A 44,688-nucleotide genomic window follows, 5' to 3' on the forward strand; every position below is an offset into this window, starting at 1 on the left:
TAGGTTGTGTGAACCCAACAGGAGTAGGTTGTGTGAACCCAACAGGAGTAGGTTGTGTGAACCCAACAGGAGTAGGTTGGGTGCAACCCAACAGGGGTAGGTTGTGTGCAACCCAACAGAGAGTAGTGCAACCCAACAGAGGGTAGGTTGGGTGCAACCCAACATGGGGTAGGTTGGGTGCAACCCAACAGAGGGTAGGTTGGGTGCAACCCAACAGAGAGTAGTGCAACCCAACATGGGGTAGGTTGGGTGCAACCCAACAGAGAGTAGGTTGGGTGCAACACGACATCGGGTAAAGTTGGGTTTCGCTGCGCTTCACCCAACCTACAACTACAATTATGGTATAATCGCGCAGAACCCCAATGATCTAAGTTTGAGGAGTTACCAATACTAATGTGTGGAATTGTTGGTTATATCGGCACTCAAATCGCTACAGACGTTCTCATGTCTGGGCTGGAAAAACTGGAGTATCGGGGTTATGACTCGGCTGGACTCGCTACGGTCTGGGAAGGTCAAATTAATTATCTTCGGGCTAAGGGTAAACTCTATAATCTACGCGATAAGTTAAGCCAGGTGGAAATGCCAGCCCAAATTGGTATTGGTCACACCCGCTGGGCTACCCATGGGAAACCAGAAGAATATAACGCTCACCCACAATTGGACCCCTATGGACGGGTGGCGGTGGTTCAAAATGGCATTATTGAAAATTATCGGGAACTGCGGGAAGAGTTGAAGGGAAAGGGATATGAGTTTAAATCTGATACCGATACGGAGGTAATTCCTCATCTGATTTCTGAGTTTTTATCACATCTATCTAAGCCGGAACCGGGTTCCCCTTCGGTTTTTTTTGAGGCGGTGCGTCTCGCGGTTAAGCGTTTGGATGGGGCTTTTGCGATCGCTGTTTTATGTGCAGACTATCCCAATGAGTTAATTGTTGCCCGCCAACAAGCACCCCTTTCTATTGGCTTAGGACAAGGGGAATTTTTCTGCGCTTCTGATACTCCCGCTTTAGTTCCCTATACCCAAGCTGTTGTCAGTTTAGATAACGGCGAAATGGCTCGGTTGACTCCTTTGGGGGTTGAGGTTTACAGTTTTGACGGGGAACGTCTTAATAAAAAGCCCCGTATTCTCAACTGGAGTCCGACTCTGGTAGAAAAGCAAGTCTTTAAGCATTTTATGCTCAAAGAAATTCACGAACAACCAGGGGTCGTGCGAGACTGTCTCAATGCCTATATTCATGATGATTGGCAGGTTCCAGAAACTAGCAAAACTTCCAAATCTGCGACTGTTAATAAGAGTTTATCTCCGATTAATTTGAACCTCCCTAATGCTTTATGTGAGGGTGTGGAACAGGTGCAAATATTGGCTTGTGGTACCAGTTGGCACGCCAGTTTGGTGGGGAAATATCTATTAGAACAGTTGGCGGATTTACCAACAACAGTTCAATATGCTTCCGAGGCTCGTTATTCCCCGATTCCACTGCGACCTAATACGATGACTATTGGGGTTACTCAGTCGGGAGAAACTGCTGATACTTTGGCGGCGTTGGCTATGGAACAGCAACGCAGAATTAATGCTGGGGCGGCGTTTGCTCCCCGTTTATTAGGGATTACTAATCGCCCGGAAAGTTCTTTGGGGCAAATGGTTCCACATTTGATTGATACTAGGGCGGGTATTGAAATTGGGGTGGCGGCTACTAAGACTTTTTTGGCTCAATTGATAGCCTTTTATTTGTTGGCTTTGGATTTGGCTTGGCGACGGCAGACTATATCGGTATCTCGCCTTGAGGAAATTATTAAGGGTTTGCGACAAATTCCTTCTCAAATTGAGTTGATTCTGAGCAGTCATGAACAGGATATTGGGGAACTTTCCCATGATTTTAGTGATACTCAGGATTTTATTTTCTTGGGTCGGGGAATTAATTTTCCCATCGCTTTGGAGGGTGCTTTAAAACTCAAGGAAATTAGCTACATTCACGCGGAAGGATATCCGGCGGGAGAGATGAAACACGGTCCGATCGCCCTGTTGGATGATAAGGTTCCGGTAGTGGCGATCGCAATGCCTGGTATGGTTTATGAAAAGGTGATTTCTAATGCTCAGGAAGCTAAAGCCAGGGATGCTAGATTAATTGGAGTGACACCCAAAACCAGCGGCGAGTCAGCCGAGATTTTTGATGATTTATTATCAGTCCCGGAAGTGGATGAGTTATTATCACCCATTCTCACAGTTATTCCCCTGCAATTGTTAGCTTACCACATAGCGGCACGACGGGGCTTAGATGTAGACCAACCTCGCAACCTCGCTAAGTCGGTGACAGTGGAATAATAGATAACGATTTATGGTAAAATTAACCGATAGCAGCCTGTGAGTTAGATTCAAATAAAATGGCTTGTTGAATTTGCCAGGGTTGGCAGTTATAATCATCAGCAATATCCTCGATAGAGTCCCCGGCATCAAAAAGTTGAGTGACAATTTTGGTGGGAATGCCTGTTCCGGTGATGGTAGGTTTACCAAAGGAAATATTAGGATCTATGATTAAGACTTTATCCCGGAAGTTGTGGCTATGATCGTTGATGATAGGGAAGAGTCTGGAGGCGATGTCTTGTTCATCCCATTCTATGCGAGTTAACAGATTATTTAAGACCTGTTTCATGGCTAATTGTCCTGAACGGGAGGCATTAATTAGCCGTTCAAATTGTTCGATAAAAATGTCAACCCCATCGGTGCTAAATTGTTTTTGAACAAGGGGATGTTCTGTTTTAAATTGTTCGCTTATGTAGTCGAGGGCGAGTCTAACTTGACGAAGGGGGACGTTATGAACGGTGCGAATGACTCTGAGGACGTGAGCTTCAACTAGGTTGGTAAAGGAGAGTTGGGGAATATTCGGTTGAGGGCGTTGGATGAGGGGTAAGAAGTCTTGATCTCCTTTTTGGGTGGGGTAGCTGCGTCCATTTACCCATGTTTTGAGGGTAGGTAGGGGGATATGAAGATAGCGGGCAGTATCGGCTATCGTGTAAATAGGAACATGATAGAGATTTTGTTGAGTTAGCAGGGATGATGTTTTAACCATCGGTTGTGGGTATATTGCGGATTAGCAAAAATAGTAGGCTTGGTTAGAATCACGATATTTTGAGATTATAGCGAATAGGTGAGGTAGGGGAGTGTAACCGGTTGGGGTTAACTTTTCTGTTGCAGATAAGCCCTAAATTGGGCGGGTGGTAGAGGTTTACTAAATAGATATCCCTGACCGTAATCACATCCTTGATTACAGAGAAAGTCGAGTTGGGCGGTGGTTTCAATGCCTTCTGCTACCACGACTAAGCCTAACCCATGAGCCATAGTAATCATGGTTTTGACTAGAGCGATCGCATCTTGATCATCGGGAAGATCCGAAATAAATGATTTATCAATTTTCAAGACACTAAAAGGAAATCGCTTTAGATAACTAAGGGAGGAATAACCTGTGCCAAAATCATCGATCGCCAAACGGATTTTGAGGTGATTCAGTTGTTTAATTAAACTTTGCACTCCCGGAACTTCTTCCACCAGGGAACGTTCGGTTATTTCTAACTCTAAGCAATCACTACTCAGACCATTATTAGCGATCGCCTCTATAATCACATTAACCAGGTTAGGGGTTCGTAACTGACGGGGAGAAATATTCACCGCCACCCATAACCCATTGTTTCCCTGTTGATGCCAACTAGCCACCTCTTGACAGGCTTGTGATAACATCCACTCTCCCAAATCTATAATTAACCGACTTTCTTCAGCAATAGCAATAAACTGGTCAGGTCTAATATTTCCTAGTTCGGGATTATACCAACGCATCAAAGCCTCAGCCCCAACAATTTGAGAGGTATTCAGATGAATAAAAGGCTGATACACCACAGATAGTTCATTTCTGCTTATGGCATGACGAAGGTGATTTTCAATGATAATCCGACTTTGAGCCTCATCATTCATATTTTGAGTAAAAAATGCCAAAACATTACGGCCTTCCTGCTTGGCTGAATACATAGCCGTATCTGCATTTCTCACCAATGTACTGGCATTATTGCCATCTTTCGGATAACTAGCAATGCCAATACTGGCTGATATAAATGCTTCTTCACCGCCCAGATTAAAGGGTTCACCCAATACATCTAAGACCTGAGTAGCCATATACTCAGCCTGTACTATGTCATCTAAGTTGGGGATAATCACTAAAAACTCATCACCACCAAGTCGCCCTACTGTATCAGTTTGGCGGAGACATCCTATCAATCTCATACCGGCTTCTTTTAGCAAAAAATCTCCTAATTCATGACCTAGGGTATCGTTAATATTTTTAAAGTGGTCTAGGTCAATAAACATCACCGCGACGTTACTATGATTAGCTTGAGCCTGGATAATTGCTTGTCGTAATCTCTCAAAAATTAAGGTTCGGTTCGGCAGATCCGTGAGAGCATCATAGTTCGCTTGATGGGCTAAAATTTCCTCATTATGTTTCTGTTGAGTAATATCTTCTTTAACTGCGATAAAGTGGGTAATATAACCTTCCTCATCTCGCATCGGACATATAGAAGCGTGTTCCCAGAAGAGTTCTCCGTTTTTTTTCTTATTGTGAAACTCCCCAGACCACTGTTTCCCTGATGTAATCTGTCTCCATAACACATCATATTCTGGTTCTGTGGTGTAGCCAGATTTCAGGAGGCGAGGATTTTGACCGATTACCTCTGCTGCTTTATATCCGGTGATTTCTTCAAATTTCGGGTTCACATACTGAATATCTCCCTCGGAGTCGGTAATCACAATAGAGACCGGACTTTGATCGCAAGCGCGGGAAAACATTTTCAGCTGATCTTCGGTTTTTTTGAAGTCGGTAATATCTGTTAAGGATGCTAGATAGGCTGTTTCCTGTTCCCAAGAAATTTCTACTACTCGCATACGGACGATTTTTAGCTGTCCATCCTGTCTCAAAATTTCTAATTCGGTTGATTCTTTGGTGACTAGGGGAATACCTATCAGTTCCCCTTCCAGTTGGCTGGCTGGGCGACCGAATAAAGCCTCGGCGGCGGGGTTAATGAATAGGGCGCGTCCTTCACGGTTGACTACTACTAAACCGTTGGTACTGGTGCTGATAATGGTTCTCAGACGTGCTTCGCTTTCCCTTAACGCGGCTTCGGCTGTGATGGAAGAGTTAATGATTTCCTGATTCTCGATCGCTTTTATGGTGCTGATTATATGGGTGACTTGACCATGGCGATCGCTTACTGGGGTCGATTCTTGGCTGACCCAGTGCATGGAACTATCTGGTTGTATAATTCGATAGTTCAGGCTGTAATTTTGTTTCATAAATAACGATGTCGTATAGTTTTGCACCCAACCATATAGATCCTCGACATGGATCTGATTCAACAATTGCTCAAAATTTATGGATGTCGGCTGGGGAGTTAATCCTAAAATATGATATAATTGCTCTGATACAATCATTTCTCCCGTGTTCATATTTAAACACCAACTCCCCGTTTTGGTCAGGGCTTGCACTTGGGCTAGGTGCTGCTGCTGTAGCTGCTGGCGTTGGGCTTTCAGCTTGGAATCGGTGATATCTTCACAGATGGCGATCGCTCTGAAATCCGACCCATCTTGACTATCAATTGGGTAGAGTCTCAGGCAAAACCATTCGGTTATATTATCTTTTGTAATCGGAATTTCTGCGACTATTTCTGAGATATTAGTGTCCGCGATTTGGGGCGATCGCTCTCTTAGCCAGGTGTAAATTTCTCGGGGTATTTGAGAATTTACTACTAAGGTTTCCTGGGCTTTCCTATTCGCGAAAATAATTTGATATTCTTGATTAAGTATGAATATGGGGAGATTAATGGCATTTAAAATTCTCTCCATTTGGCTGGCTTTAATATGATTAATACTATCGTCGATATGCTCATGAAGATATTGGTCAATAATCGTCTGATATTGACGCTGTTTTTCTTGGGCAAAAAATTGCCTCTCAATAGCGGTAAATAAATCCCCGACTACTTGGGAGAATAGGTGTTCCTGTTCACTGCTAAATTCTCCTAACTTAATCAGATTTAAATAGCATTGTCTATATTGTTGGAGAGTTTCCACCATTTCCGCAGCGGAGATATCGGTCTGGGTTTCCGCCGAAATAGCGATCGCACTTATTCCCCCCAGGGTCTGTAAATGTTCCTCCATGTCAGAAACTAGATATCCTGGGGTGAGATCTGCAGTCATCTCAATTAATAGCAGGGAAATGCGGGAAGTTAAACCCTGCACTGACCGTAAGTGAGTTATAATGGAAGGTTGGGTAGTCTGACCGAAACACTGTAGTAACTGCATTACCATCCATTCTTGATGGTTAACAATCAGTTGGTGTAGGGGTTCTACTAAACTCACCCCCAATGGTAGTGAAGCGATCGCATAACGTCTAGGCTGCGGAATTGATATTTTCATAACTTCATAATTATAGCTAATTTTATGTCATCTTCAATCCTGCATAAAATCGACAATTTATCATTATGATATACCTCCCGATATCTACTTATTAACCCCTAGCAGTAATACTGATTTCCCTAAGTTTGGCTTGAATAATCGGTGATCCCTATCTACTCACAGAAAATACCTATCTGGTCGGATGGCCAGATATTGCCCCAAAATCAGTAGACCTGACATAGTATTCAGATCCATCTTATCCTATTTTGATAACAGTTATAATTTCCTGGAAATCGACTATCTAAAGGCTAATTGATGCTTTGGCTACCGCAAAAATTTAATAAAAATTTAACGATGCTTAATATTTATTCATATATCCGGTAAAGGCGATCGCTCCCCCGTCGGTAGAGTCCGTAGAGTTGGTAGGGTCGGTGATAGCCTGGTCCTAGTCATGGTAAACCCGCGCCGCCAGTATTATCAATGATTGATTGTTTGGTGGGTTTAGGGCGGGTCCAGAAAAACCGTCGTGGCCAGATGTAATTGACAGTGGAACCCGTCGCTAGATCCATTATCTATTGTCGAAGAGGTAGGGGGGCAGATTTTCGCAAAACTGCTATAGTGAAGTGTAAAATCACTCAATCTGTGCGATGTCTATAGCTAGTCAGGAATTATCCCAGACATCAAAACCTCTGAACTTAGAGGAAATAGCCACCGTCGCCGCCAACAGTAACCTATGTACTTGGGACGACCTGGATCAATCTGTCCGTGCTAACCTGGAAGCAGCGATCGCCCCAGGTTCAGCTATCCAATGCGTTCTGTATCCCCCCACTCAGGAGGAACTAGCTGCAATAACCACCTATGCGGCACGGCACCAGTTAGGAATTTTACCCTTTGGGAAAGGTAGCAAAATTACCTGGGGAAACCCGGTGAAAAACCCCTCTATTGCTATTAGTACCCAGAAAATCAACCGCTTAGTTGAACACGCGGTGGGAGACCTGACTGTAACGGTAGAAGCTGGTATGCAATATCGGGAACTTCAGCAAATTTTGGCTAAACAAGGACAGTTCCTAGGCTTTGACCCCTGCTATCAGGATGATGCTACTATTGGCGGAATTATTGCTACTGGAGATAGTGGTTCTCTGCGTCATCGATATCGAGGTATCCGCGATATGCTGCTGGGAATTTCTTTTGTCCGGTCTGATGGTAAAATTGCTAAAGCTGGGGGTCGGGTAGTTAAAAATGTCGCGGGTTATGACTTGATGAAGTTGCTAACGGGTTCCTACGGAACTTTGGGCATTATTACTCAAGTTACCCTGCGTTTATATCCCTGTTTAGAAGCATCCCATACGGTCCTGTTAACAGGAGATTCAGATGCGATCGCTACCTGTTTTGCAACTATCTTAGCCTCGGCTTTGACTCCGGTGGCTATGGATTTGATTTCCCCGGAATTAGTGGCTCGCCTCTCTGGGGAAAAATCCATGGGTTTGGCTGTCAGATTTCAAAGTATCCGGGAAAGTGTGGAACTACAAGGCGATCGCCTGGTAGAAGTCGGTAATCAACTCAATTTAAACTCAACTATAATTCGGGAAAATGACGGGGATTTTTGGCAGCAATTAAAACAGCAAATTTGGCAAGGTTCCCAAGGCGATCGCATTATTTGTAAAGTCGGTATCACTCCCACGGACGCAGCCACCACTTTGGCGAAATGTCAAACTCCCGCCGTCATTCATGGTAGCAGTGGTTTGGGATTAATGCGATTTGATGAGACTCAACCAGAGCCGTTGCAAAATCTGCGGCAGTTGTGTAATAATCAAGGTAGTTTCCTGTCGGTTTTAGAAGCACCATTAACCATTAAACAACAAATAGAAGTTTGGGGATACCGGGGAAACGCCTTAGACCTCATGGCTAAGATTAAGCAGCAATTTGACCCCCAAAATCTTCTGAATCATCAGCGATTTCTTGCTGGTCTTTAACTTCTGGATTGTTTAGGCTAATTCACTCCGTAGTTTAATCATTCATACCATTTATAAGATGCAAACTTTTGATAAGTCTTCCGAGGCTAATTTAAATCAAATTCCCGCGAAAGAAAGCAACTTTTTAGACCAAAACCCCCACCTAGAACCCTCGGCAAATTTTCCCGGATTTGACAAGAATAATCCGCCGCCGCCAGACTTAATTAATACCTGTGTTCATTGTGGGTTTTGTTTAGCCACCTGTCCTAGTTATCGGGTAATAGGTAAAGAAATGGACTCCCCCAGGGGTAGAATTTACCTGATGGATGCTATTAATAAGGGAGAAGCACCCCTTGCTAAAGCCACCAGCGAACATTTTGATAGTTGCTTAGGTTGTTTAGCCTGCGTGACCACCTGTCCTTCTGGGGTTCAATATGACCGTCTCATCGCCGCCACCCGTCCCCAGGTGGAAAGAAATGTTCCCCGAAATTTAGGCGATCGCTTAATTCGCACATTGATTTTCAGCTTATTTCCCTATCCCGACCGTCTGCGTCCTCTGTTAGTTCCCCTGTATTTATATCAAAAATTGGGGATTAAAAACCTAGTGCGGTCTACCGGATTATTGCCCAAAATCTCCCCCAGACTGGCGGCGATGGAATCAATTTTGCCGGAAATTAACTCTAGTGCTTTTCAGGACAATTTACCGACAGTAATTCCCGCACAAGGGGAAAAACGCTATCGAGTCGGGATGATTTTAGGTTGTGTACAAAGGCTATTTTTCTCTCCGGTAAATGAAGCCACCGCTAGGGTATTAACGGCTAATGGTTGCGAGGTGATTATCCCTAAATCTCAAGGCTGTTGTGCCGCACTTCCTGAACACCAAGGACAAACGGAACAATCCCATGTTTTGATTAAACAAATGATTGATAGTTTTGCCGACACTGGGGTTGATGCTATTATTATTAATGCCGCCGGTTGTGGTCATACTTTAAAAGAATATGGTCACATTATGAGGGATGATCCCGAATATCGAGACAAGGCGAAAGAATTTGCAGGTAAAGTCCGCGATGTACAGGAGTTTTTAGCGGAAGTGGGGTTAACGGCGCACTTATCTCCTTTGGTGGAAGGGGAGGATTTAACTATTGTATATCAGGATGCTTGTCACCTGTTACACGGACAAAAAATTAGCAGTCAACCGAGGGAGTTATTAACCAAAATTCCTGGGGTGAAATTGCGAGAACCTGTCGATGCGGCTTTGTGTTGTGGTAGCGCCGGGGTTTATAATATGTTACAGCCAGAAGTGGCGGATGAGTTGGGACAGCAAAAGGTACAAAATCTGCTCAATACTGGGGCGACTGTAATTGCTTCGGCTAACCCAGGGTGTTCTTTGCAAATTAAGAAGCATCTGGAATTACAAGGAAAGCGGGTTACTCTCAAGCATCCTATGGAGTTATTAGATGATTCTATTCGGGGGGTGAAAATTTAATTCTCCCTGAGATTAGCAAAAGCTAATTAACACAGGTGCGTCAGTCCCTCCCTACAATTAATAATTAATAATTAATAATGAATAATTAATGACCGGGTGGGGCGGGTTTATTCAGAGCCGGGTGGGGAATTGAATTGACAGCGGAACCCGCCCCTACAATTAATAATTAATAATTAATAATTAATAATTAATGACCGGGTGGGGCGGGTTTATTTAGAGCCGGGTGGGGAATTGAATTGACAGCAGAACCCGCCCCTACAATTAATAATTAATAATTAATAATTAATAATTAATAATTAATAATTAATAATTAATGACCGGGTGGGGCGGGTTTATTTAGAGCCGGGTGGGGAATTGAATTGACAGCAGAACCCGCCCCTACAATTGTTAATTATCAGGTGGGACGCAGAAGACGATCGCTTATGGATTTTTCATCATTTCCACAAAGTCTTTCACCAAGTCCAGGTGATGCTGAAGCTGTTTGACTAGGGGTGGGATAGCTTCCAGGTTTTGTTGGGCGGCGAGGTTTTCTAACTCCTGAGAGATGGCGGGAATGTGGAAGATACCAGCATTGGCGCTAGACCCTTTCAAGGCGTGTGCTTGCTGTTTGATTTCGGCAAAATTCGAGGTATTAATCGCTTTATTGAGAGTCTCAATTCGTTGTTGTGCTTGATGGATAAAGGTGGTTAACAGACGATACTTATACTCGGTTTTTCCCTTAAATAACTTATTGAGGCGATCGCTATCAACCGGACAATCAACCGGACTATCTAAAGGTGGCTGATGATTGGCTGTGGTGGGTGTTGGATTTTGGGTTTCCAGACAAACCGGAACCCAACGATTAATCACGTTGACTAAAGCCTGTAAATCAATAGGTTTAGTGATGTAGTCATCCATTCCCACTTGTAGACAGCGATCGCGATCGGAAGGCATTACACTAGCAGTTAAAGCGATAATGATAGGAGGTCGTTGGGAGTTTTGGCTACCGCGAATTCTGGCTGTAGTTTCATAACCATCTAAAATAGGCATCTGACAATCCATTAAGATTAAATCATAATGCTGTGTTTCTAAATGTTGTAAAACCGCTTCTCCGTCCGACACAGCATCAGCGACATAACCCAATTGTTGCAGTTGAGTTAAAACCACTTCCTGATTAACTAAGTCATCCTCAGCTAGGAGAATTTTTAGAGGTATAGAAGCCCTGAGTTTATCGTTAGTTTGGGAGAGATGACAACATGGTGGTTTGGGAGTTTCGGGAAAGGACGATCCCATCAATACATCATCCCAAGACTTATCAAGGTGATGGTCTAAATTAGGGATATCAAGTTCCAGGGCTTTGGCAAAACTTCGCAGTAATCGCAGGGGGGCGATCGGCTTGACTAAATATACAAAATCCCCTAAATTTAACACCTGTTCGGCGCGATTTCGCTGACTAATACTACTCATTAAAATTAGCTGAGTTGGCGAATCACTAGAGGTTTTATAAAGCTGTCCTAGTAATTTAGCACCATGGCGGTCTAGTAACTCTAAATCCATGAGAATCAGATTATACGGGGAACCTTTAGCCTGTTGATGATGCCATTTATCTAAGGCAATTTTAGAGGTATCTGCTGTCTCTACTTGTATTCCCCATGGCTGAGTTATGCAGCTAACTGAATGCCTGACTAAACTACTATTTTCAACTACCAATAAACTCATATTTTTCAATTCTTTGGGGGCAGAAGTTTCCGATAATTCCGATGGTAAAAAAGTGGCGTTAAACCAGAAAATAGAGCCTTCTTCTTCTTGGCTCTTAACCCCAATTTCACCCCCCATTAAATTCACTAAGTGCTGACAGATTGATAAACCTAATCCCGTGCCACCATATTGACGATTAGTGGCGGAACTAGCAGGGGAAAAAGGCTGAAATAATTGGGGTTGAAGTTCATCAGAAATCCCCATTCCTGTATCTTCTATGGCAAAGTAAATATTAATGTGATCTTGACTAATTACTCTGGGAGTCACTCTGATAATAATATGACCGGATTTGGTAAATTTAATAGCATTATTGACTAAGTTAATTAGAACCTGCTGTAAACGCATCCCATCACCCTTTAAATATCGGGGAAGATTCGGTTCTAACAAAATAATTAGTTCTAGTTGTTTATCCTCAGCTTTAACCGCCAACAGATCCACTACGGTTTCTAGGCAATCTTGTAAATCAAAGTCATGGGATTCTAGGTGAGTTTCTCCGGCTTCTAGTTTGGATAAATCCAGAATTTCGTTAATTACAGTTAATAGATGTTTAGCGCTGCGATAAATGGTTTGGGTGTAATCTTTTTGTTGGGGTGTGAGATGAGTTTGCATTAACAATTCAACCATCCCCAAAACTCCACTCATGGGGGTGCGAATTTCATGACTCATTTGCGCTAAAAATCGAGACTTGAATTGAACGGCATCTAAAGCAGCGTTGCGAGTTTCGACTAGATTATTTAAGGGAATAATGACTAGAATTACTCCCCCAACTTCTCCAGAATTACGATACCAAGGTCCCACAGTCCAACCATGATAAATCAGAGAACCATCCTCACGAATCCAGGAATCCTCTAAAGCCGACACTTTTTCGCCGCGCAAGGCTTTTTTATGGGCTAACTTCCAGTCATTTTTTACGTTAGGAAATACATCATAATGATTTAAACCGATTAATGAGTATATCTGCGGCTTTAAATGCTGAATCCATCCCTCTGAATAAGCCAGGTATCGCATTTCTGTATCAAACATGGCGATGGGTAGGGGAAGGTAGGATATCAGTTGTTGTAGTCGTTCACATTCTAATTCTTGTTCACATGAACCGTCGGGACTACAAGCTACGGGTTCCCCGGTGACGATCGCACCTAGAATTTCTCCGCAATAATTACGCCAAGGAACTATTTGGAAATTAACTTGCTGTTGTCGTCCGTCACTACCCAATAGGATATGATGTACATGAACTTGCTGTTGAGTGGCGATCGCTTGCAGATAACGGAATTTCACCCCATCACGGACTGATTCTGGTAGACATAGCATCCAATAATTGCGATCTATCACTTCCTCCCGTCGATAGCCGGAAATTTCCTCGGCGGCATGATTCCACTCGACAATCTTGCCTTCTAAAGATAGTACAATCACAATACAACCCATCTGCTGTAGGAAAGACTGCGATCGCTTGATAGTGTCTATTATTTCCGCGCTGGCGGGTTTTCGCCATCTAACTAAGGTCAAACTGGCGACCATACTAATCATGGCGCTAATACCAAGGGTAAGGACTAACGGATCGGAGTTGGGTGGAGTTGGGAGAAACATTGACTGACGCACTCTTTAGCGGTTAGGGTTGATCCATAATAGGTGGCTCTTTAGGGTGGCTCAGAGGCGGTAAATGCCGATAATAACCCGATAATTCCCTTCTGACCCACCTTTTAGGCTGATTGATAGTGATGCCACAATATAATCTAGGTATAGGCTGTAACATAAGTTCAAGATTAACATAATCGGGGGTAAAGTGGGACACACTAGATCGTCTCCCCAGCCTCCCGGCGGAAATTAACGCGGAAATTCCAGTTTTCCACCGGGGGACCTTTAGCTAAACTTGCTTTCGTGCTGCGGCTTCGGAGGTGGAAAGCTCGATTTGTCCGTCCCTGAATTGTACGGGAGGGGTTCACCAATAACCTGCTGGAAATAGTCGCGCGTATAAACCCGCCCCTATTAGGAATCGCCGCGCCTTTAAACCGGAGATGATGTCAATATGGAGATGGTTGTATGAATCAGTATCAACACTTTCTGAAAATTAAGACCCAGGGGAAATCTTTGGCTAAAATTACCCGTTATATTCAGGAAGCTGTAGAAACATCTCAGATCCAAACGGGTATTTGTACGGTATTTATCCGCCATACTTCTGCTAGTCTCATTATCCAAGAAAATGCTGATCCTGATGTGTTAGAAGACCTGGAAAATTTCCTGTCTAAATTAGTGCCAGAAGGAGATTACTACATCCACAGCGCGGAAGGACCGGACGATATGCCTGCCCATATTCGTAGTGTTTTAACTAATACATCTGAGCAAATTCCCATCTCCCAAGGACGGCTAGTATTGGGAACTTGGCAAGGACTATATCTCTGGGAACATCGCCGCCGTGGCTCCTATCGAGAACTGGTAATTCATATTATGGGGAATTAGTCCAAATTTGATTGATTAACAACTTGCAAATTCTCATGGAGACTAACTAACTATGAAAATCGAATTTTTGCCGGATAATGTGACTGTGGAAGCTGAACCAGGAGAACCTATATTAGAAGTGGCTAACCGCGCGGGAGTTTCGATTCCGACGGGCTGTTTAATGGGTTCCTGTCACGCCTGCGAGGTGGAATTAGATGATGGAGAAATTATCTGCTCTTGTATTAGTTCTGTACCAGCCGGAAGGGAAAAAATGACTATTAATCTGTATTCTGATCCGGCTTGGTAGCACTGGGGTTAAGCTGTCGGATAATGATGGCGATCGCCCCTAAACCCAGTAACCCCAATAACCCGGCTAAGGGGTTTCTATCAATGCCAGTCACCCAGGGGGGAACTTTTCCTAAATTCATGGTTAATTCTCCCACATTTATGATATAATAAGCACCAACTAAACCGCCGTGTAAGCCTATGGCTAACGCCAAAGAACCATGAGGATGATTAGGGGTGCGGGTGGCATCTTTTGCCCAAACTAAAATTATCCCTAATAGCAATAAACCCGGAAATTGTAACCAGGTTCGCACAATTTCTTCCCAAGGTTTGATAAAGTGGAGTAGGGCGAATATAACACTACTCACCCAGAGAGATTTGACGGGGGAATAGTCCCGCCGTAATTCTTCTAGTAGCCAACCTCTAAATAACAACTCCTCAGCAAATCCTACCCCCAAAGATACCAATAAACTCTCAATGATAATTATAGGGAAATTGGCGGGGAAAGGTTGCCACTTGAGCCAGCCGAACCCAGTAGCGATCGCAAATATTCCCAGAACCCCAACCCAACCCAAGCCTAAACCAATTAACAAACCCTCACCGCTGCGGCGACTAATTTCCAGACCACAGACCCGCAAATAACGAGGCTGACCATAAACCGATTTTCCCCACCATTGCAGTAAAATCAAAAACTGACAATATAGCAAAACTAGGGTAATGATACTCACCAAATTGGGGTCGCCCCCTAGCCAATAAATGGGAATAGCCAGGGGAAGCCAAATTAGCAGCAATAGAACCACAAACAGCCCCAACCGAACCGGGACAGGGCGGCGGACTAGGTGAGAGAGATTAAACAAGCGATCGCAATATAGCTGAAATTATCTTCCATCAGAGCAGTCTACCACTACTCGTCAGGTTCTATGGTACTGGTCAAGCCATGATTTTTTAAAGTTTCACAATAAAACTCAGCGTGTTCGAGGGCGCAGGTAATCACCAAAGCCAAGCCATTAGTGTGAGCCTCCATCATAATACTAACAGCTTGGGGTTGAGTCAGGCCGGGAACGGTACTCATCAGCACTTGTACCACATACTCCATGGGGTTATAGTCATCATTATGGAGCAGAACCCGATAGCGTGGTGCTAACTTCCGATTTGTGGAAGTCTTTTCTACGGTTTGGGTTGACACAGAACCATCTCCTCCGTTTACAAAGTTACAGTGATCGGGGAATTTATCGATACCAAAGCAGACCAAAGCCATAATCAGACCATCAGGCTATTGAAGGCTGGCTAGACTCAGCCCAATTCCTGATCAAATTGACAATAACTTGGCGAGGCGCTGCTAACTAATAGCTTAACAAGCGTCTCCCATTGAGTGCAACCCAGAAGTCCGAACTCACCAGATACAACTAGAATGGTTAATAATAAGATGGATACAGTGATCAGCCGAAACCATCATTTATGCAGAATAGTACATTACTCCTAACCAAAGAACTCCCTAACCTGACCTACTCCCCCCTACTAGACCGCTTTGATGACAGTTGGGAAGCGCCCCTGTCTACCCTCCTAGGCTTAGGACGCGCTGCTGGGGCTGACCTGGTAGAATTTTTCCTAGAGCGCAATAATGTGATCAGTTGCTTGGCTGAAGATGACGGCATTACCGGGGTTTCCCCAAGTCTGTCTTTAGGGGCGGGTATTCGCGTATTTAAGGGAAATGCAGATTGTTATGTGAGTACCAATGATTTATCCTTTAGCGGCTTGCGTGCAGCCCTGGAAAAAGCCTTATCCATCATGGGTTTACAGCTTCCTGGAGCGGTGGGATTTGTTCCTTCGGTCAATTTGGAACTATTGCGGGATTACGCGACCTCTAAGGGCAAAGAAAGCTGGCTGGCTCAATGTAGTTCGATGCAAGAGATGGGCGATATCCTGTTGGCAGCTAACGCTCAACTACTCAAAAAGGCTAACCACGTTCAATCTCGGCGTTCGTCCTATTTCCGAGATTGGCAAGAGGTTCTGGTAGCCTGTAGTGATGGCACTTTTGCGCGGGATGTGCGATTGACTCAATCTCAGGTTTCGTCGATAATTAGTGCAGATGGCGAACATCGCTGTTCTATCAGTAAACGTGGCGGTAGTACCAGTCGCCCGGATTGGTTGCGGACTTGGGACTATGAAACTGATGCGGAAGATATGGCAGAATCTGCGGGTAAAATGCTTTATGCGGATTATGTCGAGTCTGGCTATTATCCTGTGGTGATGGCTAACCGCTTCGGTGGGGTGATTTTCCACGAAGCCTGTGGGCATTTACTGGAAACTACCGCTATTGAAACGAAAACAACTCCTTTTGCTGATAAGAAGGGTGAGAAAATTGCCCACGAAAATCTGACGGCTTGGGATGAGGGTCTGTCGGAGCAGGCATTTGGCACTATCGATATGGATGATGAGGGAATGCCTGCCCAGCGTACTCTCTTAATTGAAAATGGTATCCTGAAAAATTTTCTGTGCGATCGCGCTGGGGAAAGACGCACGGGAAATCCCAGAACCGGAAGCGGTCGCCGCCAAAACTACACCTATTCACCAGCCAGCCGGATGCGTAATACTTATATTGCGCCCGGTGAGTATTCTGTTGATGACCTATTTGCATCAGTCGATCGCGGTTTGTACTGTAAAAAAATGGGTGGCGGTAGTGTCGGCGATACCGGAAAGTTTAACTTTGCGGTGGAAGAGGCTTATCTCATCGAAAATGGTAAACTTACTAAGCCTCTCAAGGGTGCAACTTTAATCGGTTACGCTACGGAAATTATGAACAATATTTCTATGTCTTCCCAGGATATCGGACTGGCGGCGGGGTTCTGCGGTTCGGTCAGCGGTAGCGTCTATGTGACGGTCGGACAACCTCATATTAAGGTTGATGGTATTACTGTGGGAGGAAGATAAATTGCTGGGTCGGGTGGCGGGTGTGATCAATTTTTCGATCTTCCCTTAACCCGGTTCGACAATGTTCTGGGAATTTGAGTTGCTTTGGTGAAACAGTAATTAGAAAAAACAGCGATTAATTAGATGATGAATACTGACAGTTTGATTAGTGAAGTTAAAGATTCGGCGAGTAAATTGGGAATCGGCAAGTTTGATGTGTTTGGTGCGACGGTAGAATCGAGTAGCGCTCAGGTTAATCAAGGGGTTCCTAAACAGGTGAAAGCGTCGAATCGTTCTAGTATTATGGTGAGGGTCTGGAATGAGGATGGCACTCTGGGGGTGACTTCTACTAATGACACGACCCCCAAGGGTTTGGAGTTGGCTTTGCAAACGGCATCGGAAGCTAGTAGCTTTGGCGCGAAAGAACATATACCTGATTTTAGTCCTTTGGCTACTTCTCCGGTAGAAGACATGGGCGATCGCACTGCGGAAGCAGCCCCTATGGATACGCTGTTAGAAACTTTACTGGAGGCGGAAAATAAGTTATTAAATAGCCATCCTGCTATTGTGGGGGTTCCCTATAATGGGTTGTCACAACGGGATTTAGTCCGGTTTTATGTGAACAGCGAGGGGGCTTTACGACAAGAACATCTTTCTTATGCCTCGATTTATCTATATAGCAAGACTGAAGAAGATGGTAAAAAGCCTCGCAGTGCGGGTGCTTACCGTTTGGGTCGTAGCTTGGAAGGGTTGGATATTGAGGGATGCTTACAGGAAACTTCCCAGAAAACTATCAGCCATTTGAACTATGAAAAGATTAAATCTGGGCGCTATTTGGTGATGTTTTCCCCAGAGGCTTTTTTGAGTATATTGGCGGGGTTTTCTAATATTTTTAATGCCCAAAATGTCTTGGATCGCCAGAGTTTGTCTACGGTGGAATCAATTGGGACGGCGATCGCTTCTCCGATGTTATCGGTTAGTGATTACGAATTGCACCCGACAAATATCGCAGCGACTACCTTTGATAGTGAGGGAACACCGAGGGGAGAAGTGGCACTAATTAAGGAGGGTATATTAACTCATTTTCTCCATAGTTCCATTACCGCCCGCCGCCTGAATGCTCAACCTACCGGTAATGGTAATATGGGGGCGAAAGTGTCGGTGAGTCCGAATTTCTTTTGTGTGGCTCCGGGGACAGGTGAAAATAGCGAATCCTACAACATTAATACTGCTGATAATGTGATCTGGATTGATGAGTTGCACGCCCTCCATTCGGGAGTACAATCTATACAAGGCTCGTTTTCTTTACCCTTTGATGGTTGGATGATTAAAGGAGGCGATCGCATTAGTATTGAGTCCGCTACCGTGGCTGGAGATATTAAACAACTACTCAAGTCTATTGTCTGTGTGGAATCAGAAGTTAAACTCACAGATGGCGGCGTTTCTCCTCGGGTTTGGGTGGAAGGATTATCGATTACCGGGGAAGGATGATATTGACCCAATTTACCGGGGAAATTTCGGCTCTAGTGGCGGCGTTATTTTGGGCGATCGCATCAGTGATTTATGCTAATGTCGGCACCAAAATCCCGCCCCTGGGTTTGAACCTCATTAAAGGCGGAATTGCGATCGGTCTATTATTGCTCACCATCACCTTCCAGTCAGGGGGTGAATTACCCGAATTTTCCCCCTGGGTATTCGGCTTGCTTCCCCTCAGCGGCATCATCGGTATAGGTATCGGAGACACCGCCTTTTTTACCACCCTCAATTGTTTAGGTCCTCGGCGCGCCTTGCTGCTAGAAACCCTCGCCCCTCCCCTAACCGCATTAATTGCCTTCATATTTTTGGGGGAAAGACTCTCTCTCACCGCGTGGGGAGGCATCTTTATCACCGTGTTAGGTATCGCCTGGGTAATTACCGAACAAGCGCCGGAAACCCTCGGAATACCCCTAAGATTAACTCGCGGCTTAGTGTTTGGGAGCATTGCCGCCTTATCCCAGTCCACCGGAGCCATTTTATCCCATTTGGCACTCACCCAAAGCGGCATCAGTCCCCTGTGGAGTACCTTATTAAGAATTTTAGGCGGTGTGGCGGTCCTGCTTTTAGCCCTACCAATTCAGCGGTTATCTCCCCTCGCCTTAGTCAAACCTTTGCGATCGCGCCGGGTGTTGGGAATCATTATTGTGGCGACATTTTTCGGCACTTATTTGGGGATTTGGTTACAGCAAACCGCCCTCAAATTTACCGCCGCCGGAATTGCCCAAACTCTCACTTCTACCAGTCCGCTGTTTGTGTTACCGATCGCCATAGCCATGGGAGAAACTATCAGTTTCCGCGCCTTTTTAGGGGCATTAGTCGCCATTTTCGGCGTGGCGATGTTATTTTTAGCTTAATTGATAAATGTTCTGATTTTCAAAAATTAATGGGAGAGTTTACATCGATGAAAATATGGTAAATAGGACAGCAAAAACGCGACAAAACTTTGGCTATGATGGTGCAGAAAAAAAGATAAACTGGCACTCTTATATCATTAGATGAATAGTTAATTCAACGCGACCTTTACTTTGTATTTCCTCCATAATATCCGGCGGAATATTTTTCATACTGTTGATTTTCACATGGTTAGTAAAAAGAGCATTTTTTTCTCCTTTTCGACTATATATTTTGATCTCGATTAAGTTTTGCCGTTCATCTAAAATTAAACGGGTTCCTAATATATCAGATCCATCCTTTTTAACGATTCGGTGTATCTCTTTGAGGTGATCCTCCAGCAAATCGAAATCTAAAGTTTGATTTTCAAGACTTGACCATATTTCGGTCTCTGGAGTACCTTGAATGGCTTGAGATATTCGCTTGGGTAAATTTCTGACATTATTGACGAGTCGCTGCCATTGATATGCGACTGTTTCTTGAGGTTCTGGCATTGATTAATTGACCTATGATTTTCAATCGGTAAGTTAAAGCAATCAAAATTATTCAGATATGTTTTTGGTGGCTGTACATAGATGTTTTTATTAAGTTTTTGCTGTCATCAATTTTATTTTAGCTCTCTCTTCAAGCTGTTGTCGAAACTCTTCGGGAATGTCAGACAATTCTATGCTTTCTTTGACAATTTCAAACCGATACTCCTTATTGTTAATGTTCATAATATAAGTTTCAGCCTGTTTATAATACCTATTTTTTTCCTTTAACAAATAAATTGCTACATCTGAAACTACTTCAACAGCTTGGTTGATGGTATCTAGTATTTGAGCCACTGCACGGTTAGCCCAAGCTTTAATTTCATTCCAATAAGGACTGACTGCTCCAAGGATAGTGACAGCAATAATAGTCCAACTGATTGGATCGATAGCCATGATTTATTCCTCTCTTAAATTTGAAGTCGATCTGGTTTCTATCCTAGCTAAATTATCAGAACTGATTTTTTGGTGATGCAGCTTGATAGTTTTATATTTGTTGATTTCCTCTATGAGGATAGACTCGTCAATAGCCTGAGCTTTACCAACTAACAATTTTAGACCAAGTTTAATTGTGATATTTCTAATATCACCCCCGCATAAACCTTCGCTGATTTCCGCCGCCCTCTCGTAACTAATGGTTTTGGGAACATTTTTAGATAAATGAAATTGCCAGAGTTGAGTCCGCATTTCTAAATCAGGTACGAGAAATTCTACATTAAATATGATCCGCCTTAAAAAAGCATTGTCATAATTTTCAAACAGGTTGGTAGCAAAAACAATCACACCATTAAATTTATCCATTAGTGTCAATAATGTGCTTTTGGCTGAATTGACTCCATAATCAGCGGCTTGAGATAAATTTGAAATTCTTTTGCTCAATACAGCATCAGCTTCATCAAAGAATAATAAACTATGGCTTTTTTCCGATTCTTGGAAGACCTGGGATATATTTTTGGATGTTCCTCCCACTAATTCTGATTCTAGCTCGCCATAGTTCACTTTAATAATGTTCATATCCAATTGGTGAGCAATGGCTTCAGCAGTAATGCTTTTACCCGTACCAGATGGTCCAAAAAAATTTATGCTCAAACCTTTACCAGTCTTGAGAAACCGATTAAACTCCCATTCTACAAATAACTTATCCCGATTTTTTACATAAGCAATCATTTCCTTAATTTGCTCACGGGTACTTTTTGATAACGCAATTTCATCCAATGTCCACTGCGGTGTCTCGCTCAGACTACTGGTTTGCTCGTTGCTGATCGGGTCGGTTTTGCCTTTAACTATTTCATATTTCATTCTTTGAATTTGATATGGCTTACTTTCCTATCCCCACTGCCACAGTATAATACCATAAGAAGATTGATAATTTTATGGTCTCATGTACTTGGTAAGGGATGATAATTAGTTATGAAACATTATATTATGTTATCCAAAGCATGATAAGATGTTACTTAAAATTAGTAAAAGTTACTCATAAAAGCAGCTATGGAGCTTAATGAAATTTTAAGATTTGCTGATGACAGAGTCTTTTCCAAGACGGGAAAACATCTAGATGATTTGCAGGAGGCGATCCTCAAAGAAGCTCTGCAAGGAAAGAAATATGCTAAAATCGCTCAAGAACGGGATTGTAGCGAAGGTTATGTGAGGGTCGTGGCATCAGAACTATGGAAAATACTTGCAGACGCATTAGGCGAAGATGTTAGTAAAGTTAATGTTAGGTCGATACTAGACAGAGCGATCATTGCTAATAACGCTAATATTTCACCAGTTATTGGGAGAGATCATGTCACGGTTCATAACAATGTAAGTTGTTTTCCAGATCAAATGCGATCGCCGGTTTCTTATGGGCAAAAACCAGAACCTCAAGATTCACCTGAGCTCGACTTAGGTGATGCGGCGGAAATTTTTACATTTTATGGACGTGATGAAGAATTATCTATACTTAAAAAATGGATCGTCACTGACGAAAAGTATGATCCTCAAAATTGCCATAATAATTGTGCAAAAATAGTTGCTATTTTAGGTGTTAGTGGTATTGGCAAGACTCACCTGGCTATAAGTCTTGCCGAATCAATCAAAAGTAACTTTAATTTTATCATCTATCGTAGTTTGCGCTTTTCGCCGACTTTAGAAACTATCTTAAATAAATTATTGGAAATATTTTCACTGTCATGGAAGATAGATGAAGCTATAGAAATCGAAACAAAAATTAGTCTAATTTTTAGCCAACTGCGCCACCATCGTTGCCTGATCATCTTGGATGACGTACAGGAAATTTTTAGTCCAGGTAAATGGGCGGGTCAATATAAATCAGCTTGTCAAGATTATCATCTATTTTTTCAAAAAGTTGCCGAAGTTTACCATCATAGCTGTTTCGTCTTAATTAGTTCGGAGAAACCGAGAGAAATTGCAGAACTAGAAAAATTAAATTTGCCAATTTTTACTTTGGTGTTAGATGGTTTAGGAATGGCAGCGAAAGATATTTTAATTTCCCATCATTTATCCGATCAACAACTATGGGAAAGGTTGATCAATATTTATCAAGGCAACCCACTATGGTTAAATATAATCGCTACCCTAATTCGAGAAATTTTTGGTGGTAAAGTTGGCAATTTTTTACAATATGATATGCCGATGTTGGACGAATCATTATCTTGGCACTTAGAACAACAGTTGCAGCGATTAAGTGATTGTGAAATGGTCATCGTCAGTCAACTAGCAAACGAACCAGAGGCGATCGCGTTATCGGAGATCGCCAATCGAGTCAAATTACCTATTTCCGATTTAATTAATGGACTAAAATCTCTAGTGAGGCGATTTATATTGGAAACCCAAGATGAAGGAGATATGACACTTTTTAGTTTAAATTCCGTCGTGGCGAAATATGTTCAAACCAGGCAATATCCATAATAGATAGTTGTTCTGTATTTTACCAAGGAGACACGGATGCTTGTTATGGGAAGCTGACGGTTCATTTTTTACCCGACAAAACTACTTCATCAACAAACATCCTCATAAAAACTCGGTTTCTGATGTCAAATACTGCCAAAGCCCGGATCAACTCTCCGGGCGGGAGTTAGGCACGAAGTAAATCAATCACACAATTGAAATTGAGCTAATTCTCTAGGTAGGTTGGAAGAATGGGGAACCTTCACACCGCGAGGCGCTAGGATACCCATACCAAAAACACAACCATCTTCAGCACTACAATCAGTCATTCTTAGGGATAGTTCGTAGTCATCCTCAAATGGCGGCTCAAAGGAAACAACTGAGACTAAATCTTCGTCAAATTCCAGCACTTCCCCACTCATGGTTTTGACTCGTAACTCCACATCGGCGCAATTTTCATCGCAATAGCCGACAAAAAGATACTCGATAGAAGGATCAAGTCTGAGGGTTAACGGTGCGCTAACTCTCGCGGGCCCTTTGCCAATTACGGGCCAGAATGCTAACTCGAAACCGTCTCTTCCCGCCTCCTCAACCACATCTCTCAGTTTGCAGACAACTGTTCTTTGTTGGTCTGTCAGATCCCTGGCTAGGGCTGTCCCTAGGAGTGCAGTACCGAGCAACATAATAATTCCCGGTAGATAATAGTGTTTCCGTTTCATTGATATCCTCTGGGAAGGGATGGTGATTAAGGGAATTTCAGAAATAATTGGAGAATATCACATTTTAGCGCGATCGCCTATAGATAGTTTATCTGTCCGTTACCCCTAGCTCTAAATTAGATTCAATTTAAGTTACCATTCCTCCAGCCATGCTTTCATTTGTGCAATTTCTGCCTCCTGTGAGGTCAAAATGTCTTCCGCTAAGGATTGCATTTCTGGGCGATCTGATTTTTCTTGTAAGCCTTTAGCCATCACTAAAGCACCTTCATGATGAGGAATCATCGCTTTGAGAAAACGCCGATCAAACTCATCATCTGCTTCGCCTAAATCCATATCCATCCGCATAGCACTGATTTGTTGCGGAGACATTTCCATCATGTGATTCATTTGATTATTCCAAGCCATTGGTGTATCTGGTGCGTCTGGATACCAGGCTTGTCGCCACTCCCTCATTTGGGCAATTTCTGTGGCTTGAGCTTGAATTATTTCTACTGCTAAATTTTGCAATTCCGGTCTGTCTGATTTCCCTAAAACTTCCTGTGCCATAATAATTGCACCTTCATGATGAGGAATCATCGCATCAATAAAGCGTAGGTCGTAGTTTTCATCTGCTGGCCCTAAATCCATATCAGCATGATCCATACCTCCATGATCCATGGTTGGTACGGTTTCACCAGTGATCTCTATGGGTTCCTCTATGGACGGAGGTACGGAATCACAACCCGCAATTAATCCCAATATGGCTATCAAACTCCAGGTTGATTTTCGGAAATTCGCATTCATTAACTTTCTCACCGATAACTATCTTAAACTCCCCCCCAATTATAAACTCTCTAGTCAACAGGAGAGTCAAGGAATAGATATCATAGCAAATGTTTACCTAACATCTGGGATTAATCAATCGGTAGACAGATGCGGAATTCGGAACCTTGATCGATTTCGGACTCTACCTCTAAACTTCCTTGATGCTTATTAACCACAATTTGACGAGCGATCGCTAATCCCAAACCCGTACCTTTTCCTACTCCTTTAGTGGTAAATAAATAATCAAAAATTTGGGACTTTAGTGCCTCTGGCATTCCGGAACCATTATCTCCAATCCGAATCTCTACGGAATTTTTCTCAGGCAAAACCTGGGTAGAAATGGTAATAATTTGATGATTGATTTTGAGACTCTCAAAGGTTGAAGTCATGGCGACTTCATCTAAAACATCGATCGCATTAGCCAAAATATTCATAAAAACTTGGTTGATTTGACCGGGAAAACACTTGATTTGAGGTAAATTGCCATAGTTTTTGACGATATCAATAGCGGGTCGATGTTGATTAGCCTTGAGGCGATGTTTGAGAATTAACAAAGTGCTATCAATACCTTGGTGAATATCGCAGGAAACTTGATGATCTAGATCCGCTCTGGAAAAAATCCTTAAACTGGTGCTAATATCTTTAATGCGATCGCACCCCAGTTTCATCGATTCTAACATTTTTGGCAAATCTTCTAAATGATACTCAATCTCTAATTCCTCATATTTAGCCACCATGTCTTCCCCAGGATCAACAAACTTTTCCTGATATAGTTGCAGATATTCACTCAGAGACTGCACGGATTTAATCGCCTCGTTAATATTACCATGAATAAAGCCGACCGGATTATTAATTTCGTGAGCTACGCCAGCAATTAAATTCCCCAAGGCTGACATTTTTTCCCCTTGAATTAATTGCAGTTGCGACTGTTTAATTTGTTCCACATAATCTTGGGACTGTTGATATAAACGAGCATTTTCTAGGGAAATAGCCGCCTGAGTGCAAAGCAAGTTCACAACCACTAGGCGATCGCTCGTAAATACACCACTGATCCGACGATTTTCTAGGCTCAAAACTCCCACCAAATTACCCTGATTTAAAATCGGTAAACATAACATACTCTTAGGTTTTCGTCCCTGTAAATACTTATCAATTACAGGTAAATCCGTTTGCATATCATCAATAACTACTACTTTCTTAGTATTTTTCACATAATTAATCAGTTTGACTGGGACCTTAGTAGTTTCGCTCAAAAGTTCCCCACAAAGTTCCGTATTTCGGGGAGTAGCAAGCGATCGCACTAGCCAATTTCCATCAGGGTTAGGCAAAATTAAAGCACAGCGTGAAGCCCCAGAATTTTGCAAAATAATCTTAGTGAGTTGCTGCAAAAGTTCCTCTAATTGAATCGTACTAGAGATGGCCTGGGCTGCTTTTAAAATCGCTGAAAAATCCAGCAAATTATTAATACTCGAACCCGACGAACGATTACTCGATGTAGATGTGTGAGTTGAAATACTCGGAGTAACCACAGTTGCTAAAGTCGCCATAGGAGTTAAATTAGATCCCGTCGCTTCTAAAATAGGTTTTAGTAAGTTAGGATAGGTATTTTCCAACTGCTCAGTTTTAGCTTTTGCGCCCCACCTCGCATAACAATAATAGGCTTCCTGCATATAAACCATTGCCAACTTTTCTTTACCCCAATTCAGATAAAACTTAGCCGCTAGTTCATTAGCTAAAGCCTCCTCTTGGATAAATTCGTGTTTTTTGGCTCCTAAAATTGCCTGGTCATATAAATTTATAGCCTCAACTTTTTGATCTAAAACTCGACATTTTTCCGCCTCGATTAAATCCAGCTTATGCTGATGATTCATTGGTGCATAATATGCCCAGTGACCTAAATGCTGTTGATTCTCTTCTACACGCTGCCACAATTCTGATTTCTGTTCATGTTCGGGAGCATAAATGCCTAAAGCCGTGAGGGAATCATAGAAATAAAATCCGGGAATGCTAATCATACCAGCACCACCAATTAAATATTTTTTAGCCTCAATTGCATAAGTTTCAGCTAATTTGAGTTCTGCAAATAAATAGGAAAGCATCATTTTATATAGATAAAATATATACAATCCCAGCACATCATGACTATCAGTAATGCGAGGCAAAATTTCTGTTTCTTCCATCGCTTCACCTGATAAAATGTGAGGGTTGACTGCTAACCCCAATAAATTTAAAGTAGACTGCCAATAAATTCCACAGTAATTGGCAGTGGTTATTTGATTCAATCGTTGTAAAGCGTTATAGTATCCAGATGACTGCTTTTCCAAGGTGACTAGAGTTTCACCACCCCAAAATGAGTTGAGGCAAAAGGTTTGAGCGCAATATCCAGCTTGTTCATGATTGCCAATTTCTAAGGCTTCTTTATAGCTGTCTTGTAGAAGATAAACTACGGTTTTAAGATGGTTTTTTCTGTGTAAAATAAATAAACATACTACATGAGTAACTTCTGGTTTTGCGGTTTTGATGTCTAATTTTTTCACTAATGTTAGCGCCAATTGACCAAACTTCAAACCTCTATCTATATCTTGTAAGAGATTACAACAAATTACTCCATAACAGGCATAACTAAAGGCGGAAGCTGATGTATTGCCATATTCAATTGATAGCTTAACTCCTAAAGAAATAAACACGGGAAATAAGGGAGGTTTGCAGATATAAGCGACGGGAATCATACTATTGGCTATCTGCAAAATCGCGATTTTTTCTAGATCTGTCATTAAGGGTAGGTTAACTAAGTCGTCAATATCGCGATCGCCAATGAGTTCGATAACTTCTGCAACTACTTGGTTAATATCGTTTGGGGTGGGATTTGCTGGGTAATTTACACCCATATTTTGCAGAAACTCTTGACCAATATCAATAGCCTGACTTAGCTGATTTTGAGCCACATTTGCTTGAATTTTAATCCGGTAAACATCCACTTTTTCTACCCACTTTTTACCATGAGACATCACCTCATCAATAAAAGTGTTCATAGTCTCAAAATCACCGGACAAGGCAGCTAATTCCGCCCCCAAATTATAAAATTCTAGGGTGATTTGATATTGTCGTTCCCAGGATTTTTCCCCAAGTGAATATAACCCCGTCTGGGTATAATCTAAACCCGCTTGATAGGCGGTAGCTGCTTTGGCTTTCCGACAAGCTATCAGGTTTAGTTTGGCTAATTCATCCCGTTCTTTTTGGGTGGGAATTAAGGCTATACCATAGTTAAGTTTACTGATGATATCAAAAATGTAATCTTCCCTAGACTCAAGAGGAATTTGTTTCAGCAATAGTTGTCCTATGCGGTAATGAGTAGCCTGTTTTTGCTGTTCAGGAATTAGTGAATAAGCAGCCTGTTGTACCCGGTCATGCAAAAATTTGTATTCTACTTTTTCAGTATGGATACTGTTTAACTCCGTTTTATACTCAGCTAGATATAATTTATAAAGCTGAGTTTCCGGGATGATTAAACCGTATAATAGGGCTTTCCATAAAGCGATCGCTACTTGGGTTGGTGATTTTTCACAAACAATTGCTAATGTATCCAAATTAAACTGATTTCCCAGACAAGCCGCTAACTGTAATATCTGCTGAGTTTCTTCCGGTAATTTTTGCAACTGAGTCGCCATAAACTCAACTACATCATCCGTGATAGATAGGGAATTAACTTGGGCTAGATCACATTCCCAGGAGCGTTTTTTTAGATTAAAGTTAATACATTTATCGTTATATAATGCTTTCAAAAACTGAGTGATAAAAAACGGATTTCCTTTGGTTTTACGATTAATTAATTCGGTGATAGGATCGGCTAGTTCAAATGTACAAGCTAAGGTATCCGCCACTAACTGATTACTATCCTCAAACTCCAGAGGACTTAAAGTAATAGTATGAACCGTTTTACCCATTTTTTTCAGTTCTTCTACTGTGAACATCAAAGGATGCACGGGAGACACTTCATTATCCCGATAAGCCCCCAATAACAGTAGATAGGTCTTTTCTTCCATTAATAGCTTCATTAACTCCAGAGAGGCTAAATCTGCCCACTGTAAATCATCTAAAAATATCACCAGTGGATGCTCATAAGTTGTCAAGACCGAGATAAATTTTTGAAATAGCAAATTAAACCGATTTTGGGCGGCAGTTCCAGATAATTCCGGGACCGGAGGTTGAGGGCCGATGATTTTTTCCAGTTCGGGAATTACTTCAATTAAAACTTGTCCGCCACCTCCTAAAGCTCCTAAAATTTTACCTTTCCATTGTTCAAGCTGAAAATCAGACTCTGACAATAGTTGCCACATTAAATTCCTTAATGCTTGCACAAAACCTGAGAAAGGGGTATTATGATTTAATTGGTCAAATTTACCTTTAATAAAATAGCCTTGCTGGCGGGTAATCGGTTTGTGGACTTCATGGACTACAGCGGTTTTACCAATCCCAGAAAAACCCGCCACTAACATAATTTCTGATGCGCCATTAGCTACCCTATCAAAAGCTGCTAATAATTCCTCAATTTCGTTTTCTCGACCATAGAGTTTTTCGGGAATTAAAAAGCGATCGCTCAAGTCACAAGAGGCGATCGCAAACTCGCCAATATTACCAGTTTTTTGCCACTGTTGCCAACAATTTTCTAAATCATGTTTGAGTCCCCAAGCACTCTGATAACGATCCTCAGCATTTTTTGCCATTAATTTCGCTACGATATCAGATAAAACCTTCGGCACATCAGGGTTAACCTCATGTAATGGAGTTGCCATTTTAGCCAAATGACAATAGACTAATTCCATAGGATCATCAACATTAAAAGGCAACTCTCCCGCCAGTAATTGATAGAAAGTTATTCCCAGAGAATATAAATCACTGCGGTAGTCGGTGCCGCGATTCATCCGGCCAGTTTGTTCTGGGGATAAATAAGCTAAAGTCCCTTCTAAAATATTAGGATTTTGGATAGTCTGATTTTCTTTTGGCAATAATGAAGCCAAGCTAAAGTCAATCAATTTAATTTCTTTAGTTTCGGGATGAATCAGAATATTTGCGGGTTTAATATCTTTGTGAATTACCCGTTCTTGAGACAATCCGTGCAGAATTTCTGCTAGTTGCAACCCTATAGCTAAAAAGTCAGGAATTAAGATTTTGTCTGGTTGCCACTGATTCAGAGAAATATGTCCCTCATAGGGCATCACTAAGGCATAACTATTGCCATAATTTTCTAAAGATAAAGGTTTGACAATTCCTGAAAGTTCCAGATTTTTCGCCAGTGTATATTGATTGCGAAACTGAGCCAGTTCATTAAAATTCGGATGGGGATTCCGTAAAACTTTGATGATTACCGCTTGGTTATCACTGGTTCTAGTGCCTTTATAAACTATGGTGCGGGTTCCTTGATAGATAATTTCGCCAAAGTTGTACAAGGGAAGAGTCATAATCATGGGGTAAGCTGTGGTTAATAGGGTTGACTCAATCAGAACTTGGATAGATAGGCGCTTCCAGGCTTTCCTAGCCTCGGTCTAGTTAATTGTGGGCGGTCTGTGATTAAACTTTTGATAGCTTAACCTATAAAACCAAAATTTTCTGTAAATTGTGCTATAGAGTAATACAAACTTCGCAGTTATGCCAAGGGTAACTTGATCACAAATTCTGTCCCCACCCCTGGGGCTGATGAAAAACTCAACTCTCCGTGGTGATTTTGGGTGATAATTTGGTAGCTAGTTGGTAATCCCATCCCTGTACCTTGACCTACGGCTTTGGTCGTAAAGAATGGGTTAAACACTTTGTTTTGATGTTCGGGACTGATGCCAATACCATTATCTTTTATGGCAATCAATATTTGCTTTTTCTGGGCGAGGCGTGTTTTGATGTTTATACATCCTCTATAATCAGAGTTTGCCGCAGTATTTAATAGATTTCGTCTTTCCTCGATCGCCTGAATAGCATTAATGAGTAAATTCATAAATACCTGATTTAATAGGCTGCTATAACATTCAAATAACGGCAAATCTCCATAGTCTTTAATTACCTGAATTGCCGGACTTCCATTGCTACCATTGACGCGATTTTGGAGAATCACTAACGTGCTATCAATATTTTCGTGAATATCCACCGATTTTAACTTGGCTTCATCTAAACGGGAGAAGGTACGCAGGGATTTAACAATATCCCGAATCCGGGAGGCTCCATTAGTCATTGAACTAATGATTTTTGGGAAATCATCCTTAATAAAATCTAAATCCATATCCTCAATTAAATCGCTAATTTCTGGGGGAGGGTCAGGATACAATTCTTGATAAGTATCAATCAATTCTAACAAAGATTCCGTATAGGTAGAAGTGTGGGTTAAATTGCCGTAAATAAAACTAACTGGGTTATTGATTTCATGAGCCACACCGGCGACTAATTGACCTAAACTAGACATTTTTTCAGCTTGAATTAACTGCACTTGTGTTTCTTGTAATTCCCGATATGCTTTTTGTAATTCCTTACCTTTGGCTTTGGACTCCTGATAAAGTTGAGCTTGATAAATGGCGATCGCTACCTGAGTTGCCAGATTTTGTAGGAGTTCTATTTCATCATCTAACCAAGAGCGATCGCATTCGCAACCCTTAATACAATCACTCTGAACTCTCCCGATTTCAAAACCTCCAATTGTCCCGCCAGCAGTATGCACAGGTAACACCAAATAACTGTCAATTCCTGACTGTTGACAAAATTCTTTTAAGGGTTCATCTTGGCTATCCTTAACTACATCTACCCGATATATTTTGCCATGAAATAAATGATAAAATAATTTCGGTAAATCATCAATATTATAACTCCCTATCCAACTAGGTATTCCTGAATTTTTCTGCTCCTTAACATTTTCTAAGCAGGGTGGATTGGTATCGGCTCTATACCATACAAATGCACAAATATCAACTTGAATTTCCTGAAAAATCGCATTGACAGCATTTTGCAAAATCGTATCTAAATTAAGAGAATTGCGAATTTCGGTGCTGATCCGATTTAAAGTTTGGGTGCGACTCAGCAAAGATTGCAACTTTTGTTCCGCTTTTTGGCGTTCCCTTAAAGCCGCTTGCTGTTCACTAATATCTCGAACAATAGACAAAACATCATTACCACAGGGAGCAAACCGCGCCTCATAATTTCGGACCCCTTCAGGCATTTCTAGTTCATATTCCAACACCTGAATTTGTTGAGTTTTTAGGGTTTCTGCAATAGCTTGACTGGTTGGTATAGCCAGAAAATCAGGCAAGACTTCATGGATATTTCGACCCAAAAATTGCGAGGGTTCTATTAACGGTGTCACCTGTGGAGATGGCTTATAATCAACCAAAACATAATCGGATCTATAGCGGAACATCATATCAGGAATAGCATCCAGCAAAGCGCGGGTCTGAGCCTCGCTTTCTTTTAAGGCATTTTCCGCCTGTATCCGGTCTGTAATATCTTCAAAAATTCCCACCAAACCAATTACCTTTCCGTCGGCATCATGGAGAGGTATTTTAGTGGTTTCTACCCAATTAATGCTACCATCAGCATTGCTTTTATTTTCAATTAATTTGATTTGGGGTCGATCGCTATTCATCACCTGGCGATCGCAAGTGCGATAATGTTCAGCTTCTTTTCGGCTCACACAATAATCATAATCCGTTTTTCCTATAAAAAAGCTCGTATTTTCACGACCGAAAGCCGTAGCAAAAGCCTGGTTACACCCCATAACCACACTATGAGAATCCTTCCAAAATATCGACTGTGGCAGAGCATCAAGAATAGTTTGCAACAACTCCCGCGATTGATAAACTTCCTCTTGCGCCTTCACTCTTTCCGTAATATCCATCACCGTCCCAAACATCCGCACCACCTGCTCGTCCCGCTGTTCTATTTCAATCCGAGCATTCAGATAAGCCACCTCATCACCAGCACGCACAACCCGAAAATCGAAGTTTTGGGGAATCCCCTTATTAGCTTCCGCAACCCTATTTTGAAAGAAAGAGCGATCGTCAGGGTGAATTCTGGTCAGATGTTCTGCAAAAGTCGGCTCACCTTGTTCCGGACTCATACCAAACAGATTAAATACCTCTTCCGACCAAGTAACCTTTTGGGTTTGAGTCTCAAAAGACCAGTTCCCAAGATGCGCCACTTTTTGAGCTTTTTGCAGTTGATTAGTCAGTTCTTGTAGCGCCAGTTCATTAGCTTTACGCTGCGAAATATCCTGATAAATTCCCATAAATCGCAGCGGTTCACCCAAACGATTCCTCTCCACAATTTTACCAATACCTAAACCCCATTTATAGGAACCATCCTCGCATCGTAAACGATGTTCAGTCTCATAAATATCAATTTCTCCCCGGATATGTCGATTCATATTCTCAGAAACTAATTCCATATCCTCTGGGTGAATTCGACTGATCCACTCATTAACATTATGATGAACCACCCCTTCCGTCGCACCGATAAAATTCCGCCAATGTTCCTCCGATAAAACCAACTCATTAGTTTGCATCTTCCAATCCCAAGTGCCAATATCAGCTGATTCTAGGGCAATTTCTAAACGAATATGACTTTCCCGCACCGCCATTTCCGCCTGTTTACGGTCATGAATATATCGGGCAATTCCCAAACATCCTATCACCTCACCTTCATCATTTCTCATCGCCGACACATTAGTAGAATGCCAGTAATAGCGATTATCTTTATGTAACACCCTATATTCAGCACCTCGCACTTTTTCCCCTAATAAAGCTCGATGAAAAGCATCTACACAAATTGGCAGATCTTCACTATGTACAAACTCGGCAAAAGAAATACCCAACAACTCATCAATGGGATATCCCGTAATTTCTTCAAAATTTGGGCTCACATAACTAAAAGTGCCATCCACATCAGCAATAAACACCATATCATTGAGATTTTCAGTCAAATTCCGAAACTGACTCTCGCTTCTTCGTAGGGCAATTTCACTTTCTTTTTGCTCAGTAATATCTCGCACATAACCATACCAAGTCGTGCTACCATCCTGCTCTCGTTGGGGTGTAGCATGACCAAGCAACCATAACAATCGACCATCAGGGTGAGTTATACGATACTCGCAAAGCCAGGGAGTCAAATTTTTCGCCGATGCCAAAATCGACTCTTCTACCAACTGTATATCATCAGGATGCAGCGCATTAAAAAGGGCACTAGCATCAGACCGCACGGCTTCTGGTTCAATACCATAAATCTCTCGTAACCCTTCGCTACTGTAGGGAAAAGCAAACCCACCATCGAGATTTTGACAAAACTTATAAATTATCCCAGGAATGTGGCGACCAATTTGTTGCAGACAATACTCTGCGTCCATTTGTGCGGTAATCTGTCCCAGTTTTTCAGGAGTACAGACAGAGGCGGCTAAGGCAGATTGCAACGATTCTACCTGTTCTTGTAGGCTTTTGATTTCGGTAACATCTCGTAAAGTTACCAGATGACAATTAGGCAAAAAATTAGCCCTAGCCATATACTCGACCATCACCACACCACCATCAGGTCGTATCAGACGAAATGAGCCACGCATCTCCCCTTGGTGGAGGAAATCTTGCCAAGTTTCCTCAAAATTAAAGCCGGGTTCAGCAAAATCACTAATCCGACATCCCATCAAATCTTGATGTGGCAACCCAAATAATTGGCAAGCGGCCTGGTTAGCATCAAGGTAATATCCCAAGTCATCTGCTATAACCATCCCATCTGTCCCAGCTTCAAACAAAGCCGATAGGGGACTATCTGGGGTGATCACGGGTCTGACTAATTTCTTCGGTTTAACCCTATGACGGGAATGAGCAGATAAAACCTGGATTTGATTGGAGAATATCATAATCAATTAAGATAACAGAGAACTTGTGGGCAGACTCCCTCGTTTCCTGTGCCACCTTTAGGGACTACCTAGGGATGAGTCATCACTTGAGCAGTCATAAAATTTTCGGACCCTTAGAAAACCAAGACGGATGCGATTATGATTAATTATGGCTCAAAATATTTCCAGTCGCCATAGGTGGCATAATTTTAGTCTATTTTCGGTGCTAAATAGAAATAATCCCCGTCTTGATACCAAGAGGGGATTAGCAACAACACCTGGGCAACAACGGATAATCTATGATTCTGTTATCTGGGACAAACAGAAATATTGTTAGCGTTCAGAACAATTCTTCCAGCAGAACGTTGATTAATTAACACGGGGTTTCCGGTATCAGTTTTAATGATCAGGGGATCAAGTCTCTTGCATTCCTGAACCCGTTCGCCCCACTCCTCAACCCGGCGGGTATATTCAGCGCGGACGCGGGGAATATTATCTAGGGTAATGCCGGCCGGAATTGGTGGCAGATTAGGAATAAATACTTCATCGGTGATTACTGCGTCACTTCTGATGTTGCGGTTAACTCCTAATTCATAGATAATCGGATAGCGGAAAGCAGAAGGGAGAGTCCGAAAAGGATTAGCCAAATCGGGCAAGCTGTAGTACCTGGGGGGAGTCACTCTGCCAGTTTGCGGATCTGGTCGCTGGTATCTGATATCAAAATCTGATGGAGTTGTGGGAACTCCAATTTGAGCGAAGGCTTTGACAGGCATGAATGCTGTAATCAGCACACACAACCCACCTAACAGTTTAGACTTCATTAAACTCATCTCCTCAAAATCACCTAGTGGTTTGCCGATCCATCCTACAGGCTATTGCCCTAGGATTCTAAGTTCCTGAGACTTTTGCCAGAGGTATCTCGGAACTCTAGCAAATTTTACCTCAGATATCAACTGATATTATTACCGGAACCAAACTATTGTCCCGGATATCTATTTACTCAGGATTGGTGACGATCGCATTACCATAGCCAGTAGCCACTATAAGGCCAAATCTGATAAATTGTTTATCCTAACCAAAATCATCACCAAATTATCTGCTCAAGATCCATCTATGACATCCAACAACGACTCGCGCCGCCTCGCCAAATTTAGGGGCTACCGGGAATCTATCACGGTTAAACCCATCACTAGCCTCCAGAGAAAAATCGGCATTTGGGTATGTGGGCTGATTCTCGGATTCGTCCTTAGCCAAACCCACGCCTATTGTGCCGCAGCAGGCGATCGCATAATTTCCGCCATTACCAACCCCCCACAACCGCCACCCACCCCAACCCAGGTAGGGCCGGATTTTGAACTCAGCCAAATTCCCCTACCAAACCCTTTTGAAACCGCCAGCAACAGCCCCCAAGCCAATCAACCCAGCCATCAACGGGAATTTAGGGGAGTATGGGTCGCCTCGGTAGTTAATATTGACTGGCCCTCAGCTTCCAATCTATCGGTAGCCCAACAAAAATCTGAACTCCTAGCTATCCTTAACCGGATGCAGGAATTAAACCTTAACGCCCTAGTCTTGCAAATTCGCCCCACTGGCGATGCTTTCTATCAGTCCCAAATTGAACCCTGGAGTACCTGGCTGACGGGAAGACAAGGGCAAGCCCCTAATCCCTTCTATGACCCCCTACAATTTGCCGTTGAAGAATCCCACAAGCGCAATATTGAACTCCACGCCTGGTTTAATCCCTATCGCGCCCGCATGGGTTCAGAAAGGGGTCCTTTTGCACCCAATCACATGGCCGCGGTTTATCCCCAATACGCCTACCGCTACGGCGACCTAATTTGGATGGACCCTGGTGCGAAAGAAGTACAAGACCGCACCTATAACGTGATTATGGATGTTGTCCGGCGCTACGACATAGATGCGGTTCACCTGGATGATTATTTTTACCCCTATCCCAAACCCGGAATTGCTTTCCCGGACGGACAAACCTACAACGCCTATCGAGCGGCTGGGGGTAATCTCTCCCTGGCTGACTGGCGGCGAAATAATGTCAATCAGATGATATTCCGCCTATATCAGGGGATTAAGGAAATTAAGCCCTATGTCAAATTTGGCATTAGTCCCTTTGGTATTTATCGCCCTGGAAAGGCTCCGGGAATTGTGGGTATGGATCAATATGAGGCTATCTTTGCTGATGTCAAATTATGGATGGATAGGGGATGGTTAGATTATCTCTCTCCCCAACTTTATTGGCGCATTGACCCCCCACAACAGAGCTATCCGGTGTTATTGGATTGGTGGGTACGGAATAACCCCTTCCAGCGCCATATTTATGCGGGAAACTTTCTGAGTCAATTGGCTAATGGTTGGCCGGTGTCTGAGTTTCAGCGACAAGTCCAGATTTCTCGCCAAAAAGCTAATCAGCTTTCCCTGGGAAATATCTTTTTTAGCATGAAGATGTTTCGGGATAATCAAAGTGGTGTGAATGAGGTATTTAAATCATCTGTTTACCCAACTCCGGCTCTGCCGCCGTCTATGCCTTGGCTAGACAATGAACCACCACAACCCCCAACGGGTTTACAAGCTAGTTCCGGGATGATTTCCTGGAATCCATCTCCTGATCATGATATCCGATCTTGGGCTTTATACCAGCAGTTTACCAATGGTTGGCAGTTGGTGAGAGTCCTCGATCGCAATACCACAGCGGTCAGGGTCTCACCAGGAACCTACGCCGTCCGAGCGGTCGATCGCATGGCTAACGAAAGTTCAGAGGCGATCGTTAATGTCAGTTAATTTCTAACTTCATCAAGAGGCGGGTTAATTCACTTAATTGGTCACCATTGACCCTGAGCAGATAACCCGCCTTTATTATGGCAACTTCCCACTTCCCTATTTATGACTTTTATCTCCACCGATTACGCTATCTTCCTGTTTTGTGTCTTCCTGATTTATTGGCTAACACCCTGGCGCAAAGGCAGATTAATCATACTATTAGCAGCCAGTTTAATATTTTATGCCTCCCTACAAATTCAATATATCCCCCTGCTGTTACTGTGCATTTTCTTTAACTTTGGTTTAGCCCTCTCTATCGGTGAGCCTTTAGAAGACTGGCAAATTGCCAATAGTTCCTTCAACCGTCGCCGCCTGATTTTATTGTGGATTGGAATTACCATCAACCTCCTACTATTACTAGGCTTTAAATATATTCCTTTTCTGCTCAATATCATTGGCGGCATCTTCAATAATAATCAGATTCAAGATGCAGCGGTTTGGGTAAGTTCCTATATTGTACCACCTTTAGGATTGAGTTTTTTCTGCTTTGAAATAATCGCCTATTTAATAGATGTATATAGAGGCGCACCCCCCACCAATTCTTTACTAGAATTTACCAGCTATAAATTCTTATTCCCCAAATTCATTGCCGGCCCAATTACCCGCTATCATCATCTCAAAAATCAATTCCAAACCCTGCAATTTCCCACACCAGAAAAAATCACAGATGGTTTATGGTTGCTGGCTATGGGCGCAGTCAAAAAAGGAATTTTTGCCGATCGCATTGGTATTTTCGTAGACCTAAGTTTTGAAAACTTACAACGGGCTGGAAGTGGCGACTTATGGCTGGCTACAGTGGCTTATGGTTTACAGCTTTATTTAGATTTTACCGGCTATGTAGACCTAGCCAGAGGTACAGCATTACTACTAGGATTAAACTTACCAGAAAATTTTGATGCTCCCTATTTTACCACCAGTATCGCCGATTTTTGGCGACGATGGCATATCACCCTAGGGGACTGGCTGCGAAATTATCTATATTTTCCCCTAGGAGGGTCAAGGGTGGGACTCACGCGCACCTGTCTCAACTTACTAATTGTCATGTTAATTGCGGGAATTTGGCACGGCGCAGCCTGGGGGTTTATTTTATGGGGGGTATTACACGGGGTAGCTTTAGTCATTCACCGACTGACAGACACCCTATCTAAACAGTTATCAATAGAGTGGATTTGGCTAACTTTTCCAGGTATAATTATCAGTTGGTTTATCACCCAATTAATGGTTTTTTGGACTTGGATTTTCTTCAGACTTCCTGACTTAAAGGATTCATTTTGGGTAGTGCAAAACCTTTGGGGCACCCGCGCCGACATTCAATTTGCCCACCTAGTTTATGTGGAGGCTTTAGGAGTTGAAAGAATTGATTTAGCCAGGATTCTAGTTGGGGTAATCATAGCCATGGCGATCGCCACCGCATTTCGACGGGGTTTAAAAGTACAACTCAACTGGCCGATTAAGTTAATTTTAGTTCCCCTGTGCTTTTTCGCGGTCTTATTATTAGCCCCAGAAGGTGGTTTACCCTACATTTATTTTGACTTTTAAGCCCCAGGACTCCCCCCCAGTGATACCCCAACCACATCGCCAGAAATTAGGAATCTTGATTAAGTTTTAAAACCGCCATAAAAGCCTCTTGGGGAACATCCACCGACCCCAAAGCCTTCATCCGTTTTTTACCCTTAGCCTGCTTCTGGAGTAATTTCTTTTTACGGCTAATATCACCGCCATAACACTTAGCTAAAACGTCCTTACGCAAAGCTGGTATATGTTCACTAGCGATCACCTTAGAACCGATCGCCGCTTGAATAGGGACCTTAAACTGATGGCGAGGAATCAACTCTTTGAGTTTTTCCGCCATTCCCCGTCCGACATTATAGGCTTTATCCCGATGAACAATCATCGCCAGGGAGTCTACAGTATCCTTATTAATCATAATATCCAGCTTAACCAAAGGATTCTCACGGTAGCCGACAAAATGATATTCCATACTGGCATATCCCCGCGATCGCGATTTCATTTGATCAAAAAAGTCCGTCACCACCTCAGCCAAAGGAACCTCATAAACCAAAGTTGTCCGCCCCATAGTCAGATATTTCATATCCAGAAAATCACCCCGCCGACCTTGGGCTAATTCCATCAAAGTACCCACAAAAGTCTCTGGGGTAATCATTTCTACCCGCACATAAGGTTCCTCTATTTTCTCGCGGTGATTAGGTTCGGGTAATTTACTCGGGTTATCAATCATCAGCACTTCCCCAGTATTAGTGGTCACCCTATAGACCACAGAAGGAGAAGTGACAATCAAATTTAGGTCATATTCTCGTTCCAATCTCTCTTGGACAATTTCCATGTGTAGTAACCCCAAGAAACCACACCGGAAACCAAACCCCATAGCACTAGACGTTTCAGGTTCGTATGACAAAGAAGCATCATTTAACTTGAGGCGATCGAGGGCTTCTCGTAAGTCGGGAAACTGGTCAGCATCAATAGGAAATAACCCACAAAATACCATGGGTTTAGCCTCTGTGTATCCAGGGAGAGGGTTATCCGCCTGATTTTTAGCCATAGTAATGGTATCACCAACCCGGGCATCTTCCACAGCCTTAATCGCCGCACCCAGATAGCCGACTTCCCCGGCGTGCAATTCATCAACAGGGGTTTGAGTGGGGGCTAATACTCCTAACTCATCAATTTCGTATTCTTTACCAGATGCCATTAAACGAATGCGATCGCCTTTTTTAACCGTCCCGTCCATGACCCGAAAATAGACAATCACCCCACGATAACTGTCATAATAGCTATCAAAAATCAACGCCCGCAGTTTCTCGGATACGGTATCCTTGGGAGGCGGAACTAATTTGACAATAGACTCCAAAATCTCCCCAATACCAATACCTTCCTTAGCAGAAGCGCGGATCGCATCGGAACAGTCTAAACCAATAATTTCCTCAATTTCCCCAGCGACCCGTTCAGGTTCAGCTCCAGGTAAATCAATTTTATTGAGGACTGGGATAATTTCTAAATCATTCTCCAAAGCTAAATAGACATTAGCCAAGGTTTGCGCTTCCACCCCTTGGGAAGCATCCACAACTAACAGCGCTCCCTCACAAGCAGCCAAAGAACGGGATACCTCATAGGAAAAGTCCACATGGCCAGGAGTATCGATCAGATTCAAAACATATTCCTGACCATCTTTGGCTGTATAATTCATCCGAGCGGCCTGGAGTTTGATGGTAATCCCCCGTTCCCGTTCAATATCCATGGAATCTAGGAACTGTTCCTTCATCTGGCGATCAGCGACAGTCCCGGTCTGCTGAAGTAGGCGATCGGCTAAGGTAGACTTACCATGATCAATATGAGCAATAATCGAAAAATTACGAATCCGAGTTACAGGAACGTTAGTCATAAGGGGTAACTTTTTAAAACCAGTCAGTGGGAGGATGGGTGCTTAACGTATTTTAACAAAAAATTGGCGACCGTAGCGATCGCACCCACAACTGATCAAACCAAAATCCGGTTATAGCCTTGTAGCGGACAAAATAAGCCCCCAAAATGCCATATACAGCATTTTCTGAGGCTCAAGTTTTTGGATAAACCATCTAAGGTTGTTTTTCCAGTTCCGATTTCATCTTTTCTAGGGTCATGTGCATTTGTTGGAACATCTGGTCAGGGGTAATCCCAAACTGGCCTAGTTGAGTTTTTAACTGTTCCATAGTCATCTGGGCCATGAAATCCTCAGACAGTTCAAACCGCTTCATAAAGATACGGTAACGATCCATCATCGATTCCATATTCTCAATAAACAGTTTTTTGCCCTCTCGGTCAAATTTCCCATAATCGCTTCCCAGTTGGATTAAAGACTGATAGTCCTCAAATAACTGTTTGGCTTCTTGCTGTACAATCTCAGATTCAAAGAAACTCATAATTGGTTAAATCTTTTATACAACAGGCGATCGCGATTCCTTAACCCAGGAATTGCTCCTATATTTTGTCTACAATTGTAACACCGAAATCTCGGCTACTGTACCCCCCAAGGGTCGCAATTGCCGTACCACTTCGGGCTATAATCCTTATAGACAAATTTTATCTTAGATCGGCCCTAATCGTTTCCAAGGCCAAAAACGCCAAGCCGCCCTACCAATAATGTTCTGTTGGGGTAAAAATCCCCAGATGTGGGAATCATTGCTATCGTTGCGGTTATCTCCCATGACAAAATACTGTTGGTCAGGTACCAAATTCGGTCCCCAATCATACTCAGGAGGTTCCGCGATATACTCTTCTGCGATCGGATCATTATCTAAATAAACCTTACCGCCGCGAATTTCCACCAGTTGACCTGGTTCACCAATAATACGCTTGATAAATGCTTGGTCTTTGGTGTAGCCTTGAACCCTTAACTGTCCAGGTGGCGTAAAAACAATAATATCCCCAAACTTGGGAGGACTGAATCTATATAAAACCTTTTCTACCACTAAGCGATCGCCAATTTCCAAAGTCGGGAACATTGAATCCGAGGGAATATAACGGGGTTCAGCCACAAAAATGCGGATTAGTAACGATAGACTCAAAGCCACCGCCAGAATCACCAAATTTTCCCGAAATTTCCCCCCTTTAGCGGTTGGAGCCGGGTCTTTGGGCTTGGTTTCCCCTTGTGGTTCCTGTTTTTGTTCCTGGGATCTCATTTTGGTTGATTCAATCCTCTGAGTTAGACAACTTAGGCGATTTGTGATGGTGAAAACGAATCCCTAGGAAAATATCATACATGAAACCCCAGAAGTCCTTGCCATTAAGCAATCCCAAGGTTTGGGGAGAGCCTTTGGCATCTAACAGAGGTTTAGTCGCTTCGTAGGCAGGTTTATATTTATACCAGGGAATTGACGGCCACAGATGATGGATCAAGTGGTAGTTTTGTCCCAAAATCAAAATATTGAGGAGCGCACTAGGATAAACCCTGGCATTTTTCCAGCGATTGCGTTCTTGAAAAGGACGATGGGGCAAATAGTCAAAGAATAAGCCCAAAGCCAGTCCTACCACTAAAGCCGGAGTAAACCAGAAGTTGAGAATATAGCCCAAAAAATCATAGTGAACCCCTAGGGCGACAATTACCACGACCACCATACGGCTTAAAAACCACTCCAGTAACTCATACTTGCGCCACAGTCGCCGCCGGAAGAAGAAAATCTCGTGATAAAAAAATCTGGCTGCAATTAACCACAACGGCCCCCCTGTGGAAACAAAATGATCAGGATCATTGTCTGGGTCATTAACATGGGCATGATGTTGGATATGGACCCGGGTAAAAACTGGAAAGGCAAAACCCAACATTAAAGCACTACCATGTCCCAGAATCGCATTCAGGGTGCGATCGCGGTGTGCAGAATTATGGGATGCGTCATGAATGACTGTCCCTGCTAGATGTAGGGCTAGTACATTACACAAAAAACAGAACCAATTAGGCCAGTGCCAGCACCAGTAACCTAGAGTAGAACTAATGACGATCGCAATAGCCCCTAAGAACATAAGGAGGGTTATATTTAAACCCCCTTCCGGGACTAGGAAATCCTTGGGAACCGTCAGCAGCTTCTGGCCCTCCGACATTATTGTTTGCACTCCTTAGAAGTTTGACACCTGAGTATTTTACGCGAGTCCTGAGCAACTGTAAATATTTGTAAACAAAATGAGTTGCCACCTTGCCTAAGAAAATATCACTACTTTACCTGAAGGAGGAAAAAAATTCCATGTTTACACAATTCAAGTTTGGTTGGCGTAAATTTTCCCCTATTTTCGGGGTGATCAGCTTATCCTTAGCCATGCCTCTGGTAATCAATCAGGGTGCGGCCACAGCTAGGCCCCTGTCCATAGGCGATCGCCATTTTAGTCCCTCCTGGTCCCAGATTACTGATCAACTCGGTCTTCCTAGGATTAATTTTCCCCAAAACCCACAACCAATCCCTACACAAACCTCTATTCCTCCCCAGCAAGAGGAGACAGTTCCCATTCCCCAGGTAGAAGTAGAAACAGAAACCGCCAATATTCCCCGGTTCCGCTGTGAAGTGGTCAACGGTCAATATACAGTTATGTATTATCCCGTCAGCCAACCAACTCAAGGCTTCCCCTGGGCGGTTCCTGGTGAAATGGGAGGTGGTTGGACTCCCCAACGTCGCTGTCAGGAAATTAGTAGCCGTCTGGAGTCCTATCGCCCTGATGGGTTGGTGGCTTTACAGACCGCTGTAGAAAATGGCCACAACACTGTTTGTGCTACTACGGAAGATATCCCTCAATGTCGGATTGTCCTGACGGTTCCGGCTGGCGAAAGTGCCGAAGTCGTGCGCGATCGCATTTTTCAGAATTTGTTAATTGCTGACAGCGGACAGAGTACCCAGGGAGTTTTGACTTTGGTCAATGAACGCTCAACCCTTGGTACACTGGAAGGCATCATTCCCAGGAGTTCGTCTAATCGTTCCCAAGGGATTCTGTTAAAACCTTTCCTAGACCCAGCAGACGGCGGCACTGGAAATCGCATGGATCGCCGTTTCTTCCGCTAATCTCCCCTTAAACCCCCAAATCCGGGGGTTTGGTGGTGGGTCAGGATTTGTCAACACCAAAAAACCGGAGCGAGGTCACGCGCCGTCTGTAGATAGCGGCGAGAAGATTGAGTATATTGGTCGGGCATTCATCCGCACCTGGCAAAAAGGATGGGGTATTCTGCCCGACATTTTCGATAAAATTTGGTGGTGGTAGAGCGATCGGCCACAGTATAATACTAGCGAATCCGATCTAAAGCCCGCATTCCTCCCCAACGCTCCACAATTTTGTCATCATAATCATCAGCAATTTCTAGCACCGCATTTACCGAAGATTCCAGTTCAATTTTGTCGCAGGTCGAACCCACAATGGTATGCTCGAACAGAACATCACCATTATCATCAATGCCAAAGGCTCCAAAGCGCATATTGCTGTTTTCCCGCAACAGAAACCGCATCAGGTCTGGGGTAAGTTCTGTTCCCGTCACCACATAGGAACGAGTGTTAATAATTGCCTCATCTTTTCCCCACGGAAAAACAAACACCTCCACCAGTGCTGACCCCATAAACAGGGCCAGTCCCGGCACATCCTGTCTGGCACAAGGAAATTTACCGTAAAGTTCCCTCATCCAAGTAGTAATTTTCTCATAACAGGCTTCCTGTATTGCACTCTCGAATTTCATCGGCTTCCCCCTTTCAGTATATTGATCATAGTTTTACCAAACACTTGTGCCAGAATGTCCTCACTACAACTTTTTTAGTGTTAGTGGGTATTAATGGCAACCAACAAATCATATCCCGACCAGGCAACCATGATCTGATACATTTACGCGACATTTTTCCGGTTGTTCCCGGACAATGCGACGATT

Annotated in this window: 30 protein-coding genes; 12 read left to right on the forward strand and 18 right to left on the reverse strand. The window is 43.0% G+C overall.

The window, feature by feature from the left end:
* Positions 1–393: 393 nt before the first annotated feature.
* Complete coding sequence (gene glmS, locus P5683_RS05245) at positions 394–2,325, forward strand: glutamine--fructose-6-phosphate transaminase (isomerizing) (protein WP_046321686.1); 1,932 nt, start codon at positions 394–396, stop codon at positions 2,323–2,325.
* Positions 2,326–2,347: 22 nt separating this feature from the next.
* Here the strand turns inward: glmS and P5683_RS05250 are convergent, their stop codons facing one another.
* Positions 2,348–3,070 carry a DUF433 domain-containing protein gene (locus tag P5683_RS05250; protein WP_006622065.1) on the reverse strand — a complete coding sequence of 241 codons (723 nt, stop codon included), beginning with the start codon at positions 3,068–3,070 and terminating at the stop codon, positions 2,348–2,350.
* Between the two features lie 107 nt (positions 3,071–3,177).
* Positions 3,178–6,456, reverse strand: coding sequence for an EAL domain-containing protein (locus P5683_RS05255; RefSeq protein ID WP_315641976.1), 3,279 nt, complete (start codon positions 6,454–6,456; stop codon positions 3,178–3,180).
* Between the two features lie 626 nt (positions 6,457–7,082).
* On the opposite strand from P5683_RS05255, the gene P5683_RS05260 reads away from it, so the two are divergent.
* Positions 7,083–8,408 carry an FAD-binding oxidoreductase gene (locus tag P5683_RS05260; protein WP_315640937.1) on the forward strand — a complete coding sequence of 442 codons (1,326 nt, stop codon included), beginning with the start codon at positions 7,083–7,085 and terminating at the stop codon, positions 8,406–8,408.
* A gap of 58 nt (positions 8,409–8,466) precedes the next feature.
* The gene (locus P5683_RS05265; RefSeq protein ID WP_006622073.1) at positions 8,467–9,873 is read left to right on the forward strand and encodes a (Fe-S)-binding protein; all 1,407 of its coding nucleotides are present in this window, start codon (positions 8,467–8,469) and stop codon (positions 9,871–9,873) included.
* A gap of 420 nt (positions 9,874–10,293) precedes the next feature.
* Here the strand turns inward: P5683_RS05265 and P5683_RS05270 are convergent, their stop codons facing one another.
* On the reverse strand, positions 10,294–13,194 hold the full coding sequence (locus tag P5683_RS05270; RefSeq protein ID WP_273248215.1) for a response regulator: 2,901 nt from the start codon (positions 13,192–13,194) through the stop codon (positions 10,294–10,296).
* Between the two features lie 453 nt (positions 13,195–13,647).
* Between P5683_RS05270 and P5683_RS05275 the strand changes: the two genes are divergently transcribed.
* Both P5683_RS05275 and P5683_RS05280 read left to right on the forward strand, forming a co-directional pair.
* Positions 13,648–14,064 (forward strand): secondary thiamine-phosphate synthase enzyme YjbQ, encoded by a 417-nt coding sequence (locus tag P5683_RS05275; RefSeq protein ID WP_006622075.1) that lies wholly within the window; start codon positions 13,648–13,650, stop codon positions 14,062–14,064.
* A 52-nt stretch (positions 14,065–14,116) separates the two neighbouring features.
* On the forward strand, positions 14,117–14,350 hold the full coding sequence (locus P5683_RS05280; RefSeq protein ID WP_006622076.1) for a 2Fe-2S iron-sulfur cluster-binding protein: 234 nt from the start codon (positions 14,117–14,119) through the stop codon (positions 14,348–14,350).
* On the opposite strand, the gene P5683_RS05285 is transcribed toward P5683_RS05280, so the two are convergent.
* Positions 14,322–15,185 (reverse strand): CPBP family intramembrane glutamic endopeptidase, encoded by an 864-nt coding sequence (locus tag P5683_RS05285; protein WP_006622077.1) that lies wholly within the window; start codon positions 15,183–15,185, stop codon positions 14,322–14,324. The genes P5683_RS05280 and P5683_RS05285 overlap by 29 nt on opposite strands.
* A gap of 47 nt (positions 15,186–15,232) precedes the next feature.
* Positions 15,233–15,514, reverse strand: coding sequence for an ATP-dependent Clp protease adapter ClpS (gene clpS / locus P5683_RS05290; RefSeq protein WP_008054756.1), 282 nt, complete (start codon positions 15,512–15,514; stop codon positions 15,233–15,235).
* Positions 15,515–15,786: 272 nt separating this feature from the next.
* Here clpS and P5683_RS05295 point away from each other — a divergent pair, with 272 nt between their 5' ends.
* The 3 genes from P5683_RS05295 to P5683_RS05305 all read left to right on the forward strand — a co-directional run bounded on the left by P5683_RS05295 (position 15,787) and on the right by P5683_RS05305 (position 19,628).
* Entirely contained in the window at positions 15,787–17,259 is a 1,473-nt protein-coding gene (locus tag P5683_RS05295) for a TldD/PmbA family protein (protein ID WP_006668661.1), read from the forward strand.
* 123 nt (positions 17,260–17,382) lie between these two features.
* On the forward strand, positions 17,383–18,729 hold the full coding sequence (locus tag P5683_RS05300; protein WP_006668660.1) for a TldD/PmbA family protein: 1,347 nt from the start codon (positions 17,383–17,385) through the stop codon (positions 18,727–18,729).
* On the forward strand, positions 18,726–19,628 hold the full coding sequence (locus P5683_RS05305; protein ID WP_035758855.1) for a DMT family transporter: 903 nt from the start codon (positions 18,726–18,728) through the stop codon (positions 19,626–19,628). Before P5683_RS05300 ends, P5683_RS05305 begins: the two co-directional genes overlap by 4 nt.
* A gap of 129 nt (positions 19,629–19,757) precedes the next feature.
* On the opposite strand, the gene P5683_RS05310 is transcribed toward P5683_RS05305, so the two are convergent.
* From P5683_RS05310 to P5683_RS05320, 3 genes are all read right to left on the reverse strand, one after another.
* The gene (locus tag P5683_RS05310) at positions 19,758–20,159 is read right to left on the reverse strand and encodes a hypothetical protein (RefSeq protein ID WP_006622082.1); all 402 of its coding nucleotides are present in this window, start codon (positions 20,157–20,159) and stop codon (positions 19,758–19,760) included.
* Between the two features lie 90 nt (positions 20,160–20,249).
* Complete coding sequence (locus P5683_RS05315; RefSeq protein ID WP_006622083.1) at positions 20,250–20,591, reverse strand: hypothetical protein; 342 nt, start codon at positions 20,589–20,591, stop codon at positions 20,250–20,252.
* Between the two features lie 3 nt (positions 20,592–20,594).
* A complete protein-coding gene (locus tag P5683_RS05320; RefSeq protein WP_046321713.1) occupies positions 20,595–21,494 on the reverse strand; it encodes an ATP-binding protein in 900 nt (299 codons plus the stop codon).
* 189 nt (positions 21,495–21,683) lie between these two features.
* On the opposite strand from P5683_RS05320, the gene P5683_RS05325 reads away from it, so the two are divergent.
* Positions 21,684–23,108 (forward strand): NB-ARC domain-containing protein, encoded by a 1,425-nt coding sequence (locus P5683_RS05325; protein ID WP_006622085.1) that lies wholly within the window; start codon positions 21,684–21,686, stop codon positions 23,106–23,108.
* 182 nt (positions 23,109–23,290) lie between these two features.
* On the opposite strand, the gene P5683_RS05330 is transcribed toward P5683_RS05325, so the two are convergent.
* The 5 genes from P5683_RS05330 to P5683_RS05350 all read right to left on the reverse strand — a co-directional run bounded on the left by P5683_RS05330 (position 23,291) and on the right by P5683_RS05350 (position 35,290).
* Positions 23,291–23,806 carry a hypothetical protein gene (locus tag P5683_RS05330; RefSeq protein ID WP_006622086.1) on the reverse strand — a complete coding sequence of 172 codons (516 nt, stop codon included), beginning with the start codon at positions 23,804–23,806 and terminating at the stop codon, positions 23,291–23,293.
* 132 nt (positions 23,807–23,938) lie between these two features.
* A complete protein-coding gene (locus tag P5683_RS05335; RefSeq protein ID WP_006668656.1) occupies positions 23,939–24,589 on the reverse strand; it encodes a DUF305 domain-containing protein in 651 nt (216 codons plus the stop codon).
* A gap of 110 nt (positions 24,590–24,699) precedes the next feature.
* Positions 24,700–30,075: an AAA family ATPase gene (locus tag P5683_RS05340; protein ID WP_315639620.1), complete on the reverse strand. Its 5,376-nt coding sequence runs from the start codon at positions 30,073–30,075 to the stop codon at positions 24,700–24,702.
* 179 nt (positions 30,076–30,254) lie between these two features.
* Positions 30,255–34,490, reverse strand: a complete 4,236-nt coding sequence (locus P5683_RS05345) for a PAS domain S-box protein (protein WP_315639619.1) — start codon at positions 34,488–34,490, stop codon at positions 30,255–30,257.
* A 287-nt stretch (positions 34,491–34,777) separates the two neighbouring features.
* A complete protein-coding gene (locus P5683_RS05350; protein WP_006622091.1) occupies positions 34,778–35,290 on the reverse strand; it encodes a hypothetical protein in 513 nt (170 codons plus the stop codon).
* 241 nt (positions 35,291–35,531) lie between these two features.
* On the opposite strand from P5683_RS05350, the gene P5683_RS05355 reads away from it, so the two are divergent.
* Both P5683_RS05355 and P5683_RS05360 read left to right on the forward strand, forming a co-directional pair.
* Positions 35,532–37,262 carry a glycoside hydrolase family 10 protein gene (locus tag P5683_RS05355; RefSeq protein WP_006622092.1) on the forward strand — a complete coding sequence of 577 codons (1,731 nt, stop codon included), beginning with the start codon at positions 35,532–35,534 and terminating at the stop codon, positions 37,260–37,262.
* A gap of 102 nt (positions 37,263–37,364) precedes the next feature.
* On the forward strand, positions 37,365–38,840 hold the full coding sequence (locus tag P5683_RS05360) for an MBOAT family protein (RefSeq protein WP_006616477.1): 1,476 nt from the start codon (positions 37,365–37,367) through the stop codon (positions 38,838–38,840).
* Between the two features lie 46 nt (positions 38,841–38,886).
* On the opposite strand, the gene lepA is transcribed toward P5683_RS05360, so the two are convergent.
* From lepA to crtR, 4 genes are all read right to left on the reverse strand, one after another.
* Positions 38,887–40,701: a translation elongation factor 4 gene (lepA, locus tag P5683_RS05365; RefSeq protein WP_006622093.1), complete on the reverse strand. Its 1,815-nt coding sequence runs from the start codon at positions 40,699–40,701 to the stop codon at positions 38,887–38,889.
* A gap of 193 nt (positions 40,702–40,894) precedes the next feature.
* Complete coding sequence (locus P5683_RS05370) at positions 40,895–41,218, reverse strand: DUF1825 family protein (RefSeq protein ID WP_006618001.1); 324 nt, start codon at positions 41,216–41,218, stop codon at positions 40,895–40,897.
* Between the two features lie 165 nt (positions 41,219–41,383).
* Positions 41,384–41,977, reverse strand: a complete 594-nt coding sequence (gene lepB, locus P5683_RS05375; protein ID WP_006618002.1) for a signal peptidase I — start codon at positions 41,975–41,977, stop codon at positions 41,384–41,386.
* Between the two features lie 10 nt (positions 41,978–41,987).
* Positions 41,988–42,893 carry a beta-carotene hydroxylase gene (gene crtR, locus P5683_RS05380; RefSeq protein WP_006618003.1) on the reverse strand — a complete coding sequence of 302 codons (906 nt, stop codon included), beginning with the start codon at positions 42,891–42,893 and terminating at the stop codon, positions 41,988–41,990.
* Between the two features lie 140 nt (positions 42,894–43,033).
* Between crtR and P5683_RS05385 the strand changes: the two genes are divergently transcribed.
* Complete coding sequence (locus P5683_RS05385; RefSeq protein ID WP_006622094.1) at positions 43,034–43,840, forward strand: COP23 domain-containing protein; 807 nt, start codon at positions 43,034–43,036, stop codon at positions 43,838–43,840.
* A 218-nt stretch (positions 43,841–44,058) separates the two neighbouring features.
* Here the strand turns inward: P5683_RS05385 and P5683_RS05390 are convergent, their stop codons facing one another.
* Complete coding sequence (locus P5683_RS05390; protein WP_006622096.1) at positions 44,059–44,502, reverse strand: T3SS (YopN, CesT) and YbjN peptide-binding chaperone 1; 444 nt, start codon at positions 44,500–44,502, stop codon at positions 44,059–44,061.
* Positions 44,503–44,688: the final 186 nt, after the last annotated feature.

It is taken from the genome of Limnospira sp. PMC 1279.21 (genome assembly GCF_032349615.1).
Taxonomy (GTDB): domain Bacteria; phylum Cyanobacteriota; class Cyanobacteriia; order Cyanobacteriales; family Microcoleaceae; genus Limnospira; species Limnospira fusiformis.

Coding starts and splice junctions, on each gene's coding strand:
- P5683_RS05345 (WP_315639619.1), bottom strand. CDS start 34,490: ATGATATTCTCCAATCAAATCCAGGTTTTATCTGCTCATTCCCGTCAT.
- P5683_RS05315 (WP_006622083.1), bottom strand. CDS start 20,591: ATGGCTATCGATCCAATCAGTTGGACTATTATTGCTGTCACTATCCTT.
- P5683_RS05340 (WP_315639620.1), bottom strand. CDS start 30,075: ATGATTATGACTCTTCCCTTGTACAACTTTGGCGAAATTATCTATCAA.
- P5683_RS05295 (WP_006668661.1), top strand. CDS start 15,787: ATGCAGAATAGTACATTACTCCTAACCAAAGAACTCCCTAACCTGACC.
- P5683_RS05390 (WP_006622096.1), bottom strand. CDS start 44,502: ATGAAATTCGAGAGTGCAATACAGGAAGCCTGTTATGAGAAAATTACT.
- P5683_RS05325 (WP_006622085.1), top strand. CDS start 21,684: ATGGAGCTTAATGAAATTTTAAGATTTGCTGATGACAGAGTCTTTTCC.
- P5683_RS05350 (WP_006622091.1), bottom strand. CDS start 35,290: ATGAAGTCTAAACTGTTAGGTGGGTTGTGTGTGCTGATTACAGCATTC.
- P5683_RS05360 (WP_006616477.1), top strand. CDS start 37,365: ATGACTTTTATCTCCACCGATTACGCTATCTTCCTGTTTTGTGTCTTC.
- P5683_RS05270 (WP_273248215.1), bottom strand. CDS start 13,194: ATGTTTCTCCCAACTCCACCCAACTCCGATCCGTTAGTCCTTACCCTT.
- P5683_RS05385 (WP_006622094.1), top strand. CDS start 43,034: ATGTTTACACAATTCAAGTTTGGTTGGCGTAAATTTTCCCCTATTTTC.
- P5683_RS05320 (WP_046321713.1), bottom strand. CDS start 21,494: ATGAAATATGAAATAGTTAAAGGCAAAACCGACCCGATCAGCAACGAG.
- P5683_RS05280 (WP_006622076.1), top strand. CDS start 14,117: ATGAAAATCGAATTTTTGCCGGATAATGTGACTGTGGAAGCTGAACCA.
- P5683_RS05260 (WP_315640937.1), top strand. CDS start 7,083: ATGTCTATAGCTAGTCAGGAATTATCCCAGACATCAAAACCTCTGAAC.
- P5683_RS05275 (WP_006622075.1), top strand. CDS start 13,648: ATGAATCAGTATCAACACTTTCTGAAAATTAAGACCCAGGGGAAATCT.
- P5683_RS05255 (WP_315641976.1), bottom strand. CDS start 6,456: ATGAAAATATCAATTCCGCAGCCTAGACGTTATGCGATCGCTTCACTA.
- P5683_RS05250 (WP_006622065.1), bottom strand. CDS start 3,070: ATGGTTAAAACATCATCCCTGCTAACTCAACAAAATCTCTATCATGTT.
- P5683_RS05335 (WP_006668656.1), bottom strand. CDS start 24,589: ATGAATGCGAATTTCCGAAAATCAACCTGGAGTTTGATAGCCATATTG.
- glmS (WP_046321686.1), top strand. CDS start 394: ATGTGTGGAATTGTTGGTTATATCGGCACTCAAATCGCTACAGACGTT.
- P5683_RS05300 (WP_006668660.1), top strand. CDS start 17,383: ATGATGAATACTGACAGTTTGATTAGTGAAGTTAAAGATTCGGCGAGT.
- lepB (WP_006618002.1), bottom strand. CDS start 41,977: ATGAGATCCCAGGAACAAAAACAGGAACCACAAGGGGAAACCAAGCCC.
- P5683_RS05330 (WP_006622086.1), bottom strand. CDS start 23,806: ATGAAACGGAAACACTATTATCTACCGGGAATTATTATGTTGCTCGGT.
- lepA (WP_006622093.1), bottom strand. CDS start 40,701: ATGACTAACGTTCCTGTAACTCGGATTCGTAATTTTTCGATTATTGCT.
- P5683_RS05305 (WP_035758855.1), top strand. CDS start 18,726: ATGATATTGACCCAATTTACCGGGGAAATTTCGGCTCTAGTGGCGGCG.
- P5683_RS05370 (WP_006618001.1), bottom strand. CDS start 41,218: ATGAGTTTCTTTGAATCTGAGATTGTACAGCAAGAAGCCAAACAGTTA.
- crtR (WP_006618003.1), bottom strand. CDS start 42,893: ATGTCGGAGGGCCAGAAGCTGCTGACGGTTCCCAAGGATTTCCTAGTC.
- P5683_RS05310 (WP_006622082.1), bottom strand. CDS start 20,159: ATGCCAGAACCTCAAGAAACAGTCGCATATCAATGGCAGCGACTCGTC.
- P5683_RS05265 (WP_006622073.1), top strand. CDS start 8,467: ATGCAAACTTTTGATAAGTCTTCCGAGGCTAATTTAAATCAAATTCCC.